At 66.6% G+C, this 55,622-nt stretch carries 57 protein-coding genes, 1 tRNA gene, 1 other RNA gene and 2 pseudogenes; 23 read left to right on the top strand and 38 right to left on the bottom strand.

The features are described from left to right. Together ACFXN1_RS12375 and ACFXN1_RS12380 are read left to right on the top strand one after the other, a co-directional pair. Window positions 1-306: pseudogene (locus ACFXN1_RS12375) on the top strand (hypothetical protein); the annotation flags it as partial. A 36-nt stretch (window positions 307-342) separates the two neighbouring features. Next, window positions 343-894, top strand: coding sequence for a hypothetical protein (locus ACFXN1_RS12380; protein ID WP_379437471.1), 552 nt, complete (start codon window positions 343-345; stop codon window positions 892-894). Here ACFXN1_RS12380 and ACFXN1_RS12385 read toward each other — a convergent pair whose 3' ends face one another. From ACFXN1_RS12385 to ACFXN1_RS12405, 5 genes are all read right to left on the bottom strand, one after another. Then, on the bottom strand, window positions 895-1,440 hold the full coding sequence (locus ACFXN1_RS12385) for a hypothetical protein (RefSeq protein WP_379463568.1): 546 nt from the start codon (window positions 1,438-1,440) through the stop codon (window positions 895-897). After that, a complete protein-coding gene (locus tag ACFXN1_RS12390) occupies window positions 1,427-2,326 on the bottom strand; it encodes a hypothetical protein (protein ID WP_379437474.1) in 900 nt (299 codons plus the stop codon). Before ACFXN1_RS12390 ends, ACFXN1_RS12385 begins: the two co-directional genes overlap by 14 nt. A gap of 194 nt (window positions 2,327-2,520) precedes the next feature. Beyond that, complete coding sequence (locus tag ACFXN1_RS12395) at window positions 2,521-4,743, bottom strand: hypothetical protein (protein WP_379437476.1); 2,223 nt, start codon at window positions 4,741-4,743, stop codon at window positions 2,521-2,523. Continuing rightward, window positions 4,740-5,465: a hypothetical protein gene (locus ACFXN1_RS12400; protein ID WP_379437477.1), complete on the bottom strand. Its 726-nt coding sequence runs from the start codon at window positions 5,463-5,465 to the stop codon at window positions 4,740-4,742. The genes ACFXN1_RS12395 and ACFXN1_RS12400 overlap by 4 nt, the downstream gene beginning before the upstream one ends. 34 nt (window positions 5,466-5,499) lie before the next feature. After that, window positions 5,500-6,144, bottom strand: a complete 645-nt coding sequence (locus ACFXN1_RS12405) for a Crp/Fnr family transcriptional regulator (RefSeq protein WP_379437479.1) — start codon at window positions 6,142-6,144, stop codon at window positions 5,500-5,502. Between the two features lie 583 nt (window positions 6,145-6,727). Between ACFXN1_RS12405 and ACFXN1_RS12410 the strand changes: the two genes are divergently transcribed. Beyond that, complete coding sequence (locus tag ACFXN1_RS12410) at window positions 6,728-8,134, top strand: alpha/beta hydrolase family protein (RefSeq protein WP_379437575.1); 1,407 nt, start codon at window positions 6,728-6,730, stop codon at window positions 8,132-8,134. A gap of 51 nt (window positions 8,135-8,185) precedes the next feature. On the opposite strand, the gene ACFXN1_RS12415 is transcribed toward ACFXN1_RS12410, so the two are convergent. Beyond that, window positions 8,186-8,659 (bottom strand): NUDIX domain-containing protein, encoded by a 474-nt coding sequence (locus tag ACFXN1_RS12415; RefSeq protein ID WP_379437481.1) that lies wholly within the window; start codon window positions 8,657-8,659, stop codon window positions 8,186-8,188. Between the two features lie 135 nt (window positions 8,660-8,794). Here ACFXN1_RS12415 and ACFXN1_RS12420 point away from each other — a divergent pair, with 135 nt between their 5' ends. Beyond that, window positions 8,795-9,007: a DUF5302 domain-containing protein gene (locus ACFXN1_RS12420; protein ID WP_379399791.1), complete on the top strand. Its 213-nt coding sequence runs from the start codon at window positions 8,795-8,797 to the stop codon at window positions 9,005-9,007. Window positions 9,008-9,627: 620 nt separating this feature from the next. Beyond that, window positions 9,628-10,344 carry a DUF4240 domain-containing protein gene (locus tag ACFXN1_RS12425; RefSeq protein WP_379437482.1) on the top strand — a complete coding sequence of 239 codons (717 nt, stop codon included), beginning with the start codon at window positions 9,628-9,630 and terminating at the stop codon, window positions 10,342-10,344. A gap of 84 nt (window positions 10,345-10,428) precedes the next feature. On the opposite strand, the gene ssrA is transcribed toward ACFXN1_RS12425, so the two are convergent. Next, window positions 10,429-10,801: a transfer-messenger RNA gene (gene ssrA, locus ACFXN1_RS12430) on the bottom strand. Between the two features lie 114 nt (window positions 10,802-10,915). Continuing rightward, on the bottom strand, window positions 10,916-11,392 hold the full coding sequence (smpB, locus tag ACFXN1_RS12435; RefSeq protein WP_154787106.1) for an SsrA-binding protein SmpB: 477 nt from the start codon (window positions 11,390-11,392) through the stop codon (window positions 10,916-10,918). Between the two features lie 187 nt (window positions 11,393-11,579). Between smpB and ACFXN1_RS12440 the strand changes: the two genes are divergently transcribed. Further along, entirely contained in the window at window positions 11,580-11,903 is a 324-nt protein-coding gene (locus ACFXN1_RS12440; RefSeq protein ID WP_379437483.1) for a putative quinol monooxygenase, read from the top strand. 66 nt (window positions 11,904-11,969) lie between these two features. Here ACFXN1_RS12440 and ACFXN1_RS12445 read toward each other — a convergent pair whose 3' ends face one another. From ACFXN1_RS12445 to ACFXN1_RS12485, 9 genes are all read right to left on the bottom strand, one after another. Then, window positions 11,970-12,638, bottom strand: coding sequence for a slipin family protein (locus tag ACFXN1_RS12445; protein ID WP_379437485.1), 669 nt, complete (start codon window positions 12,636-12,638; stop codon window positions 11,970-11,972). Between the two features lie 358 nt (window positions 12,639-12,996). Then, window positions 12,997-13,069, bottom strand: a tRNA-Glu gene (locus ACFXN1_RS12450). Between the two features lie 113 nt (window positions 13,070-13,182). Next, complete coding sequence (recQ, locus tag ACFXN1_RS12455; RefSeq protein ID WP_379437486.1) at window positions 13,183-15,324, bottom strand: DNA helicase RecQ; 2,142 nt, start codon at window positions 15,322-15,324, stop codon at window positions 13,183-13,185. Window positions 15,325-15,466: 142 nt separating this feature from the next. Further along, on the bottom strand, window positions 15,467-16,372 hold the full coding sequence (gene ftsX / locus ACFXN1_RS12460; protein WP_379401744.1) for a permease-like cell division protein FtsX: 906 nt from the start codon (window positions 16,370-16,372) through the stop codon (window positions 15,467-15,469). Further along, window positions 16,372-17,061: a cell division ATP-binding protein FtsE gene (ftsE, locus tag ACFXN1_RS12465; RefSeq protein WP_354840562.1), complete on the bottom strand. Its 690-nt coding sequence runs from the start codon at window positions 17,059-17,061 to the stop codon at window positions 16,372-16,374. Before ftsE ends, ftsX begins: the two co-directional genes overlap by 1 nt. 57 nt (window positions 17,062-17,118) lie before the next feature. Further along, window positions 17,119-17,280, bottom strand: coding sequence for a hypothetical protein (locus ACFXN1_RS12470; RefSeq protein WP_379437488.1), 162 nt, complete (start codon window positions 17,278-17,280; stop codon window positions 17,119-17,121). 4 nt (window positions 17,281-17,284) lie between these two features. Then, complete coding sequence (locus ACFXN1_RS12475; RefSeq protein WP_379379265.1) at window positions 17,285-18,145, bottom strand: mechanosensitive ion channel family protein; 861 nt, start codon at window positions 18,143-18,145, stop codon at window positions 17,285-17,287. Window positions 18,146-18,148: 3 nt separating this feature from the next. After that, window positions 18,149-19,270 (bottom strand): peptide chain release factor 2, encoded by a 1,122-nt coding sequence (gene prfB / locus ACFXN1_RS12480; RefSeq protein WP_364608567.1) that lies wholly within the window; start codon window positions 19,268-19,270, stop codon window positions 18,149-18,151. Window positions 19,271-19,452: 182 nt separating this feature from the next. After that, complete coding sequence (locus ACFXN1_RS12485) at window positions 19,453-20,310, bottom strand: helix-turn-helix transcriptional regulator (RefSeq protein ID WP_354840551.1); 858 nt, start codon at window positions 20,308-20,310, stop codon at window positions 19,453-19,455. Between the two features lie 144 nt (window positions 20,311-20,454). Here ACFXN1_RS12485 and ACFXN1_RS12490 point away from each other — a divergent pair, with 144 nt between their 5' ends. Together ACFXN1_RS12490 and hisN are read left to right on the top strand one after the other, a co-directional pair. Beyond that, window positions 20,455-21,051, top strand: coding sequence for an NADPH-dependent FMN reductase (locus tag ACFXN1_RS12490; protein WP_379401746.1), 597 nt, complete (start codon window positions 20,455-20,457; stop codon window positions 21,049-21,051). 118 nt (window positions 21,052-21,169) lie between these two features. After that, on the top strand, window positions 21,170-21,955 hold the full coding sequence (gene hisN, locus ACFXN1_RS12495) for a histidinol-phosphatase (RefSeq protein WP_354840545.1): 786 nt from the start codon (window positions 21,170-21,172) through the stop codon (window positions 21,953-21,955). Between the two features lie 21 nt (window positions 21,956-21,976). Here hisN and ACFXN1_RS12500 read toward each other — a convergent pair whose 3' ends face one another. Further along, window positions 21,977-23,440, bottom strand: a complete 1,464-nt coding sequence (locus tag ACFXN1_RS12500) for an ArnT family glycosyltransferase (protein WP_379437490.1) — start codon at window positions 23,438-23,440, stop codon at window positions 21,977-21,979. Between the two features lie 119 nt (window positions 23,441-23,559). After that, complete coding sequence (locus tag ACFXN1_RS12505) at window positions 23,560-23,820, bottom strand: hypothetical protein (RefSeq protein ID WP_379379274.1); 261 nt, start codon at window positions 23,818-23,820, stop codon at window positions 23,560-23,562. A gap of 234 nt (window positions 23,821-24,054) precedes the next feature. Here ACFXN1_RS12505 and ACFXN1_RS12510 point away from each other — a divergent pair, with 234 nt between their 5' ends. After that, the gene (locus tag ACFXN1_RS12510; RefSeq protein WP_379379276.1) at window positions 24,055-25,443 is read left to right on the top strand and encodes an acyl-CoA dehydrogenase family protein; all 1,389 of its coding nucleotides are present in this window, start codon (window positions 24,055-24,057) and stop codon (window positions 25,441-25,443) included. A gap of 78 nt (window positions 25,444-25,521) precedes the next feature. Next, window positions 25,522-26,772 (top strand): acyl-CoA dehydrogenase family protein, encoded by a 1,251-nt coding sequence (locus ACFXN1_RS12515; protein ID WP_379437491.1) that lies wholly within the window; start codon window positions 25,522-25,524, stop codon window positions 26,770-26,772. Between the two features lie 93 nt (window positions 26,773-26,865). On the opposite strand, the gene ACFXN1_RS12520 is transcribed toward ACFXN1_RS12515, so the two are convergent. The 13 genes from ACFXN1_RS12520 to ACFXN1_RS12580 are packed head-to-tail and all read right to left on the bottom strand — an operon-like array spanning window position 26,866 to window position 34,772. Continuing rightward, complete coding sequence (locus ACFXN1_RS12520; RefSeq protein ID WP_379437493.1) at window positions 26,866-28,119, bottom strand: tyrosine-type recombinase/integrase; 1,254 nt, start codon at window positions 28,117-28,119, stop codon at window positions 26,866-26,868. A gap of 1 nt (window position 28,120) precedes the next feature. Then, on the bottom strand, window positions 28,121-28,309 hold the full coding sequence (locus ACFXN1_RS12525; protein WP_379437494.1) for a helix-turn-helix transcriptional regulator: 189 nt from the start codon (window positions 28,307-28,309) through the stop codon (window positions 28,121-28,123). Between the two features lie 15 nt (window positions 28,310-28,324). Then, entirely contained in the window at window positions 28,325-30,016 is a 1,692-nt protein-coding gene (locus tag ACFXN1_RS12530) for a replication initiator (RefSeq protein ID WP_379437496.1), read from the bottom strand. Next, window positions 30,016-30,678 carry a hypothetical protein gene (locus ACFXN1_RS12535; protein WP_379437497.1) on the bottom strand — a complete coding sequence of 221 codons (663 nt, stop codon included), beginning with the start codon at window positions 30,676-30,678 and terminating at the stop codon, window positions 30,016-30,018. The genes ACFXN1_RS12530 and ACFXN1_RS12535 overlap by 1 nt, the downstream gene beginning before the upstream one ends. Continuing rightward, on the bottom strand, window positions 30,675-30,854 hold the full coding sequence (locus tag ACFXN1_RS12540) for a hypothetical protein (RefSeq protein ID WP_379437499.1): 180 nt from the start codon (window positions 30,852-30,854) through the stop codon (window positions 30,675-30,677). The genes ACFXN1_RS12535 and ACFXN1_RS12540 overlap by 4 nt, the downstream gene beginning before the upstream one ends. After that, window positions 30,851-31,588, bottom strand: coding sequence for a DNA methylase (locus tag ACFXN1_RS12545; RefSeq protein ID WP_379437500.1), 738 nt, complete (start codon window positions 31,586-31,588; stop codon window positions 30,851-30,853). The genes ACFXN1_RS12540 and ACFXN1_RS12545 overlap by 4 nt, the downstream gene beginning before the upstream one ends. Further along, window positions 31,585-31,752: a hypothetical protein gene (locus ACFXN1_RS12550; protein WP_379437502.1), complete on the bottom strand. Its 168-nt coding sequence runs from the start codon at window positions 31,750-31,752 to the stop codon at window positions 31,585-31,587. The genes ACFXN1_RS12545 and ACFXN1_RS12550 overlap by 4 nt, the downstream gene beginning before the upstream one ends. Then, window positions 31,749-31,934: a hypothetical protein gene (locus ACFXN1_RS12555; protein ID WP_379437503.1), complete on the bottom strand. Its 186-nt coding sequence runs from the start codon at window positions 31,932-31,934 to the stop codon at window positions 31,749-31,751. Before ACFXN1_RS12555 ends, ACFXN1_RS12550 begins: the two co-directional genes overlap by 4 nt. After that, window positions 31,931-33,241, bottom strand: a complete 1,311-nt coding sequence (locus tag ACFXN1_RS12560) for an FtsK/SpoIIIE domain-containing protein (protein WP_379437505.1) — start codon at window positions 33,239-33,241, stop codon at window positions 31,931-31,933. The genes ACFXN1_RS12555 and ACFXN1_RS12560 overlap by 4 nt, the downstream gene beginning before the upstream one ends. Next, window positions 33,241-33,864: a DUF2637 domain-containing protein gene (locus ACFXN1_RS12565; protein WP_379437506.1), complete on the bottom strand. Its 624-nt coding sequence runs from the start codon at window positions 33,862-33,864 to the stop codon at window positions 33,241-33,243. Before ACFXN1_RS12565 ends, ACFXN1_RS12560 begins: the two co-directional genes overlap by 1 nt. 46 nt (window positions 33,865-33,910) lie before the next feature. Beyond that, the gene (locus tag ACFXN1_RS12570) at window positions 33,911-34,090 is read right to left on the bottom strand and encodes a hypothetical protein (protein ID WP_379437508.1); all 180 of its coding nucleotides are present in this window, start codon (window positions 34,088-34,090) and stop codon (window positions 33,911-33,913) included. After that, complete coding sequence (locus ACFXN1_RS12575) at window positions 34,090-34,347, bottom strand: hypothetical protein (RefSeq protein ID WP_379437509.1); 258 nt, start codon at window positions 34,345-34,347, stop codon at window positions 34,090-34,092. The genes ACFXN1_RS12570 and ACFXN1_RS12575 overlap by 1 nt, the downstream gene beginning before the upstream one ends. Next, window positions 34,347-34,772, bottom strand: coding sequence for a hypothetical protein (locus ACFXN1_RS12580; protein ID WP_379437511.1), 426 nt, complete (start codon window positions 34,770-34,772; stop codon window positions 34,347-34,349). Before ACFXN1_RS12580 ends, ACFXN1_RS12575 begins: the two co-directional genes overlap by 1 nt. A gap of 258 nt (window positions 34,773-35,030) precedes the next feature. On the opposite strand from ACFXN1_RS12580, the gene ACFXN1_RS12585 reads away from it, so the two are divergent. Continuing rightward, window positions 35,031-35,795, top strand: a complete 765-nt coding sequence (locus tag ACFXN1_RS12585; RefSeq protein ID WP_379437512.1) for a GntR family transcriptional regulator — start codon at window positions 35,031-35,033, stop codon at window positions 35,793-35,795. A gap of 11 nt (window positions 35,796-35,806) precedes the next feature. Beyond that, window positions 35,807-36,475, top strand: coding sequence for a YdcF family protein (locus ACFXN1_RS12590; RefSeq protein WP_379437514.1), 669 nt, complete (start codon window positions 35,807-35,809; stop codon window positions 36,473-36,475). 60 nt (window positions 36,476-36,535) lie between these two features. Here the strand turns inward: ACFXN1_RS12590 and ACFXN1_RS12595 are convergent, their stop codons facing one another. Next, on the bottom strand, window positions 36,536-37,453 hold the full coding sequence (locus ACFXN1_RS12595; RefSeq protein WP_379437515.1) for an HNH endonuclease: 918 nt from the start codon (window positions 37,451-37,453) through the stop codon (window positions 36,536-36,538). A 593-nt stretch (window positions 37,454-38,046) separates the two neighbouring features. Between ACFXN1_RS12595 and ACFXN1_RS12600 the strand changes: the two genes are divergently transcribed. After that, the gene (locus ACFXN1_RS12600; RefSeq protein ID WP_379437517.1) at window positions 38,047-38,292 is read left to right on the top strand and encodes a hypothetical protein; all 246 of its coding nucleotides are present in this window, start codon (window positions 38,047-38,049) and stop codon (window positions 38,290-38,292) included. A gap of 323 nt (window positions 38,293-38,615) precedes the next feature. On the opposite strand, the gene ACFXN1_RS12605 is transcribed toward ACFXN1_RS12600, so the two are convergent. Then, entirely contained in the window at window positions 38,616-39,575 is a 960-nt protein-coding gene (locus ACFXN1_RS12605; protein ID WP_379437518.1) for a DUF6551 family protein, read from the bottom strand. Between the two features lie 197 nt (window positions 39,576-39,772). Here ACFXN1_RS12605 and ACFXN1_RS12610 point away from each other — a divergent pair, with 197 nt between their 5' ends. The 3 genes and pseudogenes from ACFXN1_RS12610 (at window position 39,773) to ACFXN1_RS12620 (ending at window position 41,845) form a co-directional block, all read left to right on the top strand. Then, on the top strand, window positions 39,773-40,351 hold the full coding sequence (locus ACFXN1_RS12610) for a hypothetical protein (RefSeq protein WP_379437520.1): 579 nt from the start codon (window positions 39,773-39,775) through the stop codon (window positions 40,349-40,351). A 135-nt stretch (window positions 40,352-40,486) separates the two neighbouring features. Further along, window positions 40,487-40,582 (top strand): annotated as a pseudogene (locus ACFXN1_RS12615) (hypothetical protein); the annotation flags it as partial. 351 nt (window positions 40,583-40,933) lie between these two features. After that, window positions 40,934-41,845: a serine hydrolase gene (locus ACFXN1_RS12620; RefSeq protein WP_379463569.1), complete on the top strand. Its 912-nt coding sequence runs from the start codon at window positions 40,934-40,936 to the stop codon at window positions 41,843-41,845. A gap of 19 nt (window positions 41,846-41,864) precedes the next feature. Here the strand turns inward: ACFXN1_RS12620 and ACFXN1_RS12625 are convergent, their stop codons facing one another. After that, window positions 41,865-42,671 (bottom strand): SDR family oxidoreductase, encoded by an 807-nt coding sequence (locus ACFXN1_RS12625; protein WP_379437523.1) that lies wholly within the window; start codon window positions 42,669-42,671, stop codon window positions 41,865-41,867. A gap of 165 nt (window positions 42,672-42,836) precedes the next feature. Here ACFXN1_RS12625 and ACFXN1_RS12630 point away from each other — a divergent pair, with 165 nt between their 5' ends. The 6 genes from ACFXN1_RS12630 (at window position 42,837) to ACFXN1_RS12655 (ending at window position 50,804) form a co-directional block, all read left to right on the top strand. After that, the gene (locus ACFXN1_RS12630) at window positions 42,837-43,673 is read left to right on the top strand and encodes an SDR family NAD(P)-dependent oxidoreductase (RefSeq protein ID WP_379401757.1); all 837 of its coding nucleotides are present in this window, start codon (window positions 42,837-42,839) and stop codon (window positions 43,671-43,673) included. Between the two features lie 352 nt (window positions 43,674-44,025). Next, on the top strand, window positions 44,026-45,687 hold the full coding sequence (locus ACFXN1_RS12635) for an acyl-CoA synthetase (protein WP_379437525.1): 1,662 nt from the start codon (window positions 44,026-44,028) through the stop codon (window positions 45,685-45,687). 229 nt (window positions 45,688-45,916) lie between these two features. Next, window positions 45,917-47,578, top strand: a complete 1,662-nt coding sequence (locus ACFXN1_RS12640) for an acyl-CoA synthetase (RefSeq protein ID WP_379437526.1) — start codon at window positions 45,917-45,919, stop codon at window positions 47,576-47,578. Between the two features lie 76 nt (window positions 47,579-47,654). Further along, window positions 47,655-48,230: a hypothetical protein gene (locus ACFXN1_RS12645; RefSeq protein WP_379437528.1), complete on the top strand. Its 576-nt coding sequence runs from the start codon at window positions 47,655-47,657 to the stop codon at window positions 48,228-48,230. Between the two features lie 241 nt (window positions 48,231-48,471). Further along, complete coding sequence (locus ACFXN1_RS12650) at window positions 48,472-49,947, top strand: PepSY-associated TM helix domain-containing protein (RefSeq protein WP_379437529.1); 1,476 nt, start codon at window positions 48,472-48,474, stop codon at window positions 49,945-49,947. 134 nt (window positions 49,948-50,081) lie between these two features. Then, window positions 50,082-50,804, top strand: coding sequence for a hypothetical protein (locus ACFXN1_RS12655; RefSeq protein WP_379437531.1), 723 nt, complete (start codon window positions 50,082-50,084; stop codon window positions 50,802-50,804). A gap of 310 nt (window positions 50,805-51,114) precedes the next feature. Here the strand turns inward: ACFXN1_RS12655 and galK are convergent, their stop codons facing one another. Further along, window positions 51,115-52,227, bottom strand: a complete 1,113-nt coding sequence (gene galK / locus ACFXN1_RS12660; RefSeq protein WP_379437532.1) for a galactokinase — start codon at window positions 52,225-52,227, stop codon at window positions 51,115-51,117. A gap of 272 nt (window positions 52,228-52,499) precedes the next feature. Between galK and ACFXN1_RS12665 the strand changes: the two genes are divergently transcribed. Then, a complete protein-coding gene (locus ACFXN1_RS12665) occupies window positions 52,500-54,020 on the top strand; it encodes a diguanylate cyclase domain-containing protein (RefSeq protein ID WP_379437534.1) in 1,521 nt (506 codons plus the stop codon). A gap of 77 nt (window positions 54,021-54,097) precedes the next feature. Here ACFXN1_RS12665 and ACFXN1_RS12670 read toward each other — a convergent pair whose 3' ends face one another. Both ACFXN1_RS12670 and ACFXN1_RS12675 read right to left on the bottom strand, forming a co-directional pair. Further along, complete coding sequence (locus ACFXN1_RS12670) at window positions 54,098-54,850, bottom strand: DUF6319 family protein (RefSeq protein ID WP_354840504.1); 753 nt, start codon at window positions 54,848-54,850, stop codon at window positions 54,098-54,100. A 240-nt stretch (window positions 54,851-55,090) separates the two neighbouring features. Further along, window positions 55,091-55,501: a hypothetical protein gene (locus tag ACFXN1_RS12675; protein WP_379401766.1), complete on the bottom strand. Its 411-nt coding sequence runs from the start codon at window positions 55,499-55,501 to the stop codon at window positions 55,091-55,093. Window positions 55,502-55,622: the final 121 nt, after the last annotated feature.

The raw sequence follows: 55,622 nt of genomic DNA on the forward strand, positions 1-55,622 counted from the left end.
GCTCTCACCACCCCCATCGACGACACCACCAGCGAACTCCGCATGCTCTACTACATCCGCCACCGTCCCGGATTCCCCTTCGCCGCACCGATTCTCAAACTCGCCCTCCGCCTGCTCGCCTTCGGCGAGGTCCGCGAAGAACTGGCCATCTGGGACCACAAGATCCACCGCCCCCGCCCCGTCCTCCTCCCCCACGAGAAGGGCATCAAGTCCCTCCGCCGCTGGTACGCCCAGTTCTACCCACCTCACTCTCCAGAAGAGGTCTTCGCGACCGACACCGCCCGTCACCTGGAGGCCCTCGGCTAGCGAAGAAGCGGCCGCACCCGATCATCGTGATCACATTTGCCGCTGTATGCGTCTTTGTACCTGGAGGGCGCCTCCTGCCGATGCTCTGCTGATCCCATGCCAAATCGCACGACACGACTCGAACCCGTCAACGACCTGGACGCGGCCCTTCGCACCATCTCCGAGTTCAACCGCATCCTCATAGCCGCGGATACGAAGGTCGGGCTGTTGCTGACCGCGAACGGGTTCGCCTTGATGGGGCTGGTGAGCTCGCATCCGAAGCCGGTGAACCTGGCGATCTACATGATGGCGACCGCACTCGAATTGAGCTTGATCGTATGCATGGGTTATCTCGCTGCCACACTTCGGCCGAATCTTCGTAGCTCCGGGGCCGGGAACTGGTTCGGCTTCCCGACTTTCCCGGCCGAGGCCGGCAAGCGTCCGGCAGCACCGGAGCTTGCCGACTACGCCTGGCGGCAGGCGGCTGCTCTCGCCGAGATCGCCCAGCGCAAGTACCGACGTTTCGGAGTCGCGTTGCGCTGGAGCGTCATCAGCCTGATCATTTTCCTGATCTGGTACACCGTGGTATTGCTCGGCACCGCTGCGTAATTACTTCGCGGATGCCTGGTGGCTCCATTGCCCTGCCGGTGAAACACACGGACGCGAATCGCCCACGCAAGTTCCGCTGTTCCACCACAGGAATCCGAGGATGACGAGTACCGCCGCGATCAGGCGGCGGTGCTTGCCGACTGTGGTCAGCACCCGCAGCACCGCGGTGACGACGACTTCGAGTCCGTCGGCCAGTGCCAACACCCCGTCCCCGTAGCTGTACACGAAGGGCCCCGGCGCGCGACCGGACCTGACCACGAATTTGGTGACCACCCATTCCGGTGCCAGCAGCAGGGCGGGCACCGGCGCGGTCACCAGATCCACCCGGCCCAATAGCTTCTCGCTCAGCCAGGGCACGAGCTTGCCGACCAGAACTTGGAGTACGAAGAACAGCGTGACCACCAGGACGATGAATTCCACGGACTCCGCCCACCACGCCGAGAAGCCGAAGTCGGCGAGGAGTTTGTCCAGCTGCGCGACCAGGTTCCCCGCCACGGGAAAATCGGTCAGCGGACTGTCCGCCAAGGATCGACTAGATATCGTCATCGTCGTCCTCGTCGTAGTCCTCATCGGACTCCACGATCTCGGCGTCCTCGACCGAGAGAGCCGATGACGCACTCAGCTCCGGAGTCTGTCCCGCGAGGACGGACGCGGCCGCCAGCGGTGTCGGACTCCAATGGTCCGCAACAGCTTTGGTCGTGCGCGCCATGATGTCCCGGACATCCCCCCGATTGAGGAGACGCTGCTCCAGCAGCGCGCTCAGCATGGTATGCGCGTTGTCATAGTCCACCTGGCGCTGATGCATCATCAGCTTGATGACATCGTTCACATCGTCACGGTTGGAGGACAGCCTGAGCGCGATCATGCTCTCCGCACCCGATTGCAGCGCGTCCGAGTAGAAGCTCATGCGCTGCCGTTCCATATCGAGTGCGTGCTGCTGCTCGATCCTGGCCTGCTCCTGCTCGAACAGCGCGCTCTGCACGTCCAACTCGTGCTGGATCACATTCTCCCCCTTTTGGAGCTCGGCCTTGTGCCGCTTGGCGCGATGCTCCGCATCGCGTCGTTCCTCTTCCCGGTCGTCATATGTCACCTGCTGCATATGAAGTTTGGTGCTCGACTCCGCAGCGAGCTTCACCAAGCAGCTCAGCATCGTGATGCCGCAACGCAATTCGGACGGCCCACCGGCGAAGTGGCCGTTGATCCGCTGCTCGGCCTCAGCGAAACGTTCGACCTCGAACTCTCGGCTTATCGTACGGAGCTCCTTCGTGAGGAAGGGCCCGTAGATTGCCTCGCCGCCGGTCACCTTCTCCCGCACCGCGCACACCGGATCACCGATCCGCCACGACAGGTCGATCTCGGCAATGAAGTTGAAAACACCTTCAGCAGTGGGCAGTTCGAGATTGATCGTGTCGTGATGCGCCGAGGTGTCCACCCAGTACACCCCGGTGGCAGGGTTGTAGAAGACCTCGGACGCCGAGGGCCGCCGACCCATCAGCGCGAGGCCGCCGGCCCGGTCGACGGCGACCGCTGCGGTATGCCCGCCCGAGGACGGACGGAACTTTCGCCAGGAGGTGCGCGTCATCTCCTCGTAGCGGATCAATGGGTTCGAATCGCCGGAATACATTGTCAATTCGTCCTTCTCGAATGAAGTGCGTCAAGCAAGGCCGCAACGGCGCGAACCGGGCCGTTGCGTTCCTCCGCCCACCTGCGGAGGTGATCGGGCAGGATCTCGGTGTCGCCGATGGCTTCTTCGAGATCGATCAGCAGACTCGCCAGCGGTCCCAGGAACTGCGAATCCTTGTCCGCGATCCGGACCCAGCGCCGAATCTCCTGGTACGCCTCGGGTCCGAAGTACGGCGCTTCCATCAGACGCGCGAAGAGCACGACGATATCGTCGCGGTGTTCGCGCAACTCATCGGCCAGCCACACCATCGCCGGCCACGCCCGTCCTCCGCGGGGAGTGTCGACCTCGAGGTCGAAGCTCAACTCCAGCACGCACTGGAACCCGGCGGCGCGCATACGGATTCGGTCGGAGCCGGTCCAGCTCCGCAGTTCGCCGAGAATACGGCCGGTCAGCTCGGGCACTTTGAAGAGCTGCATCATGCTGTAACACACGGCCTCCTGCACCGGGAGTTCGCCGCTACGGACAGCGCGACGCAGCAACTCGAGCGCGCGATTCGGCATGAGCTGCCCCACCGTACTGCCGAGCGCCGCGGCGGCCGTCACACGCCGCGGCAACGGCTGATCACCCCGCAGCCACGCCGCGAGCATCCGGGTGACCAAGGGTGCGAGTTCCGGTTGCAGACTGGGGAACTGCAACGCGCCGATGGCGGCGAACCGGTCGTGCCCCTGGCCGCTGTCCGCCCACGGTTCGATGATCAGCTGCCTGGCGTGCTCGAACTCGAAGGTGGACAACAACCCCGCCGCGACTCCGACGCGCGTGCACACGCGGAGGTCGGGATCATTGCCGAGTTCCCGCATCCAATCCCGGACCAGCTGATGGGCGGTGTGGTATTCCTGCCACACGTACTCGAGAATGCGACGCGGATAGCGATCGTCGACGAATCGTGCCGCTTCGACGGGGATTCGGCCGAACTCGGTGTCCTCCGATGACAGGAAGAGCTCCGCGCGGGCCTTGTCCAGGATTTCGGCGCTGCGCGCGCCGAACACCGGCTGTGCGGGTGTGGTGTCGTCGGGTGTCTCCACCCGGGCGATGATCTCCGCCAGCATCCTGCCCGCGCTCGATACGATATGCAGCGGCATCTTGTTGAAGATCGCCAGCGCGATCGCGAACGCGCGGACCTCGCCGTCCAATTCATCGAACCACTGCCGGAAATGGCCGTCGACCGTTGCGGAGTGCCGGTCGACGACGTCGGCGATATCGCTCCGCCCGGCGGCCACTTCCGCCAGTTCTGCGGCCAACACGACGAGATCCCTTGCAGGCGGCCGATATTCGGCCACGTAGGCCAGGAGCGAGGTCACCTCGACGCGGTCGAGGATGTCCGAACCGGTGCCTCGAAGCCGCCAGAGCAGATGCTTACGTACCAGTTCCGCTACGTCGGCGGGCTCACCCGCTTCGACCAGATACGGCTCGATGTCAGCGGATAGCTCGGTCTTGTCGCCCACGATGACGACCAGCCGGCAGTCCTGTTCGGACAGCTTCTGGCTCAACTGCTCGAGATGAAAGACATGCAGGGTTCTCGCCTGCTCGATCTCCAGGGACTCGAGCAGGTATCCGGTCTTCGGAGTGAACTCGATGTCCAGCGCCCGCAGCCGGACGTCAGGATTCAGCTTGTGCACACCGGCAGAGCACGATTCGTGGAGCGCACGGAGCGATGTCGCCGTCCGGCCCCAACCCTGTGGCGCACGAAGCAGCAGTAGCGGCTGCGCGCGGAGCCGGTCACGAACCTCCGCGAAACCCGGCGGCGGAACAAAGGTGTTCTCCAGGTCCATCAGTACTGTGGCCGACACCTTTCCGCTGGGCACGAGACCCGATCCGGAGGGACCGGTATGACTGTCGCGCCCTATCAGAGTGCCGATTCGCGCCCCTCCGAAGATCACGGTGTGAGCGTTGACCGACGCTCCCCGTAGCGCGTCGACGGCGTCGGACAGGGCGTCGACGGCATTCTTCGCCTCGCGGCGTCTGGTCGGATCCCCGGCCCGCTTCCGAACCTTGTCATCCTCGAACTCGCGACGCCGGGGGCCCGAGTCCGCCGCGGATTTGCCACCCTCCGGCTCCTCACCGTTGGCAACCGCGTCGCCGGAAGAGTCGGACTGCTCCGGGCGCACCGGAACATCCTGGTGCTCGGCCTCTTCGGCCTTGGTTTCTCCCGAGCCAGGCCCGCTCATACCGACCCGCCGTAGTAGTCCCGGCCGACGAATGTGTCGGACTGCAGGTCGCCCATGACCACCGTGTTGGCGGTGACAGCATCGAGTCCGTCGACGCGGGCCGCGGCCTTCTTGCCCGGAGCACCCGCCCCCTCCGACGAACTGTCGGGAAACGGCGGCTGCGAGTAACCCGGTGCGCGAACCCAGATCCGGACGTCACCGTCCTTCGTGCCGATCATGGTGCTGCGATATTCGGTGGAAGTCACTGTGGGGCGGTAGTTATGGCGTACCACCCCCTGGTACACGACATCGGAGACGACGATCACGCCGGTGGCGCGAGCGGCCAGTTCCAGGGTCTTCTTGACCATCGGCGAGTCGTTCAGCCCGAAGGTCGCGTTCAGCGCGTCGCTCGACCAGCCGTGCTCGTCCTGGTTCACATAACCCTCGTGGACCGCGATGCGTACCCGCAACCAGTCGGGCGGATCGACCGCGAAATTGTGCTGACGCACGCCGGCCAGGAATCCTCCGGCGAAGTGATCGAGCACGTCCAGCACGGGAAGATCGAGGATGACCAGAAAGCCGTCTCCTCGATCCTCCTTCGCCACAACAGCTTCCGGATACGAGATGGTCTCGTCCACTATGCGGTAGAGCGCAGCGCGCATCGCCTCGAGTTCGCGGTTGTGCCGTCCCCGCGAATTCTCGACGTCGACCACCACGAATGATCGGTGCTTCGGTTCGGTCATGCTTCCTCCCTGGAGGTTTCGAGTCGCGTCATGTCTAACGGGGATGACGGGGCACGTCTGCGTCCGAATACACACTCGGAAGATCCCTGGCAATTTCGCCGAGTAGTTCGGGCCGGAGTAGTTCCACACGACGCCGTGCGGTCCGCACCGCACCTTGGTCACGAAGTCGCTTCAACGCCTTGACCACAGCTTCGCGCGATGCGCCCGCCGCGTGCGCCAGTTCCGCCTGCGACAGCGGCAACGCGATGAGCACCCGATCGCCATCGGTGCGCCCGTACAGTTCGGAGTAGTCGAGCAACAGGCGCGCGATGCGCTCGTCGACGGTGTACGCGCCGTACTCCAGACGCCTCTTGTCTGCTTCTCGTACACGGTTAACCACTATTCGCAGTACACCGACAGCGGCCTTGCCATCCTTGATCAGGATGGCGCGAAACTCACTGCCCTGGATGACGACCGCGCTCACCAGTGAGAGTGCGGTGACCGTCGCGGACCGCTCGCTGCCGTCGATTGCCGCGAACTCTCCGACCAGATCGTCCGGTCCGCGGATGGCCAACAGGACCTGTTTCCCGCTCGTCGCCGACGAGGTCACCTTCACCCGGCCGGTTTCGATCACCAGGACATGGTCGGACGAGTCACCCTCGCGTAAAAGTGCTGCCCCTGCGGGCCACCGACGCCGCACACCCGCATTGATCAGGACATCTCGGGTATGCCGCGCAATTTCGTCGAACTCCAGCGCCCACTCCCCCTAGCAACAATGGTCGTATCCGGTTACCGCTATGCCGATCTCATAATGAAATGGCCACGGAATCTGCTCACGTAGGGTAGTGACGGGTTCACGAACTTGGATCCCTATTTTCCCGACACAGGAAAACTTCCGGCCCCAAAATCCGCCCAACCGGTCGCTACGACACAGCGCATTCTCCGATAAATCCCTGCACCTCTGCGTGTTTCGGCCACAGCGCCCTGATAATGCGTCGGCGCAGGAACACCTTTGAGCCAGAACAAAATGCAGAACAACCAAAGTGGCACGACAGTAGGAATTGATCACGCGAATTCAACTTGCCTGAACACGATTTGAATGACTGGGTACACGACGATGTTCGGGTATGAAACAAAAGATGCTACCCCGACCCGGCGGCACCATGACCACCTCCTTCGTGAGCAATTACTGGGTCCGGCCAGTACTGGCGGGTGAGAGGCACCGGTACCGCGGTGCGATGCCCGGAAGTGGTTGACGTCCCTATGTTTCCGGTGTGCGAGTGATGATGGTCGCGATGCTGGTCCTGCTGTGCTTCGGAATCGGTGGAGGCAAGGCAGAAGCGCAACCCGGACAAGCGGATCCCCAGCAGGAGCAGGTGGCCTTCGACAGCGACGGGGTGACGCTCCACGGTGCGGTCTACCGGCCCACGGGGGCCGGGCCGCATCCGGGGATCGTGCTCATCGGCGGATCGGGGCCGGGGCCTCGGGCCGAATACCACCCCGAGGCAGCAGCTTTCGCTCGCGCGGGTATCACCACACTGGTTGTGGACAAGCGCACTGTCGGATACTCGACCGGCCACCGAGACTTCTCTGTACTGGCCGACGATGCGCTCGCCGGGGTGCGACTGCTGCGGGATCGGCCCGATGTGGATGCCGCTCACGTCGGCCTGTGGGGGTTCAGCGAGGGCGGCTGGGTGGCGACACTCGCGGCGTCCCGCTCGTCGACGGTCGGTTTCGTGGCCACCATCGGCGGGTCCGGACTGACACCCTTACGCACCCAAACCTGGTATCTCTCGAATCTCCTTCGGCACAACGGCGTTTCCGGCCACCTGCCGGATGCAGTGAGCGGTCCCGGCGCTGCTGTGGTCGACGGACTCGGCGCGTTCCCGGAAGCGGACTACGACCCGGAGCCCGCTCTGCGGCAAGTTCGAGTGCCCGTGCTGGCGCTGTGGGGTGACCACGATGTGAAGGTGCCGAGCGACGAGAGCGCGGCAATCTTCCAACGCGAACTGGCAGCCGCCGGAAATCATTCGGTGACAACACGTTTCGTACCAAATGCCGGCCACAACGGCCATCGCACCACCGACGGCTTCGACAGCGTCGGCGGCGAGCTCTTCGAGGGCAAGCCGCTCGGCGAACTCGACCCCGGCTACACCGACGTCATGACCGACTGGATCCACGCGGTAGCGGCCGATCAAGCACCACCCACCAGCGCCGCCACCCCGCCCCAGCAGCAAGCCGGCCGCGCGCCAGGCGCCCACCCCGGCCTCGAGTACGCAGCACTGGCTGCCCTATTGCTCGGCTTCGCCACCTACCCACTCTCTGCCCTCGGCCGGATGATACTGCGACGCAGTCCATCCGAAGCGGGCCGCGGACCACGCCGGGCAGCTCGAGCAGTATCCGCCATCGGACTGCTGGCCATCCTGGGCACCGTGACCTACGTCGTAGGAATCCTGGCCATAGGTGGCAAGCTACCGCCAAAGGCCTTCACTCTCGGCCAGCCACTGCCCTGGCTCCTGCTCCATGGACTGGCATTGGCAGTCCCGGTGACCGCAGCCGTCCTGGCCCTGTCGACCTGGCGCGCACGAGCCCAAATGCACGTACCGCTACGTCGGCAAACTCTCGTACTGCTGGCAACTGCAGTGGCATTCGTGCCCTGGGCCCTGCACTGGCAATTGTTCAGCCGATGAGCCGGCTCACCACCAAAATCGGACGATCCGTCTCGCAGCGAACATCCCTGATCAACCAGACAACAGCGCAAGTTGCGTCATCTTCCGTGCCACCGCCCCAACTTCGGCTGCGGACAACGGGAGCGAAACATATTGGCAGGCAGCAACATCAGTGCCATTGCCGTGAGGACGCACGGTTCCCACTACACCGCCGACGTAGTAGCACCGCGTCGACTCCCAACCTCTTCGGGACTGAAGGTCATAGAAGTATTCGACGAACTCACAGAGATAAGCGGGCTCACCTGCCAGCCGAAGTCCCGTCTCCTCCAGCAGCTCCCGATCGAGAGCATCCAGACGCCCCTCTCCAGGCTCGAGACCCCCACCGGGCAAATCCCATCTCCCCTTCTGTCCGGTGCCATCTCGAACCAGCAGCACCGCATTGCGGCAGAGCGCCACGAGGTACGCGGACGTCCGTAGAAGCAGTTCAGCTTCGGGCACCAGGTGAGCATCGCCGTTGATGTCACAACACAGATACATCCTGCTCATATGGCCTCCGGGTCGGGCCGAACCTCCCACGGACACAAGTAACTCTGCGCCCGGCCTCGCTGAGCGCCATGGTGAGCATGATCCGCTCAGGCCTGGTGACACGCCAGACGCGAAACGCAACGATAGGCTAGGTACATGGCCGACGAACAAGAAGTCCCAGCCGAGCTACTCGCGGGTGATGCTATCGAGTCGCCTGAGGAGACGACCAAACGCAAGTTCCGGGAAGCACTCGACCGAAAGAATGGCCACGCCTCCGCAGGCGGTTCCGCCCAACACTCCGCCAAGGTGCGCGGCACGCACGCTCAAGCAGGCGGCAAACGCACCTTCCGCCGCCGAGCAGGCGGCTAGACGCGGAAGCGTTGCGGTAACTCCGGCTGCCACGTCAACAGCAGAATGACGAAGGCCCGGTCCATGCGGACCGGGCCTTCGCAGTGGACATACCGAGTTCGCCAGGGTCGGCTCATGGCGCACGCGCGGCCGCCATCGCGGCGATCGCGGATGATGCGCTGCTGGGCTATACACCGGCCTCGACCGGACAGGACGCGCGCTTCCTGGACTGCTCGGCCGACAGTTGGATAGTGCTGCCCGGCTCGACCTTTGCGGTCGAAGCAGTCGTGGCCCCGCGCAGACTGGAGTCGAGTGGACCGCGGTGCGGCGGCGCATGGCCGGCGCACGGAAGTCCCGCCGATCGAGGGTCGGGATCGAATCGGTTTCGGCCAATAGTCCCCAGTCAGGCGTCAACCCTGGGTTCCGAGGGCACTCAGGATCGCCAGTGCGTCCTCCCGCGCGGATGAGTACACATCCGAGGCGAGTTCGCGAAGCTGTGCCACGAGTCGACTCCGGTCCGCCGCATTGCCCCACCGAGGATCGCTCGTGATCGCATCCCGAATGTCCTCGGCAGTCAGCAGATCCGCCGAGCACTCGACCAATGCCGCTAGGACCAGGCATAGTTCGTACGGCGCGTCATAATGCTGGTCCAAGAAGCCTTCAGCCGTGGCATGTATGGCCGCGAGGTCCTGCCCGTCATCCTGCAACCGACGCAGCAGACCCGATACCCCGCGGATGCTCGCATTCATAGTGGCCACTCTGACACAGTGTCATTCGTGAATAGCGATTCGTTCTGGCGCATCATCGACGCCGCCGGCACAGACCGTGCACCGTTCGCCGAAGCGTTGGTCGATCACCTGGCGGACCTCGCGCCGGAAGAAATCCTCGAATACCAGGACCACTTCCTCAATATCCATGACGCCCTTTACCGCTGGGACGTATGGGCAGCCGCATACCTGATCGGCGACGGTTGCTCGGACGATGGGTTCGAAGACTTCCGCGCCGGCGTCATCGCGCTCGGCAAAGACTGGACCGACAAGGTATCCGCCAACCCCGACAACCTGGCCGACCATCCGGTCGTGATCGCCGCAGCCGCAGAATACGACCAAGACGCGATAGCCGACGAAACCGTCCTCTACGCAGCCATGACCGCGTACGAACGAGGTACGGGCGAGGACACCTTCACCGAAGCATGGCAACAGTTCCAGGCCACCGCCCCAGACAGCGAGCCGATGACGGCAACCGATGAGGACCTCGACTTCCCCGACATGGGCGAGCCGTTCGATTTCTCCGACCACGAGCAGATGCTGCAGCGACTCCCCCGGCTCGCCGCCCTCTACCTCCACCGGGATTCGTAGACGGCGAACGGCGACCACGCGTGGCACCGTCACAGGCACGCGGAACGAAAAAGGCGAGTGCTCGCCATGAGCACTCGCCTCCGTCAGTGGAGCTGCCGGGAATCGAACCCGGGTCCTCCGCCGCATCTTCAGGGCTTCTCCGTGTGCAGTTCGCTATGCCTCTGCTCGGATCTCTCGGTCACGCGAACAAGCCGAGATGACGATCCCAGTCGCTGTTAGGTGTCCCGTCCGGCGCCGCGACCGCGTCGGACGGTAGAGCCCTCTAGCTGATGCCAGGGACCGGGTCGAGGGCGAACCCGGGCTGACAGACACGCTTCGTTGCTTAGGCAGCGAGAGCGTAGTCGCGCTGATGAGAATCGGCGCTTATAGGGTTACAGCGACGCTTATACGGTGGTCTCCTGCCTGCACCGACACGCTTCCCCTGAATCAACGTACGCAGTCGAAACCGTTCAGCCCCGTCTGTGTTCACCGATTCAGATGAACCACCCGGCTCTCACCGGGCTACCTATCCTAACACCGAACAAACCTTGGTTCATTCCATTAACGCGCCGTCAGCCGGGGGTTCCCGGGATCAGCCGCGCATGCCCTTGATGCGGCGGCCGAGTTCGCGGGTGACCTCGCGTTCGGCGTCGCGTCGGGCCAGGTCCTGGCGCTTGTCGTAGTCCTGCTTGCCCTTGGCCAGGGCCAGTTCGACCTTGACCTTGCCGTCGGAGAAGTACATCGACAGCGGGACCAGGGTCAGGCTCGACTCCTTGGTCTTGCCGAGCAGCTTGTCGATCTCACGGCGGTGCAGCAGCAACTTTCGGGTGCGGCGCGGCGCGTGGTTGGTCCAGGTGCCGTGCCCGTACTCGGGTACGTGCAGGCCGCGCAGCCACACCTCGCCGTCGTCGATGGAGGCGTAGGCGTCGACCAGCGAGGCCTTGCCCTCGCGCAGGCTCTTCACCTCGGTACCGACCAGCGCGACCCCGGCCTCGTAGGTCTCGAGGATCGCGTAGTTGTGCCGCGCCTTCTTGTTGCTGGCGATGACCTTGCGCCCCTTTTCCTTCATTTCTCCTCTATCGTCCCGTCGCTGCCCGGAGTGCCCAACCAGCTTACGGATGCTCCGGCCCGAACCCGCACGGTGACGGAATCGGGCCTCGTTGTTCAACCACGCCGGCCGGCGTCTTGTTCCGGTGGCCGGGACGCGCCCAGCCCGTCCCGGCGGGCCCGGTGTTAGTCATGAGAACAGTGCTGGCGTGAGCCAGTTCACAGCGACTCTCCTCGAAAGGACTTCCGTGCATACGGCTTTCATCCGCATCAAGGTCGATCCCGTGGCAGCCGACCGGGTCGCGCAGGCGATGCTGACGCTGACCGCGCCCACCCTCGCCGAACCGGGCTGCCACACCTACGAGTTCTACCGCGACCAGGACGACCCGTCACTGTTCCTGTGCTTCGAGCACTGGGATTCACGCCAGGCGCTGGACGCTCACGGCTCGACTCCGCACGTACAGGCCTTCCTCAGCGAGTTCGGGCCGCACATCCAGGTGTGGGAGCAGAACCACACGACCGCGCTGGCCTGAACCGGTCCCGGCCGGAGCGGGACGTTCCGGCCGGGGCGGTGCCGTGCCCTTCGCTGCTCGTACTGCTCAGACATTCTCCCGCGAGTCGAGGACGACCTTGGTGCCCGGAGCGGCCGCGACCTGCAGGGTCCGCAGGCGCAGCAGGACCGGGTTGTCCGCCAGGAGCTTCGCGGTATTGGCCAGCGAGCGCAGGGCGGCAGCCTCGGCGCGGGCGCGCTCGAGTTCGGCGCGGCCGCGTTCGCGCGCCAGCACCGTTTCGAGGGCGGCCTTACGGAGCTCGCCCGGGAGCATGAGGTCCTTGGCGCGGAGGCTCTCGACGCGAAGGCCGAGGCGTTCCACGGCGGCCGCCACGCGCTCGGTGCCCGCGCCGAGCCGGGTGCGGTCGGCGACCAGCTCGTCGAGGGTGTGCGCGGCCACGAGATCGCGAGCGACCTCCTGGACCGTCGTGTAGAGCACCGTCTCCGCGGACTGGGCGCCGGTGATGAAGGTCACCGGATCGGTGACCACCCAGTCGCCGACGAAGCTGACGCGCAGCGACAGACCGTCGCGGGTCAGCAGCTCCTGGCCGCCGACCTGCAGCAGACGCGGGCGCATATCGACCGTGACCAGGGTGCAGCGTTCCTTGTTGTAGCGGTGCCGGCCGGGGCCGAGAACCTCCCGCAGGGTGCCGTCCTCGAATCGCAGCGTGCGCTGGTATTCCATGACCGTCTTGTATTCCATGACCGTCGTGAACATGTGTATCTCCTTCCCCCACAGTGGTTTCGGCATGACCGGTACGCCTCGCCCGGTCACGGGACCGCGGCGGGGGCGTCCCCGACCGAAGTCGGGGAGCCCGCAGGGCCACGGCACCGCACCCGACCGGGCGAGGCGTACCGGTGAAGGGAATCGAACCCCGGCAGATTTGTTCTGCGCCAACCTGAATGACGTGGCCGCTCTCGAACGGGGAATACGATCCGGAGATTCCGGGGCACCCCTCGAACGACCGGGACCCACGGTAGCCACGGTATCGCGGTGCACGCCAATGATTTTCGGGCACGGATGAGACGTGAAATACGGAAAGGCCCTTCAGCATTCACTGAAGGGCCTTTCTCAGTAGTCCCGACGGGATTTGAACCCGCGCTACCGCCTTGAGAGGGCGGCGTCCTAGGCCGCTAGACGACGGGACCAGGTCGCTCGCTGCGATCCGTGGACCGCGGCAGCTCCGAAAGCTTATCGTGCCGCCGCCCAGCAACCAAATCGCCTGCTAATGGACGTGCGCGAGGTCATTTCCGGACACCGATCACTGGTAGTCGGGCGGGAGCTCGTCGAAGTCCGGTGGCGCTTCGTCGGGCCAGGGGATCTCGTCGGCGGGGGTGAAGGCGGCCGGGCTCGGTTTCGGCGCAGCGGCCGGCGCGGCGCCGAACCGCGAGGAGCGCCGCTCAGGGACCGCGGATTGCGGGCTCGCACTCGAGGCCGCGGACCGAGATCCCTGGGACGAGGCCGCCGACCGGCCGGTCGGCGTGGCGACCGCGGAGCCGGAAGCCGGTGCGGAGCTTGATGTTTCGGCGCTCGAACCGCCGGCGGCGATCACTTCCAGCACGCCCTCACCGTATTTGGCGCGCTTGTTCTCCCCGATGCCGGAGATGCCCGCGAGGTCGGACAGGGTGGCGGGTTTGCGGGTGGCGATCTCGCGGAGGGTGGCGTCGTGGAAGACCACGTAGGCGGGGACGCCCTGCTCCTTGGCGGTGGCCGCGCGCCAGGCGCGGAGGTTTTCGAACAGGTCGGTGTCGGACTGGCTCAGGTCGCCGGCGGCCAGTCGGGATGCCTTGGCGGGCTTGGCGGTTCGAGCGGCCTTGGCGCGTTCGGGCTCACGCCGGAACATGACCTGACGCTTCTCGAACAGCACCTGGTTGCTGGCGTCGGTGAGGGTGAGCACACCGTAGTCGCCGTGCACGGCGAGCAGACCCTGGGCCAGCAGCTGGCGGACGACGCCGCGCCACTCGATGTCGCGCAGCTCGGTGCCGATGCCGAACACCTTCAGCTCGTGGTGGGCGTGCTGCTCCACCTTGGGATTGCGCTTGCCGATCAGGATGTCCACGATGTGGCCAGCGCCGAAGCTCTGACCGCGTTCGCGTTTGAGCCGCAGCACGGTGGAGAGCACTTTCTGGGCGGGCACGGTGCCGTCCCATGCCTCGGGTGCGTTGAGGCAGGTGTCGCAGTTGCCGCAGCGCTCACCCTGCTGACCGAAGTAGGCCAGTAGCTGGACGCGGCGGCACTGCACTGTTTCGCAGAGCGCGAGCATGGCGTCCAGGTGCAGTTGCAGCTGGCGGCGGTGCATGGCGTCGCCGTCGGAGGAGTCGATCATCTTCCGTTGCTGCACAACGTCACTGAGGCCGTACACCATCCAGGCGGTGGACGGCTGCCCGTCGCGCCCGGCACGGCCGGTCTCCTGGTAGTAGCCCTCGACCGACTTGGGCAGATCCAGGTGTGCGACGAAGCGCACGTCCGGCTTGTCGATGCCCATGCCGAACGCGATGGTGGCGACCACCACGAGCCCGTCCTCGCGCAGGAACCGCGCCTGGTTGGCCGCGCGGGTGCGATTGTCCAGCCCCGCGTGGTACGGCACGGCTTCCACGCCATTGGCGGTCAGGAAGGCCGCGGTCTTCTCGACCGAATTGCGCGAGAGGCAGTAGACGATGCCCGCATCGCCGGCGTGTTCGGTCTGGATGAACGAGAGCAGCTGGTGTTCGGGCCGATTCTTGGCCTCGATCCGGTACTGGATATTGGGCCGGTCGAAACTGGCCACGAAGTGCTTGGCGCGGGTGAGGTCGAGCCGCTCGGCGATCTCCTTGCGGGTGGCCTCGGTCGCGGTGGCGGTGAGCGCGATGCGCGGCACGTCCGGCCAGCGCTCGTGCACCATCGACAGGCCCAGATAGTCGGGCCGGAAGTCGTGGCCCCACTGCGAGACACAGTGCGCCTCGTCGATGGCGAAGACCGAGATCTTGCCCCGATCCAGCAACTGCGCGGTGGACTCCAGCCGCAGCCGCTCCGGTGCGAGGTAGAGCACATCCAGCTCACCCGCCACGAATTGCGCCTCGACCGTGCGCCGTTCGTCGGGGAACTGGGTGGAGTTCAGGAATCCGGCGCGCACGCCGACGGCATTGAGCGCGTCCACCTGGTCCTGCATGAGCGCGATGAGCGGTGAGATCACCACGCCCACGCCCAGCCGCACCAGCGCCGGAATCTGATAGCACAGCGATTTGCCGCCGCCGGTGGGCATGAGCACCAGGGCGTCGCCACCCGCGATCACCTGGTCGACGATGTCCCGCTGCGGCCCGCGAAAACTGTCGTACCCGAACGTCTTTCGCAGCACCTGGTGCGCCGGATCGCTTCCGGCGTCATCCAGGTTTCCGACTACGGTCTCGACCTCCGGCGCACTCACGCCCGCAATCCTACGGACACCGCCCGACACCGGAATGCCGTTGGGGCCAATGGCCCGAACTTCGCACCCTGTGCGAGTGGAGAAGTCTTTGGGGGTGCCTGCATGAATGCAGGCACCCCCAAAAAAAGGAAGAGCGTGGCATTCACTCCCGGACGTAGTACCGAAGCGCGGCATATGCCGTGAGAGCGGCGAATCCGACACCGATCGGTGTGACGATCATCGCGACGGACGCGATGTCGTCGCCCGTGATCCGTGGCAGCACCTGGTCGTTGAACAGCGACCCCAGCGCCCGGTTGATCACCAGCGGTTGCGCGACGAACAGTCCGCCCACCGCCAGCACCGATCCCACCAGCGCGGCCAGCACCGCCTCCAGCAGGAACGGCAGCTGCGTGTACCACCGCGTGGCGCCGACCAGCCGCATGATGCCGACCTCGGTCTTGCGGGCCAGCGCCGCCACCTGAACCATATTCGCGATCAGCAGCAGCGCGGCCAGCGCCTGCAGCGCCGCCAAACCGAACGCCGCATTGCGCAATCCGACGAAGAAGCTGACCAGCCGGTCCACGATGTCCATGTCATTGAGCACTGTCATGACGCCAGGCCGCTTGGAGAAATCGTCATAGATGGACCGGTATTTGGTCACATCGTCGAGCTTCACCCGGAACGAAGAGGGCAGCCCGTCCTTGCTCACCTCGTCGGCGAGCCCGGGCTGATCCTTGAAGGTGGTCTCCCTGACCTCCTTCACCGCGTCCTGGCTGTTGACGAACTGCACGTTCGCCACATAGTCGTGCTTCTTCAGATCCGCCATGAGCGAGGCGCACGGCTGCCCGGTGCAGTCCGGATCGGTCTTGGAGACCTGATCGTCGAGATACAACCGGATCTCGACGCGCTGGACGTAGTAGTCCTGGATCTTGTCCGCCATGCGGACCGCCAGCAGACCGCCGCCCAGCATGGTCAGCGACACCGCGGTGGTGAGGATCATGGCGATGGTCATGGTGACATTGCGGCGCAGGCCGGTGAAGACCTCGCTGAACAGGAATCCCGCGCGCATTACCGGCCCACCCCGTACACGCCCATCTCGTCGTCGCGCACGATGCGTCCGCGGTCGAGTTCGACCACGCGCCGGCGCATGGCGTCGACGATGGTGTTGTCGTGGGTGGCCATGACCACCGTGGTTCCGGTCCGGTTGATGCGTTCGAGCAGCGTCATGATGTCCTGGCTGGTCTCCGGGTCGAGGTTGCCGGTCGGTTCGTCGGCCAGCAGTACCAGTGGCCGGTTCACGAAGGCGCGCGCGAGCGCCACCCGTTGCTGTTCACCGCCGGAGAGCTCACCCGGCAGCCGGTCGGCCTTGCCGGCGAGGCCGACCATGTCGAGCGCCTCGGGCACCGAGCGATTGATGAATGCTCGTGATTTGCCAATCACTTCCAGCGCGAAGGCCACGTTCTGTTCCACGGTCTTCTGCTGCAGCAGCCGGAAATCCTGGAAGACGCAGCCGATGCGCTGGCGCAGTTTGGGAACCTTGCGCCCGGGCAGCCTGTCGACCCGGAAGTCGGCGACCCACACCTCACCGGTGGTCGGCTTCTCGTCCTTGAGCAGCAGCCGCATGAACGTGGACTTTCCGGAGCCCGAGGGCCCGATAACGAAGACGAACTCGCCTTTTTCGATATCGACGGAGATGTTGTCCAGCGCCGGCCGCGTCGAGGTCTGATACGACTTGGTGACGTTGCGCAGGGTTATCACGGGGAGCCAGTGTAGCCAGCACCCCGCCACGGCCGACCACACCGCGCGGACTCGGGCTCAGCGGCCCGCGTGCTCGGAAGGGTTTGGCAGATAGTTGCTGAGCATGGTGTTCACGATCGGCGGGGTGCTGTTGGTCTCGTGTTGGGTGGGCTTGACGAAGACATACAGAACGAATGTTGCTACCCACACGGCCATCAGGATCGCCGTGGACTTACGCATTCTCTTAATCAGCACCGACACTGAGACCCTCCCGGCGCAACGCGGCGGCGACCCGCACCCGCAGCTCGCGCCCGACTTCGAACTGTTTGCCCGGCAGCGTCCGGGCCACCATCTTGATGTTCATCTGGTTGACGGTGAGATCTTCGACACCCATGACGGTCGGCTCGTCCAGCAGCAGTGCTTTGAGCTTGCGATCGGCGAAGGCCTTGGCCCCCACCTCGCGCAGGATCTCGTTGACCTTGTTGATGTCGGCGGTGGCGGGAACGGGCACGTCGATGGCGGCACGCGCCCAATCCTTCGACAGGTTGGTCACTTTCACGATCTGACCGTTCGGGACGGTTATCACTTCGCCGTCGGCGCTACGCAGCGTCGTGATGCGCAGCGTGACGTCCTCGACCGTACCCTCGGCCTCGGTCGAATTGCCAGTGACCGCGATGCGCACGACATCGCCGAAGCCGTACTGCCTTTCGGTGATCAGGAAGAATCCGGCGAGCAGGTCCTGCACGATCCGCTGCGCCCCGAAACCCAGGGCGGCGCCGAGCACCGCGGCCGGGGCGACCAGTCCGCCGAGCTCGAAACCCAAGCGCCGCAAGACTTCCAGCGACACCAGGAAGTAGACGATGGACAGCACCACCCAGGTGATGACCTGCGCCAGCGCATGCCGGTGCTTGGCCGCCTCGGACCGCACCAGCGAATCGCTGCTGCGGAAGCCGGCGTCGATCTTGCGAGTGATGCGGTCGCGCACGAAGGTCGCGGCGCGACTGAACAACATGGCGCCGACGACCAGCAGCACGATCTCGAGACCGCTGGACCGCAGCCAGTTCCCGAAATCGGCTCCGGTGCCCGCGGCGAGAATCGAACTCATGCCCTACCCCTGGGTCGCCTGCTCCCGCATGCGCCATCGGATGCCGGATTCGATGAAAGCATCGATGTCGCCGTCGAGCACGGCGGAGGGGTTGTTGACCTCGTAACCGGTGCGGAGATCCTTGACCATCTGGTACGGGTGCAGCACGTAGGAGCGCATCTGGTTACCCCAGGACGCGCCCTCGTTGGTCTTGAGCGCGTCCATCTGGGCGCGTTCTTCCTGGCGCTTGCGTTCGAGCAGCTTGGCCTGCAGCACCCGCATGGCCGAAATCTTGTTCTGCAGCTGCGATTTCTCGTTCTGACAGGTGACGACGATGCCGGTCGGGATGTGGGTGAGGCGAACCGCCGAGTCGGTGGTGTTGACCGACTGGCCGCCGGGGCCGGACGAACGGTAGACGTCGACCCGGACCTCGTTCTCGGGAATCTCGATGTGGTCGGTGGTCTCGACCACCGGCAGCACCTCGACCTCGGCGAAGGAGGTCTGGCGGCGGCCCTGGTTGTCGAACGGGCTGATGCGGACCAGGCGGTGCGTGCCCATTTCCACCGACAGCGTGCCGTAGGCGTAGGGCGTCTTGACCGCGAAGGTCGCCGACTTGATGCCCGCCTCCTCCGCATACGAGGTGTCGTAGATCTCGACCGCGTACTTGTGGCCCTCGGCCCAGCGCACGTACATGCGCATGAGCATCTGCGCCCAGTCCGCGGCGTCCACGCCGCCCGCGCCGGAGCGAATGTTGACCAGCGCCTCACGCTTGTCGTACTCGCCCGAGAGCAGGGTCCGGACCTCCATGGCCTCGACATCGGCGTGCAGGCTGGCCCGCTCCGAATCGGCGTCGGCGAGCGCGGCCGTGCGATCTGCACCCTCTTCCGCCTCGGCGAGCTCGTAGAGCACGGGCAGATCCTCGAGCCGCTGGCGGAGGTCGCGCACCCGGCGCATTTCACTCTGTGCGTGGGAGAGCTGACTGGTCACGCTCTGCGCGTGTTCCTGGTTGTTCCACAGCTCCGGGTCGGCCGCCTGCTGCTCCAGCTCGTCGATGCGGCGAGCCAGCTCGTCGATGTCGAGCACCGACTCGATGGTCTTCAGAGTCGTGTCGAGTTCGGCCAGATCAGCGGAGACGTCAGGATGCACGATGTTCAAGGCTACCCCGCCTCCCCGAGCCTTCAGCGGACGGCCAAGTGCCGTAGTCACTTAGGCACCCGTGCCGGCGGTTGGGAGCCAACCCGATTTTGGACGTACCCCCGACCGTTGCGAAATCAGTGGTCACCTCTCGAACGGGACAAGAACCCGCCACCAGGCACTATTCCGACAAATCACCCGGCGACGGCGCGCAGTCCGCCTGGGCGGCGGCCGACGAGGCGGTCCAGGGCCGTGGCGGTGGCGTCGTCGGCCGGGAGATAGACCATGAGGAATTGGTCGTCGTCGGCGGAGAGGTTCAGGGTTTCGTAGGCCAGGCGCAGGGGACCCGCCTCGGGGTGGGTGAGGCGGCCGACGCCATTGGTGTCGGGAAGGCCGGGGAGGGTGTCGAGGCGGCGGGTGAATTCGGGGCCGACGGTGGCGGCCAGTTCGTCCATGAGGGCATCGACGTGGGGATCGGCGCGGCCGGGGCCCTGTTTGAGGGTGGCGACCACCTTGTCGGCCTTGTGTTCCCAGTCCGGGTAGGCGTCGCGGGCGCGCGGGTCGGACAGGACGTAGCGGGCGTAGCTGCCGGGCAGACCGCCGTCGAGCAGGCCGATCGGGCCGAACAGCGCTCGGTAGCCGTCGGTCACCGCGAGGATCTCGCTGAGCCGGTTCATGATGGCCGCGGGCGCGGGTTCGAGTTGATCCAGCATGGCCTGCACGGCCGGGCGGATGCGGCGGTTGGGCCCGGAACCGCCGCGGCAGTTGAAGTTCGGATCCCCGGCCTTGGCGAAATTGAGCAGGTGCACCCGTTGCGCCGGGGTCAATCGCAGCGCGTCCGCCAACGCGATCAGCACGGGCGCGGACGGGTGCCGGTCGCGGCCCTGCTCCAGCCGGGTCAGGTACTCGACGGAAACTCCTGCGAGTGTGGCCAATTCGGCGCGGCGCAGACCGGGCGTGCGGCGGCGCGGCCCCGTCGGCAGGCCCACTTCGGCGGGCGTGACCGCCTCCCGGCGTAGCCGCAGGAACAGGCCCAGCTCGTTCTCACTCACGTATTCGACGCTAGCAACGGGCGCGATTCTTATCGTGTCCCTGCCACTACCACCCTCAGCGTGGTCTCCCTAGCGCTCGGCCGGGCTCGCAGAGTTGATCCCGAGCGGCCGACCGGCCGCGGCGAATCTCGAAGGAGACCCACAATGACCAGCACTCCCCTGCGCCTCGCGGTGATCATCGGCAGCGTCCGCGAGGGCCGCTTCGGACCGGTGGTGGCGAACTGGTTCGCCGAGCGAGCCCGCGCCCACGGCGAGTTCGAGGTGGATGTCATCGACCTGGCCGACTACCCGCTGCCGCACGCCCTGCCCGCCGTCTCGCCGCTCATGGACCCGAACCCGGTGCGCCCCGGCAATACCGCCGAGCTGGCCGAGCGACTGGCCGGCGCCGACGCCTTCGTAGTCGTCACGCCCGATATCAACCGCAGCTTCCCGGCCTCGCTGAAGACCGCGATCGATTGGCACTTCACGCAGTGGGATCGCAAAACGGTCGGATTCGTCGGCTACGGCGGCAGCACCGGCGGCCTGCTCGCCATCGAGTCCCTGCGCACGGTCTTCAACGAACTCAACGCCCACACCGTCCGCTCCACCGTCACCTTCCCCCGCTACTTCCTGCACTTCGCCCCCGACGGCACCCTCCCCGACCCCACCGAATTCGACGACTCCGCCACCCACCTCCTCGAGCAACTCCACTGGTGGGCAACCGCCCTCACCGCGGCCCGTACCGCCGCCGTCCCCGCGTGATCGGCGGGTGGCACACCGGCGAGCACGAAAACGGGCAATTCACCTCACCGGTGTGCCACTCGGGTGTTCGGGACGTGGGCCACCACTTGTTAACGGGGGAGGACTAACGTGCTGGGTCGTGACCGGATACTCCGCTGACCTGGAACTCGCGCTGAAGCTGGCCGACGCGGCCGATGGGATCACCCGTGAGCGGTTCGGGGCGCTCGATTTGAAGATCGATTCCAAGCCGGATCTGACGCCGGTGTCGGATGCGGATCTGGCGGTCGAGCGGACGCTGCGGGAGATCCTCGCCGTCGAGCGGCCGGGGGACCTGGTGCTCGGTGAGGAGTTCGGCGGGGACGTCGAATTCAGCGGCCGGCAGTGGGTCATCGACCCGATCGACGGGACCAAGAACTTCGTGCGCGGGGTGCCGGTGTGGGCATCGCTCATCTCGCTGCTCGAGGACGGCGTGCCGGTGGTGGGCGTGGTCAGCGCGCCGGCGCTGGCGCGACGCTGGTGGGCGGCAACCGGTCACGGCGCGTGGAGCAGCTTCGAGCAGGGTGAGCCTCGGGCCATCTCGGTGTCGGCGATCGCCGAACTGGGTGCGGCCAGCCTCGCGATCTCCAGCCTGTCGGGCTGGCGGGCAATCGGGCGGCGGGCCAAGCTCATCGCGCTCACCGACGAGGTGTGGCGGGTGCGCGGGTACGGCGACTTCTTCGGGTACACGCTGCTGGCCGAGGGCGCGGTCGACATCGTCACCGAACCCGAACTGTCGCTGTGGGATATGGCGGCGCTGGACATTCTCATTCGCGAGGCGGGCGGCACCTTCACGGCGCTGGACGGCAAGCCGGGGCCGCACGGCGGGAGCGCGGTGGCGACCAATTCGCATCTGCAGGACCAGGTGCTGGCGGCCCTGCAGGCCTGATCCGGGCCGGAGGTCCGAGCCTCAGCCGAGTTGCCGCATGGCGGGCCACATCTCGGACCAGGGGCGGCGGGGCGTGCGGCACAGGATGATCGCGCGCCCCTGCTCGAGATTGCGGATGTTCAGGCCATTGTCCAAGTGCCCCAATGGTTCCGGGTCCACACAGAAGCGGCTCACCCGGTCGGCGGGCATGCCGAGGACGAGCACCTCGTGCGCGCCCGGCGGCGGGCCCCACCACCAGTACGCGTTGTGCACGCTGTGCGGGGTCGGCAGGTTGTAGCGTCCGCCGAAGTGTTCGAGGGCGGCGGCCTCACCGTAGTTGGCGGTGAGCAGGTCGGCGCCGGGCGCGGAATGCGCTCGGACATCGGCGATCTGCGCGGTGAACTGCGGCCAGCCGACGGTCTCCCCCGCCTCCTTGTTGATCGCGAGCAGAGCCGACGGCTCCCGGAGGGCGGACATCGGGAGCACGGGCAGGAAGACCGCCGCCGAGAACACCGCATTCAGCGCGATGACGAAAGTCAGTGCGGCGAGCCGTATCCGATGCCCGCTCAGCCGCGGCTCCAGTCCGACGGCGCCCGCGGCCACCAGCAGCGGATACATCCCGCCGAGGTAGTACGCCTTGCCGACCATGACCAGGTAGCCGGCGAACAACATCGCGTAGGCGACGGCGAAGGCCCGGTAGCGCCGCCACAGCCACCACAGGCCGAATGTCCACAGCGGCACCAGCAGCACGCCGATCAGCCCGAATTGCAGGAGCACGAACCCGATTCGCGAATTCGAGCTGCCCGAGGAGCCGCCCGCGATGGCCCGGCTCAGCGCCCACTGCGGCCAGCCGTTGCGTGCCTGCCACACCGCATAGGGCGCGCTGATCACCGCCGCGATCCCGACGGCGAGCGCGAAATACCTGGTGGCGAACACTTCTCGCGGTCCGACCAGGAGCAGTGAGAAGGCCAGCGCGGCAAGGGGAACCACGATCAGGGCCTTGTTCTGCACCCCGATTCCGGCCAGCGCGCCGATCACGAGCCACCATCGCGGGTCGGCGTCGGGCCGCAGCAGATGCAGGACCAGCAGTATCAATACCGACCACACCGCGAGATCGATGTCCGCCGTACCGAGGGTGTGCCCGGCGCCGGCCACCACGGCCGCCGACGCCATGGTCCCGGCCGCGACCGCCTGCGCCACCCGGCCGCCGCCGAGTTCGCGGGCGGCGAGTCCGGCGCAGATCACCACGGTGGTGGCCGCGAGCGTCGCCGGAAGACGCAGCAGCAGTACGGAATTCGGATCGATGGCCGACATCGCGCGGGCCAGCAGCGGCACCAGCGGCGGCTGATCGGGATAGCCCCAGTCCAATCGCCGTCCCGCGGCCAGAAAGTAGAGCTCATCGCGGTGGTACCCGTACCGTCCGGAGAGCACGGTGAGCAGCACCGCGAAAGTTCCGGCTATCCAGTACGTTTCGCCACCCGAGGCGTTGACCGGCCGTTCGCGCATCCCCCGTATCGTCGCATCTCCGGGCCACCGGTGCTGGGGGGTACCCGGCGCGGGCTGCGGTCCCGCCACCGGGCGCGTTGCTACGCTCTAACTATTCAGCGTCGCTACGCCGTTGTCTCTCAGCCGAGCGGGACGCAGACCGAGCCGAAGTCGAGGAACGGGCCGCCGGGGGCAGCGGAGCCCACACCGACCGAACCGAGTCCGAGCTCGGTGCCGACGCCGCTGATGCAGCCACCCGTGCCGGATCCGGTGCCCAGGCCGACACCGGAGCCGGTGATGCCCACATCGACCGGCTGCAGCTGCACGTCGGCGCTGGCATTGGGGGCGGCGAGAAAGAGACCGGCGGCAATGATGCCCGCCGTTCCGAGCGCAATCTTCATATGTACGAACCTCCATCAGGAGCGGGTTATGCGCCGACACCCTAGCCCACCTCGGGCGCGTCTGAAGCGTATTTGTTTCACTAGATCCGAGTGATACCGGTCGGTAAGTTCGAACGACCGCCCTGACCTGCCGATTCGACAATCCTCGACGCCAGTTCTTACTCTGAAGTAAGATAGTCTTACTCAGGAGTAAGATTGCTGGGCAGGATCACCCACCTCCTCGATAGAAAACTGGTGATTATGAGCACTCGAGACACCGCAACGAAGCGGGATACCTCCGCCGTTGGCCTCAACCCGGTCAAACGCGACTGGATGGGCGCGGCGATGCGGGTCATGACGACCATCACGGGATCGGAGCTGGCGGAGAAGTACAAGCTGCGCAAGCCGATCGAACGAATCACCTACGAGGGCACCAAGACCGGGTTCCGCACCCTCGGCGCGGCGACCCGGGTGTTCGAGAAGGTCGCCGGCGGTGGCGCTCCGAAGCGGCTGCCCGCCAACGAGTCTCGCAAGAAGGACTACTTCGACCTCACCCCGACCGACGAGCAGCAGATGATCGTCGAGACGGTGCGCGACTTCGCCGGCGAGATCCTGCGACCGGCCGCGTACGAGGCCGACAATTCCGCCAAGGCCCCGCGCGACCTGCTCGAGCGCGCCGCCGAGCTGGGCATCACCCTGATCAACGTGCCCGAGGAGCTCGAGGGCGCGGCGTCCGAGCGGGGTGCGGTCACCAATTCGCTGGTGGCCGAGGCGCTTTCGTACGGCGACATGGGCCTGGCGCTGCCGATCCTGGCGCCGAGCGGTGTCGCGATCGCGCTGTCGCAGTGGGGTACCGACGCGCAGCAGCAGACCTACCTGGGCGCCTTCACGGGTGAGAACGTGCCGCAGGCCTCGGTCGTCGTCGCCGAGCCGCAGGCCCTGTTCGATCCGTTCGCGCTGCGGACCAAGGCCACCCGCTCCCCCAGCGGTTTCCGCCTCAACGGCGTGAAGACCCTGGTCCCGGCCGCGGGTGACGCCGAGCTGTTCATCGTCGCCGCCGAGCTGGACGGCCGCCCCACCTTCTTCATCGTCGAGTCCGACACCGACGGTGTGGTGATCGAGGCGGACCCGAGCATGGGTATGCGCGCCGCGGGCCTGGGCCGGCTGGTGCTGAACAATGTGGCCGTGCCCGCCACCGCCCTGCTGGGCGACTCGGAGGGCGCACAGCGCGCCGAGGAGTACGCCGACGCCGTGCGGCTGGCCCGGCTGGGCTGGGCCTCGCTGGCCATCGGCACCGGTCAGGCCGTGCTGGATTACGTGATTCCGTACGTGAAGGAGCGTGAGGCGTTCGGTGAGCCGATCGCGCACCGCCAGGCGGTCGCGTTCATGGTCGCCAATATGGCGATCGAGCTGGACGGTCTTCGGCTCGTGACGCTGCGGGGTGCGTCGCGCGCGGAGCAGGGGCTGTCCTTCGCCCGCGAGGCCGCGCTGGCCAAGAAGCTGGCCACCGACAAGGGCATGCAGATCGGGCTCGACGGCGTGCAGCTGCTCGGCGGCCACGGTTTCACCAAGGAGCACCCGGTCGAGCGCTGGTACCGCGATCTGCGCGGCGTCGGCGTGGCCGAAGGCATCGTCCTCATCTGAGCCCGCCTCGTCCCCGCCGCCACCCTCAATCGAGACGCTGCGCGTCGCGGGGCTGAACCTCAACGGAGAGACCACCTCATGATCAATCTCGAACTCCCCAAGAAGCTGCGGGCCAGCGCCAACCAGGCCCACCAGGTCGCGCAGGAGATCTTCCGTCCCGCGTCGCGCAAGTACGACCTGGCCGAGCACGAATACCCGGTCGAGCTGGACACCATGGCCGCCATGGTCGAGGGCCTGTCCGACTCCGGCTCGGCCGACGTCTCCGGCGCCACCGGTGGCCGCAAGGCCGGCGACAAGACCGAGGGCGCCGGGTCCACCAAGGACGCGCACGCCACCGAGCTGCTCGGAAACACCAACGGCGGCAATATGTCCGCGCTGATGAACGCGCTGGAGACCTCGTGGGGCGATGTCGGCCTCATGCTGTCGATCCCCTACCAGGGTCTCGGCAACGCCGCCATCGCGGCGGTCGCCACCGATGAGCAGCTGTCGCGTTTCGGCAAGGTGTGGGCCGCCATGGCCATCACCGAGCCGTCCTTCGGCTCCGACTCCGCGGCCGTGTCCACCACCGCGGTGCTCGACGGCGACGAGTGGGTGCTCAACGGCACCAAGATCTTCGTGACCGCCGGTTCGCGCGCCACCCACATCGTGGTGTGGGCGACCGTCGACAAGTCGCTGGGCCGCGCGGCCATCAAGTCGTTCGTGGTGCCGCGGGATGCCAAGGGCCTCACCGTGTCCCGCCTCGAGCACAAGCTGGGCATCAAGGCCTCCGACACCGCCGAGCTCCGCCTCGAGGACTGCCGCATCCCCAAGGACAACATCCTGGGCTCGCCGGAAGTCAATGTGGAGAAGGGTTTCGCGGGCGTCATGCAGACGTTCGACAACACCCGCCCGCTGGTCGCCGGCATGGCAGTCGGCGTGGGCCGCGCCGCCCTCGAGGAGCTCCGCACCGTCCTCACCGACGCGGGCATCGAGATCTCCTACGACAAGCCGGCCAACAACCAGCACGCCGCCGCCGCGGAGTTCCTCCGCCTGGAGGCCGACTGGGAAGCCGCCTACCTGCTGTCGCTGCGCGCCGCGTGGATGGCCGACAACAAGAAGCCCAACTCCCTCGAGGCTTCCATGTCCAAGGCCAAGGCCGGCCGCATGGGCACCGACGTCACCCTCAAGGCCGTCGAACTCGCCGGCACCACGGGTTACTCCCAGCGCACCCTCCTGGAGAAGTGGGCCCGCGACTCGAAGATCCTCGACATCTTCGAAGGCACCCAGCAGATCCAGCAGCTGATCGTGGCTCGCCGCGTCCTCGGACTGGGCAGCGACAAGCTGAAGTAAGTTCTGGCACAACGGAAAACCGGTGCTGACAGACTTCCTGTCTCGCACCGGTTTTCTCGTCTCCGGGTAATCCACCTCGATCGTTTCCGTCTCTCAGGCCGCCGTCAGGCCGTCGTCGAGCAGTTCCCACGCAGAGGCCGCCGTGTCCACGGCGAGGCGTGCCCGTTCGTGGCTGTCGTCGAGCAGATGGACGTAGGTGCGGAGCGTGAACCCCGGGTCTGCATGTCCGAGGTACTCCGCGAGCTCCTTGATCGATACCCCGCGCGCCAGCAAAGTCGAGGCATACAGATGCCGGAGCGCGTGCATGCCGTCGATTCGCTTGCGGTACTCCAGCCCCGCCCTGCCGAACGCCGGGAACCATGCGACCTTGCTGAATAGGTCTCCGCTGAAGGGTTCGCCGGCCGGGTTGGTGATGAGGATTCGAACCGTCACCTGTTCGCCGTCCGCGCTCCCCCACGGCAGGGTGACCCGCAACGACGGGAATTCCTCGACGTAGCTGTCGATGTCGGTCAGGGTTGCCCGCGAGAGCGGCACAAATCGCGTCTTTCCGCCCTTGGGCAGGGCGAACATCAGTACGCCGTCGACCAGCTTCACCTGGCGCTGAACATGCACCACCATGCCGTCTCGGTCGATATCCTGCTCGGGCGAGAACGCCAAGATCTCACTCTGTCGACAGCCCAGGCCGGCTCCCATCGGTGCGGCGATCCGGTACCGCCTGTGCAATCCCCCTCGGATCTGCCGCACCCGTTCGTCCTGCCAGATCACGACCTTCGGACTCTTCTTCACCGGTCGTCGGACCGACTTGGCCTTGCACGGGTTCTCGCGGATCAGCTTGTCGTCCACTGCCGAGTCGAAAATGCCCGACACGATGTCGAACAGCACGGCCTTGTAGTTCTCGGAGTACTTCCGCACGTCTAGCCCGTCGACCCAGTCCCGAATCTTCGCCGGACCGATCCACCCCATCGACAGGTCGCCGAAGGTGGGATAGATCCTCGATTCCAGCCGTCTCCGTAGCGCCAGCCTGGTTGCCGGGTCCGGCGATTGAGCCTTGACCCAGCTCTCGCCCTGCTGCCGGAAGGTCTTCCGCGCGGCACGAGGGTCGATGTACTTGCCCTCGCGCTTGTCCGACTCGACTTCGATCAGGAAGTCATCGGCGCGCTTCTTCTGCTTGTCGGGGAACGACTTCGACCGCTCGTCGCCCTCGGGGTTGATGTAGCGCACCCGGTACCGGAGTCCCTTGCCGTACAGCTCTGTTGGCTCCATGACCGGCTTACCGCGGCCGTTGAGAATGACCTTGTCGTCGCCATCCCGCTTTGGCCGGTACCAGCGATCTTCCACGTGACCCATGTCAGGCTGCCTCGAAATCCAGTGCAGCGAAGGCTTTCACCCTGGTCGGGTGGTAGCGCAGCCGTCGACCGATCACCGTCACGGGCGGCCCTTGGCCGAGCCATTTCCACTGGTAGAGCGTCTTGACCGAAACCCCCAGGTAGTAGGCCGTCTCGTCCACCGTCCACAGGCGGTTGTCCGGCAGCTCCATGGATCTCACCTCCCGTCACGCTGCTTGCTCCGTTGCCGAACTGTCCGAGGGGTCCGGCGGTTCGGCTGCCAGTTGGGCTTTGAGGTATTCCGCGCGCCAGGCCGTACGCTTGGCGATCACGGCGAGGATCAGGTGTTCGCGGAGCGGGCGTTCCCAGTCACCCGGTTGCACGGGCCGCATCTGCAAGCGGCTGGTGTCGGGCTTGAGAATTCCGACTCTGGCGAGCAGTTGCCGAACGAATTCCGCGCGGTCGGCTCGGTGGTCCGGGAGGGTCTTGCCGGTCCAGCGGCGCGAGACCAGCACTCGTCGGCCGGGCAGTCCGAGGGTTTCGCGGCGGTGGGCCTTGCCCTTGCAGTGGCCGGGCACGGTCTTGTCCGAGACGCTGCGGGGGACGATGCCGTAGCGCAGCCACACCGGGCACTTGGGCGAGCACGGAGTGAGCGTCAGTTCATGGTGGAGCCGGTCGTAGTGGGCGCGGACGCGGGCCGAGTCCGAGTCCAGCACCTCGCCAATGGATTTGGTCAGGTACTTGGTGACGTAGCGGATCGTCCTGTTGGCCTCGGTGCCGGCAACGACGCCCTGAATGTGGCGGGGATCGACCTGGGCGCCGAAGCGGATGGTGTGGGCCGGCTCGAACTCGTCCACCTCGCCGATCACGTCCAACGCGTCGTCGATCGACGGCAGGACGCGGCCGGTCCGCGGATCGGTGAAGGTGACCCCGTTCCAGACCGGCATCCGGTCGTCGTCGTACTCGGGCCGGTCAAAGTGCGGCCACCACACCTGGTGATAGGTGGCCTCGGTCACCAGCCGGATCAGCTTGCGCGACACCGGGGTCCGCAGCAGCACGTGCAGGTGCGGGGCACCGCGCTTCTGCGGTTCCACGACCGCGAAGTACTGGATGTCGTAGCCGACCACGCGGCGCAGGTTCTGAATCCAGCGATCGAACAGCGCTGAGAAGTGGACGATGTCGCGCGCCGCACGGGTGTAGTCGTAGGTCCGCGGGTCCCGCGGCGAACCGTCCGAGCAGACCTTGCCGTTGGCGTCGCGGGCACCGATACGGTTGATCAGGCCGTAGGAGGGCAGGGTCAAGGTGATGAACATGCCGGGCAGGTACTTGCCGCCGAGCACCTCGCCGATGGTGCGTTTGGTGACCTTGCGACGCGGCAGGTTCGGGGCATCCTGGCGGCGACGAGTCGAACGCTGCCGGCGAGGGTTGGCCACCGCGTCCGGATCGGGCAGGCGACCGCGGAGCCCGAGTTCGCGCAGTTCCTGGTCCAGGTCGGCGATCACGGCCCGGAATTCGCCGGCGGACTCGTCGTCCCCGTTGTCCTTGGCGGTGTGGTACTCGGTGAGCATGTCCGCGCGGGCGGTGAGGATCTGAAGTTGCCAGTCGGACGGGTCGGTGTTCGGGTCGACGGGTTCGTGGTCGAGGTGCCAGCCTTCGGTGCACTGCTGGATGCGCAGGGCGCGAGCGTTTTTCGCGCAGGCCGGGCACGCCGATTCCATGGTGGACTTGCAGGGCGCGCCCTCGTAGGTGGTCTTCCCGGTGTCCGGGTCGAACACGCGCATGGCGATCGGGCGTTTGCACACCTCGTATTTCTCGGCGGCGGCCTGGGCGATGTCGTGCAGATCCGGCAGCGCGCGGCGGGCAGCCGCGGTATCGGCATTTGGTGCCGGCGAGTCCGGGGTGTGGTCGTCGGTGCTCATCAGGCGGCGTCCTTCCGGGTCTTGCGGTGGTGGGGCAGGGTGCGCCAGGTGTCGGCGGGCAGGGCGATCGGTTCGGCGAGGGAATCGCCGTGGCGGAACACCAGTTCCACGAGGGCGGGGCCGGCGTCGATGGCGCGGCATTCGGTGGCGCCGAAGGCGTGGGCCAGGCGCACGACGCGGGTGTGGTAGTCCTCGGGTGACTGGCCGGGCAGCATCCGCACCCGTGCCCGGTCGATGTGGTCGCCGATGGTGACCGTGCGCAGCCGCGGGACGTAGAGGGCGTGGGCGTCGCCCTCGGTGAGCCCGCAGGCGGTGAGCATGCGTGCCCAGCGGCGGCGGTAGCGGAACCAGCGCAGGAACCGCACCCGCGACCGATCGATCACCCAGCGGCGGAACGACTTCGGCGACGTCGCCAGCCACAGGCCCAGACCGGCGAGCCCGACCACGGCCACCACGACGCCGGCGGGCCACCCGAGCAGGAACCCGGCTGCGAGGGCCGAACCGATCGGGATCGAGATCATGGGAAACAGCAGTGCCCACCAGAGCGTGACGAACACGGCCGTGAGCAGACCGACGATGAGATGCCCGAGCGCGGTGAGGACCAGGTCCATGGGATCGAATTCGCCGGAGGGGCGGGCATGACGGGTAGGCGTGCTGGTCATGGCTGGGTTCCTTCGGTGGGATCGAACAGCGACAGTTGGTCCTCGCAGGTCCAGGTGCGAGGAATGTCGCGGCCCGCGGCTTTGCGGCGACGCTTGGACTTGGCCACCTGATCGGCGGCGGCCTGGACGATCGGATTCACTTGCGGTGCAGAAGCTTTGCGGTCGGATGTGGTCATGCCGTCATCACCGCTTCCGGCGCGCCGAGGCGTGCGAGCAGGTGTGCGCCGAGCCAGGCGGTGTAGGCGGGTGGTATCGCTTCGGCCAGACTGCGGCGGTCGGCGGTCCAGTCGATGCCCATGGCGTTCTGCCAGTCCGATACCGAGCCTTTGCCGCCGCCGTTGCCGTAGACCGCGACGTACGGGCCGTCGAAGCGTTCACCGTGCCGGTAGCCAGCGACCCGGCCACGGTGGCGAGGATGGATCGGGCGAGGTGCCTTCCAGCCGCCCAGTTCGAACACCCGGTGGCGAATCACCCCGAGCCCGAACATTTCCCCGCAGAGCACGACATCGCGGCGCAGCTTCGCGCCCTGCACGTTCTCCATCACCCACGGCCGCCCGGACGCGATCAACGCGGCGCGCATGGCGGGGATGAGTTGCGGATACCGTTGCGCAAGTGCCTGATTCGTACCAGCGGTCAGGGTGCAGGAGCGTTGGCAGGGAGGAGAGGCGTGCACGGCATCGAAGTCGTGGGCGTGGGCGCTCAGGAACTCGATCGCGTCGGCACGGTGGAACTCGTACGGGTAGTCGGGCTGGTCGACGATGTCCACGCCCACGACTTCGAAGCCGGCACGGTCGTAGCCGACAGCAGCCCCGCCGGCGCAGCAGCACAGATCCAGCAGCCGCGGCCGGGACGAACCACGAGCAGGAATCGGGAACAGGTCCAAGGCTTCCTGGATACCGAGGCCGGTCATGCCGCCCACCGCCCGCCGTCGTAATCTACGGCCAGGCCGAGGGTGTCGTCGTCCTCGAAGGGGTCGGCGGCGGTGTGCAGCGGGTCGAAGCCCTGGCGTTCGAGCCAGAACCGCAGCGAGATCTGCGCGTCGAGGCCGCGTTCGTAGCGGTGGCGGGTGCTCATGATCGGGTCTCCTGTCCGACCGGGAGGGACAGTTCGGCGTAGACACGGACGCCGCCGTCCCGATTGCGGTAGGTGTGGTCGTCGACCGTGACGCGGAAGGCGTGCGAGCCGATCAGGTCCGCGAGAACCGCGGTGATATCACCCAGATCACCTGAAAGGCGCAGGCGCACAATGCTGTTCATGCCGCGGCTCCTGTCTCGTCGAAGCCGTCTTCGTCGCCGAGGTCGTCGGGGTCGAAGTCGCTGTAGTCCTCGGTGGGACCGGTGATTTCCGGTGCCGGCGAGTAGGCGTCCACGATCCGGTCGGCGGTGTAGTCGCTGATGTAGAAGGCGCGGACCCGCACGAACTCCGCGGTGCCGTCCTCGCCCACGTAGCCGACGCCGGGCGTCAATTCCGAGATCTCGTCGCAGCGGGCACCGCGGTCCTTCGCGCCCTGGCCGTGGACCATGGCGTTCTGGGTCGGCTCGTCCAGCCGCAGCCCGATCCGCACCGGGAACAACTGCCGGTTGGGCATCGTCTCCTTGGACGGGTCCTGCAAGGCGGCGATGACCGTGACTGCGGCGGCGCGGCCCTTGGACAGCAGGAGCCCGGTCAGGCGGCGGAATTCCTGTTGCTGGTCGCGGTCGGCATAGGACGAGAGCGAGGCGGCCTCGTCGATGATGATCAGGATCAGGGGTTCGTCCACGCTCGGGACGAGCTTGCGGATTCCTTCGGCGCGCATGCGGGCCAGACGTTCGTCCATCACCCCGACCGCCTCTTTGAGCATCGCGAGGATGGTGTCCGCGTCGGTGGTGAACCGCACGAACAGCCGGCCCTCACCGCGCCCGAACTCCGCACCGCCCTTCGGATCGGCCATCCACACATCCACCAAGCCGGCTTTGATGGCCCGGCCAAGGGCATTGAGAATCGACCACAGCACCGAGCCTTTCCCGGAGCCGGTCGCGCCGGCGAGCAGGATGTGGGCGTAGAGGATGCGCAGCAGCCACGGCAACCCGTCCTCCCGCACACCCACGTGGGCCGCTTCCAGGTCCACACCGTTGTGGACGACCGCCGGCGTCATTACCGGGGCGGCGAGGGTGTCGAACGCCCTCACCTGCAAGCGAATCCGAGCCGGCTCCGGCGAGGTCGCCAGCACCTGCGGAACCATGAGGTAGTGGGCCAGAGCATCGAGCATCTCCGGGTCGGTCCACGTCTTGGTGGACTGCCCGCACAGCAGCGTCCATTCCACCTCGATGCCGGTCTCGGTGTAGTCCCACCACTCCAGCCGCGGGAACCCGCGTTCCATCGCGCCGAGACCCAGCGTGACCAGCATGGACATGCGCCGAGCATTGTCGGCGAGAACCTCCACCGCCCTGGACAACTCGGCCGGCGCCGCAGCAATCAGCTGTTCGACGTCCGAAGGCTTACGGCCGCGGAGAATCCAGCCCGTGAACCCGAGCGCGGCCAGCGCAGGTACGGCGATCGAGACGATTGACGTGAGCGAGGACATCACGCACCCCCAACAGGTACTGAGATCGGAAGCATGGTTTGCAGTGGGAGCGCGGGCCGCAGCGGCTTTGCCACGGCCGGCGCAAGAACGGGTTTGGGTTGGGGAGTCGGAGCAGGAACCGGCGACGCTGCCGGTTCGACCGTGTCCACGCTGACCGGGTCCGACTCGATGGGTGCTTCTACGACCGCCTCAGCAACCGCTGCCGAAACACGGTGTGCTGCACGGAACAACAGCGCGAGCCCGTGGGTATCGGCGAGCAAACTTAGCGGCGCGATAGCGGCCACCAAGGCGCAAGCCCACGGGGGAAGCGACTTACCGGCGGCGACCGCGTGCAGGCTGTTGCCGGCGATCGAGACGATGGCACCGATGACCAGCACCCGCCGGAACCATTGCCGTTCCGTGGAATTCGCCAGCACCAGTGCGCCCACGGTGGCCTCGATGATGGTGCCGTCCACGATCATCGGGAACAGCCACGCATCCGAGGCCGGAATGTGGGCCAGTGTCGCCAGATCCCGCAGGGTGGCGAACGAGAGCCAGAAGGCGGCCATGCCCACGGCCACCGTGGTGGTGACCGCGAACAGGCGGGCCGCGACCATGGCACGGGACTTCTCGAAGGTGTCCATCACGCAACCCCCGCCATCCCGTCATTGCCGAGCCGAAACGGCGCGCTCATCGCGGGTCACCCACCACCGTCGAAGCGGCGCAGAACGGTGCACACGCACCCGGAACCGGACCCGGGACCGGCGGGCTGGATTCCCGCGGACCGAACGCCAGCAGCAGCGACACCGGCAGGAAGCAGATCGCGGCCAGCATCAACATGGCCTGCCACATCACCCGCATGATGCCCATCACGCCACCAACTTCGGGTCGCTGGGCGAATCCTTCAGCGCCACAGCGTGTTCCACCATCGCGACACCCAGCGCGTACAGCAGCGCTTCGGCATCCTCGATACGGAGAGCCATCCGGATGTCACCACCGTTGAACTGCACGGACACCAACGCCGGAACCGGGTACGGGTCTCCGTTGGAGCAGGTGTAGGTGTAGCTGGGGCGGTACTCGACCTTGCGCAGGCCGGTCGTAGCGCTTGTCACCGTGATGTGCGACATCACGCCACAGCCTCGGACTCGTTGGCGGAACGGCCGTTACGGGCCGGACGCGACGCCGGAACGTCCGCTGGCGGCTGGTTCGAGCCGGAGGTGTCGCCGACAATGCCGGTCGCACGCAGGGACCAGCCGATCGACTTGTACTGGCCGTCGCCGACAACGCGGGGCTTGACCTGCAAACCGGCCAACACGACCGGGGTGTAACCGGGAATGACCGGCGTCGCCGAGGGAACCGGCTGCACGTCCGAGACGAACACGACGTCCAGGGTCTTACCCTTCGCGCCGACACCGGTCGAGTCGGCCACCGTGCCCTTCCACAGCCGCTTGCCCGTGCCGTTGCCGAAATCGTCGAGATCGACCTTCTGCTTCTTGGGCTTGTTGCGGTCCGTACCGAACTCGGTGATCGGCTCGATGGTGCCGATCAGCATCGTTCCCTCCGGGAACACGTCCTCGTACTTCGGCTTGAACCACGCATCCTTGAGAGCCATCGCTCCAACTCCTTGCCTTGACTGAGCTGCCGAACCCCTGAGCTGAGTTCCTTAATAGGGGTAGCTCTATTGGAGCAGTGGCAGATCCTTGCGGCAATAGAGCTGGTTCTAAGTGGCCGAAGTCCTCAATTGCCGAAATATGGCTACTCTTAATGCGGACCACACCGCAGACCGGCGACGAGAGAGCACCCGAGCGACATGAGCGGATACCGAGAAGTGGCGGCCAACCTGCGCGAAGCCATCAACCGGGGCGAATACCTTCCCGGCGCAACGCTTCCCAAGCAGGAGGAGTTAGCCAGCCGTTATGGCGTGAACATCAAGACCGTTCGCCAGGCGGTGAACCTGCTCGAAGCAGAGGGGCTGGTAACCCCCATCCGCCGGCGCGGAACTGTCGTACGCGAACGACCACCGATGCGCCGGATGGGCACCGAACGGTATTCGAAGAAGAAGTGGAAGTACGGCGACACGGTCGCCTTCATCGCCGACCGCGAAGCATCCGGCCGACCGTGGCAACGAACTGACCAAACGCAGACCGTCGCGCTGGTCGAGGCCGACCCGGAGGTGGCGGAAGCCTATGGGTTAGAGGCGGATTCGCTGGTCTATGAGCGAGCCCGCACAGTGCGGGACGCCGGTCGGCCCACGCACACGCTCACCAGCTACTACATACCAAAGATCGTCGAGGGCACACCGCTGGTGGACCCGACGCCGGGCCCCGCCGGCCGCGGTGGTGGCTTCGAGGTACTTACGTTGCAGGGCTACGAACCCGACCACATGTCCGAAACGATCTTCGCGCGGATGCCCACGCCGGAGGAGATGGAGAGCCTGGAACTTCCCGCCGGCGAGCCGGTAATGATCCTCACGCGTCGTACCTACACCTCAAATGACGTATTGATCGAGTTTGCACGTGGGGTGCATGCGGCATCCCGCTTCTCGTGGACATACGACTTCAAACTGCCCGAGTAGAGGAGCATCCGATGCCAACGACAGCCTTGCCCGCGGAGTACCGCTCGGATGTCGAAATCCTCTGGGATTACAACCAGATGCAGCACGAGCCGCGGCCGGTCGATGTCGGCATCGGCCTCGGCGGCCACGACATCGGAGTCGCCACCTACACGGCCGATCTCTACCGCGCGGGCACCTTCCCATTGATCGTGTTCACGGGCGCGAACGCGCCAACAACCGTGGACCGCTTCCCACGTGGCGAGGCAGTCCACTTCCGTGAGCGCGCCATCGAACTCGGAGTGCCTGCCGATGCGATCATGATCGAGCCGAAGGCGACCAACACCGGCGACAACATCGACTTCACTCGTGCTCTGCTTGGCGAGCGCGGCTACTTGGACTCGATCAAGTCGGTGATGCTGATCTCCCGGCCCTACCAACAGCGCCGCAGCTATGCCATCTGCCGGAAGCGCTGGCCCGAGGTGGATGTGGTCTGTGGATCACTCCCGCTCGCACTGGATGACTATGTCACGAGCATCGGCGACGTCGATCGCGTCATCAACATGCTTGTCGGTGACACCCAGCGAATCTGGGTCTACGCCCAAAAGGGGTGGGCCATTGAGCAGGATGTGCCCCCTAGTGTCCGAGCGGCATACGCGCGTCTTGTCGCGGCAGGATTCAGCCGCCGCCTCCTCGACGAGTGACCAGCCTCAGCAATTTCTGTGAACGTGTCGATCAAGTCGGTGATGCTAATCTCCCGCGGCTCACCAGGACGCGGTTGCCCCTCGGTGATGATCAGCCAGAGCGGCCAGGTATGGCCCTGACTTGATCGGCTTCCCCACCAGCGCACGATAGTCCGGGAATGGCTCCAGCGATGGTGCGATGACGACCGTCAGGGTTGCGGGGTCGACGGCGATCAGACCGCGGTCGAACAGGCGGTGAATGTCGCTCCGCAGCAGAATGCCCTCGTCCGGATCATGCGTGCCATGTTTGGCGAACGCTCGCAGATGCGCAGCCTCCAACGCACCCAGCGGGCATGGTCCGGTCACGGCACACACCAGCCCATCTCGACGCATCAGACCCTGACGAAAACTGTCCTGTCCGTTACGGACTCGCACCAGGGCCTCGCGATGCCCGCCTTTCGGAGGCGTTGACCGCGGCGCCGGCTCAGCAGGCATCGGCACCTGGAGCCGATCCAGCAGCTTTACAAGTCCGTCGGAGTCACAAGCGCGAATCGCGTTCTGCTGCGCACGATCCAGAAGCGGTTCCAGGTCGGCATCCGTCAGGGCGCCGTCGATCTCCTGCCACTGAGCACCGTAACTGGCAGTGAAAAGCGTGACCGGCACGTCCTTCTGCAAGGGGGTCTCGAAGGTGTGGCGGCAGTTCTTGTGCCGGCACAGGAAGGTTGGTGTCGTTTTTGTGCGCTTGACATACCCTGTCCGCTCACACCGCGGGCATACCCACCGGACCTTGATCCCGTCTGCTTTGTCGATCTGGTCGATACGTGAAACACCCTCCACCAGAGCCGAATCCCATAGCACGACCATATCGCCAACGGCGACCTGTAGATGCCTGGCCACCCCGCTGTCGTAGATGTAGCAGGAGCCCAACACATCCGGATAGCCCTCGTTGCTCTCCCAGACGCGCTCGTGCCCCTTCGACAGCAGCGCCCACGCCTTCATCCCGGCCCCTTCGTCATTGATCCGGACCGCTGGACGGGCCCGCGATCATGACAGGCTACGGCCTCGGTCCGACAAGATCGGCCGTCATCGCAGCAGTCATCGCATCCATTGCCGAATTCCGCCATACAGGATCAAGAGCGGCGCGCTACGCGCGCCGCCCCGCGCTACGCCGCACCGCCGCTCACTCCGCAGGCTGCGTTCGCGGGTGCGTCGGCGCGTTGCGGCCCACGTTGCCCGCCGCATGTGTCCGGTCGGCACACCAGCTGCAATCGTCGAGCAGGTACAGACCCTCGCAACCGGTTCGGCCAGGCTGTCTTCCGTCCGGACCAGCATCGGCCGACCACGCCGGCTCAATCGGCACCGCCAGCCGGAGACCAATTCCCAGCGGACATCACGTCCGATGTCGGGGAGCTCATCGAGATCCAGCAACCGCCGAAGTCCTTCCCTGCGGCGAGGAATCAGCCGGAGGCATATCAGGACCTTCCTCCACGGTCCAGGCCAAGCCCTTCGGATCACTTCGTGAGCCCGGACCGCGGAGGAAGGTCCGGATCTGGGCAAGCCCAGATTCCCCACCACAGGAAAGGACTCCGCCCATGGTCACCATCACTCTCGATGAGCTCCCCGACATCTCCCACCGCAACGCCCACTGGGAACTGGTCTCCGACTCCACCTTCGGCGGTACCTGGGCACGCGCCATCGTCCCGGGACGCCCGTGGCCCTGGACTCCCGAGGACTGCCCGTCCTGCAACGGCCCCGGTTGCGAGGGTCTGTACCTGCTCGACGATTGCAGCTGGTGCGCCGACCACATCTGCCACGGCTGCGGCTGGTACGTCCTCTGAGCGCGGGCGGGGGCTTCGGCCCCCGCTTCCATCACTGAATTGCTGTGAACAACTGCCGAATTCGCCCTATAAATTATTTAAGGCCGGTAGAGATTGAACGAGGCATCTTGTCACCTTGGGTGCTCCCCGCTTCCTCAGCGGCCTGATTGTCTCGCTCCAGGAGGACGCGTCAAGGACCACCTGCGGTGTCCGCTGCGCGGTGCCTGCGGCATCCTTGACACGCCCTCCTTCCACTGAGGGCGGCCTGTATGAGGAAGCAGAGGAAAGAGCAGTCAGGGCATTCGTTGTCACAACTTGCTCGAACGAAACCCCCAGGGCTTCGCCTACGACGCGGTCTTAGCGCTGGACGATGCCTTCGTGGGCCGGCCGGTCATCAGCGTCTTGTCGCGATCCAGGCCCAAGTTGTAATCCTGCACGATAACCAGCGCCATCGGCGTCGACCGAGACGCCGAGCCGCCACCGCTTTTCCTCGTGCGCACCGCGTTTTGCTTCCAGATCGTCGGAGAGCCTCCGTTTTTCAAGACCTTGATGAGCCGTGCGTCGTCTGCAAGTTCCCAGTTCCCGGGCCATGCGAGCACCATGGCCACCGCCCGCAGGACAATGTTGTCCCAGGTGCTGGCATCACGACCCCAGGCTGTACTGACCACCCTCAACACGCGGCTGACCATTCCCGGCGTCTTGCCCATCGCCAGCAGGGCCTGAACAGCGCCGACACGGTTTGCGCTCGGCGAGGCAGACACCTGAAGGTCGTCGCCGAGGGCCTGCACTTCCTCGTTGACGCGAATCGCGATGGGGTCGCCCGCCGTAAGGGAGACCCGGAAGTTGTCGAATGGCTTGACCGGCTTGCGGTGCTTGTTGGCGGCGAGGAAGAGCTTCGCCTCCTGCTGGATGGTCAGCCCTTTGTAAACCATCGCGTCACGGAGGAAGTCCTCGCCCTGTTTGAGGATGCAGGCCTGGTTGCTGTGCTGACCATCGATGATCACAAACTTGCCATCGGCCCGCTGCGAAACCAGAGCCGGGAGAAGCATCTCCACGTCCCAGCCCTCAGCGATCTTCGCAGTCCAGGCCGCGATCTCATCGCGCTGCATGTAGAGACGCCCGGTATCCATCGACGGATCGACAGTGAGGTCACCCACCCTGATCCGATCAAAGTGCTTGTCCACGTAGTAGCTCCAACTGCTCAATAGCGACCCTCCCCGGGCCGACCCCTCGTAGGGTACGCCAAAAACAAGACCTATGCGAAATCTTATGGCCTGAAAAATCTTTGAGGTCTGCTTGTCCACTTAGGTCTCATCGTCACGATTGCTGGCGGTGGGGCCGAGGCCGGCCTACACTCCGCGCCGTTGGACGACGGGCACGCGGGATACCAATGCGGACATAGGAAGTCGACTTGCCATCTGCTGGTCAGGGCAGATTTCGGACAAACCGCCAACACGTGTCTCATGAGCGTTTGCTTCGTACACGGCTCTACCATTTCCATGTGACCACGCCATCGCTGCCGTCGAGCCCGTCGGCGGAGAACCCTCACTCGACTCTGATCAGCGAAGGCCCCCGGCCGGCGCGAGAAGTCTTCGGAGCTGTAGCAAAACGCTTCGCCCAAGCCGCAAAGACCGTCAATAAGGCCGCCACCAGCGTATTCCTGCTCGGCGCCCTCGTTTCGGGATGGCTCGGACGGCACAGCGGCGCAGCAATCGTGGCCGTAGTCGGAGTGATCCTTGTCGCCGCGGTCTTCGTAGCCCTGTACAAAGCCGAGTCCAGTTTCCTGGTCGAACGGCACGACTTCACCGCATTCCGCAACCGTGCGGCGGAGCGGTTCGGCTATAACGACCACGGCCCCAATGGTTTTGGTATCGCACCAGGTTACGGAAGCCCGCTCCACGGCGGACAGGGAGGAGCCGGAGGACATGCTTGGGGTAGCGCCAACGCAACCGGCGGACGTGGCGGCCATGGCGGATTCCCAGGGGGCGGCGGCGGACCCGGAGGAAGCGCAATCGCGATGGGCGGCGACGCCGCGGGTGGAGACGGCGGCCATGGCGGTGGCGGCCTGTCCCCTCACTGAACCCACTGAGCTTCCCAGGCCGTCCCCAGGCCGTCGAATGCCGAGGAAAACCAGAAAGCACCGAGAACTCGCGAGAACGAATTCCCAGTTCAGGCAATGATTCCGTCGCATCACCCCAGAACACCGAATCCCATGAGCAAGATCCTCGACATCTTCGAAGGCACCCAGCAGATCCAGCAGCTCATCGTGGCTCGCCGCGTCCTCGGGCTGTCGAGCGACAAGCTGAAGTAGCAAGTCCCCGAGAAGAACCGGTGCGGGCCACATTCGTGGCTCGCACCGGTTTTCTCGTTCCGGACGCCGTGATCCGCGTCAGATTCCGAGCGCCTTCAGCAGGCTGCCGATAACTGGGATGGAGTCGGCGCTGCCCGTGCGGGTTTGCGCGGCCGTCACGTGCACGGCCAACGTCGCGGTCGGCGGGCGGACACCAGCGGGCCGGCCGGGGCCATCGCAGCCATACTCTGATTCGAGCTGGGTGTATCGGCGTTGCAGTTGCTGAAATGTGATTTACGCGGATAGGTTTCGCCGGTGCGTGGATTCAGTAGGCGGATGCTATTGGGGGCCGGCGCTATTGTCGCTGGGGGGATGATGCGGGCGGGGACGGCGCGGGCGGGGGTGCCGGTGGTGGGGCCGGCATTCGATGCGCAGTATCGGGCGATCACGAAGGTGGCCGGGGGGCGGTGGCATTGCCTGGTCAGTGATTTGGGGTCGGGGAAGCCGGTTCCGGTGGTGGAGGAGGACGCGGACTTCGTCATCGAGGGGGCCAGCGTGCAGAAGCTGGCGGTGATGACGGCGCTGATGAGTGAGGTGGATGCGGGGCGGATCAAGCTGTCCGACACCACGACTCTCGATGCCGACATGGTGGCCGAGGGCAGCGGGCTGTATTTGAATCAGGCGGCGTTCGGGGATCAGCTCACGGTGGCGAATCTGCTGACCACGATGTTGCAGGTTTCGGATAACACCGCGGTGCGGTTGCTGTCGCGGTTCGTGTCGGGGGAACAGGTCAACGCGACGTTGGATCGGCTGGGTTTCAAGGAGACCCGGGTGGTGCCGTTGCCCGGGGAGAGCCGGTTCTATCTGGGGAATACGACGGCCCGGGAGAACAACGATCTGCTGTTCCGGCTGGCGTCGGGGACGTTGTTGTCGAAGGAGTCGACGCAGGCGGTGCTGCGGATCATGACGTGGACGGCGGTGGGGTACACCGACGGGATCCGGCGCAACATGTCCTCGGATGAGCGGGCCCGCTTCGCCACCAAACACGGTGCGTCCGATGACAAGCGGCACGATACCGGGATCATGTTCGATGCGGCGGGGGCGCCGCTGATGGTGTTCTCGTTCTTCGCCGATCAGGCGCCGGACGCGGACAACTACGGGGCTACGAATCCGGTGGTGGAGGCGCATGCCACGCTGGGGCGGGCATTGCTCGACACCTATACGCATCTGTCGCCGCTGCAGTCGTTCATCGATCCGAAGAAGATCGCCTCGGGCGGGCACTGAACGCCGGACAGCGGAAGCGTCAGCCCGCCAGCAGGTTTCGCATGGCGGTGAAGACCTCCGAGGCACCGCCCAGGGACCAGCCACCGTCGACGGGAATGACCGCGCCGTTGACGTAGGACGCCAGCGGAGACGCGATCCAGAGGCAGCAGTCGGCGATCTCCTGGGCGGTGCCGTAGCGGCCCATGGGAACGGATTTGGCCACCAGGTCGGACAGTTCGGGGGTGGGGGCCAGTCGCGACATGCCCTCGGTGTCCTCGATCGGGCCGGGGACCACGGCATTGACGCGAATGCCCGCCGCCGCCCATTCCAGCGCCGCGACCTTGGTGAGCATGTCCACGCCGGCCTTGGCGGCGCAGGCATGGGCCTGCAGGGCCATCGGAACGGTCGATTGCGGCGCGGAGATGGTGATGACCGAGGCCCCGGGCGTGCGCAGGTGTTCGCGGGCGGCGCGCAGGACATTGAAGGTGCCCTTGAGATCGATGTCCACGACCGCGCCGAAGGCCCGGGCCGACATGGATTCCGTTGCGGCGGGGAAGTTCCCGGCCGCACCGGATACCAGCGCGTCCAGCTCCCCGAGCTCGGTGCAGGTCGCGGCGAAGCCCTCGGCGACCGCCTCGTAGTCGCGCACGTCCGCGGCGAAGCCCAGGGCGGTGACCCCGCACTCGCCGAGCGAGTCGACCGCCGCCCGCACCTTGTCCGGCGTGCGCGAGAGCACCGCCACCGAGGCCCCGGCCCGTGCGAAGGCGTGAGCCACAACGAGATTGATGCCGCTGGTACCGCCCGCCACGAAGACCGTCCGGCCGGAGAAATCGAAGAGGTCGCTCATCTTCTGATTCTGCGGCGATCAGCACGAGAATTAGTTCGGATCGGCCCAAACCCTCAGTCGTGGAACCGTATTCCGGCCCGGCGCATGACATCCCGGCCAACGACGGGCAAGCTTGTCATCGACCCCGACCCGGGGCATAGCCGGATCTCGCAGCAAAGGATCGACATGAGTACAGAAGACCCGCGCCGCTGGCTGATCACCGGAGCGAACAGCGGTTTCGGCGCGGCCTTCACCCTGGCCGTGCTGGCCGCCGGGGACGAGGTGGTGGCCGCGGTGCGTCGCCCCGAGACCATGGCGGACGTGGTTGCCGCGCACCCGGACCGGGTGCAGGTGGTGACCCTGGACGTGCGCGACCCGGCCGCCGCCGAGCGGGCGGTGAAGGAGGCCGGGCGAATCGACGTCCTGGTCAACAATGCGGGCTACGGCATCGTCGGCGCGATCGAGGAGACCACCGAGGCCGATCTGCGGGACGCCATGGAGGTCATGTTCTTCGGCCCGCTGCGACTGACCCAGCTGGTCCTCCCCCAGATGCGCGAGCGCCACGCGGGCGCGATCGTCCAGCTGACCAGCATGGGCGGGTTCCTGTCCTTCGCTGGCGTGGGCGCCTACAGCGCCGCCAAGGGCGCGCTGGAGCTGGCCAGTGAAGCCCTTGCCGCCGAGGTGAATCCGCTCGGCATCCAGGTGCTGATCGTCGAACCCGGGGAATTCCGAACCGGTTTCGCCAAGCCCGCCGCCCTCACCATCGGTTCCGCCATCCCGGACTACGCCGGCACCGTGGGCGCCATCCGCGACGGCCTGCCCGCCTCCGACCAGCAGCAGCAGGGCGATCCCGGCAAGGCCGCGGCCGCCGTCCTCGCGGTGGTCGGCCAGGCGGACGCCCCGCTGCGCCTGGCCCTGGGCCCGGACGCGGTCGGCGCCATCCGCGGCAAGCTGGCCACCGTCGCCGCCGAGCTGGACGCCACTGCCCACCTGGGCCTGACCACCGGCTTCGACGAGGCCTGAGCCCGGATATGCGAACAGCCCGCCGATCGGTCGGCGGGCTGTTCACGTGAGTGCCGTATTACAGCGCGGCCAGCGATGCGCTTCCGGTGCTCATGGCGGCGACGATGTTGGCGAGTGCGGCGAGAATTTCCATGGGGTACCTCATCGGTTCGGGGAAGGGGGAACCCGCAGCCTGGGCGACCCAGATTACGAGCGAGCTATCAACAGGTGAACACAGTAGGGCCATTCGCTCAGAGTTGCTGTGTGTCTGTTGTGACCGAATTTGTGTAACGGCCGTCACAGGCCGCTGTTACGGTGACGCTACCGCCGTCGGGTCCGGGCGGTGGACGGCTCGTCAACGGAGGTGGTCCGCATGGCCTCGGTTCTGCATTCGGCTCGGCAGCGCATGGCGCACACCGGTGAGGCGCTCAAGGGCCTGAGGCGTTTGCGGGAGCTGGGGTTGAGCGATCCCACCGATCCGGTGGGGACGGTCCGATTGCTCAGGGACGCCAGGGTTTTCGGGCCGCCGGCGACCGCGGTACGGCGCGCGGCGCGCCTGTTCGGGGACCGGCCGGCCCTCGCGGACGAGCGGGGTGAGCTCACCTACCGGGAGCTGGACGAGCAGTCGAACGCGCTGGCGCGCGGATTGCAGCGCAACGGGGTCAAACCCGGAACCGTGGTGGGCGTGCTGGCCCGCGATCACCGAGGCCTGGTGCTGACCATGGCGGCGCTGGGCAAACTCGGCGCGCGGCTGGCGCTGATGAACACCGGATTCGCCAAACCGCAGTTCGCCCAGGTCTGCGAGCGCGAGAACGTGCGAGTCGTGTTGCACGACAGCGAATTCCTCGGTCTGCTCGACGCCCTGCCCGAGGACCTTCCGCGCGTACTGACCTGGGTCGACGAGGGCACCGAGATACCGTCCGGCACAAAAACTCTGGACGAGCTCATCGCGGCCAACGCACCGACGCCGCTGCCCGCGCCGAAGCAGCCGGGCGGCTTCATCATCCTCACCTCGGGCACCACCGGCCTGCCCAAGGGCGCCCCGCGCGAACGCACCGGACCGCTGTCGACGGTGCAGATTGTGGACCGCATCGACTTTCCGCAGCAGGGCACGATGGTCATCGTCTCCCCCATCTTCCACTCCACCGGGTTCGCGACCTGGCTGACCGCGTGCGCCTTCGGCAACAAGGTGGTGATGGCGCGCCGCTTCGACGCCGAGCGGACGTTGCGCCTGATCGCCGAGCACCGCGCCGACATGCTGGTGGCGGTGCCGACCATGCTGCATCGAATGGTGGAGCTGGACAAGGAGATTCGCCAGCAGTACGACACCTCCTCGCTGACCGGGATCGTGCTGGCCGGTTCGGCGCTGTCGCCGGAGCTGTCGGTGCGCACGGCCGAGGTGTTCGGGCCGGTGCTCTACAACCTCTACGGCTCCACCGAATGCGCGATCGCCTCGGTCGCCCGGCCCGAGGATCTGGCTCTCGCGCCGGGGACGGCGGGACGAGCGCCGCTCACCTGCGAGGTGGCGCTCTTCGACGACGACGGGCGGCGCGTCCTCGCCAAGAACGTGACGGGCCGAGTCTTCATCCGCTCGGGCTCGCCGTTCAAGGGCTACACCGACGGGCGGATGAAGGAGGTCATCGACGGGTACATGTCCAGCGGCGACGTCGGGCACTTCGACGATCGCGGACTGCTGTTCATCGACGGCCGCGACGACGACATGATCGTCTCCGGCGGCGAGAACGTCTTCCCGCAGGAGGTCGAGAACCTGCTGCTGGAGCGCCCCGACGTGTTCGATGCGGCCGTGGTCGGCGTGGACGATGTCGAATTCGGTAAGCGCCTGCGCGCGTTCATCGTTCCCGAGCCCGGCGTGAAGCTCGCGCCCGAGGAGATCAAGACCTATGTGAAGGCCAATCTGGCCCGCTACAAAGTGCCGCGGGACGTCTTCTTCCTCGACGATCTGCCGCGCAATGCCACCGGCAAACTGCTGCGCCGGGTCCTCGTGGAGTACGAGCCACCCGTCGCGAGTCAGTAGGCGGCACAGCGCCGAGTCAGCAGGCGGCACAGCGCCGATGACGTCCGCGACACGGCGGCAATCCTGGGATCCCCACCACGAGCTGCGCGGTTTATTCGTAACCGCGAGTAACGGAGACCTCGGCCACACCCCGGCTGCCTGCGCTTGCTAGGGTTAGCACCGCACTGGATCTCGATGTTGCGGTCCGTCGGCCGACTCGTCCGGCGGGGGATCGCGGAAGGTTGTACCCATGTCACTTGCCCTTCCATCGGCTGGCACGGTTCTACGCAAGGCCGGCGATACGGCGCTCAGCGTCAATGCCATGGTCCGAGGGGGACTCTTCAATCCGCTGCGCCCCGATCACGCGGTGCGCTCGGCGCTCAATGTGCTGAAGTTCGGTCCGTTCGCGGGCGCGGTCGTGCACGCGGCCAACACCAATCCCAAGTCCGCGGCCATTGTCGACGAGCGCGGTGAGCTGACCTTCGAGCAGCTCGACCAGCAGTCCAATGCCTTCGCGCGCGGCCTCGCCGCCCAGGGCCTGGGCCCCGGCGATGTGATCGGGGTACTGGCCCGCGACCACCGCGGCATGGTGCTGAGCCTGGTCGCCGCCGGCAAGCTGGGCGTGCGCGCGGTGCTGATGAACACCGGCTTCGCCAAGCCGCAGTTCACCGATGTGGCCGCCCGCGAGAACGTCAAGGCGGTGCTGCACGACAGCGAGTTCTTCGATCTGATGTCGGCCATTCCGGCCGAGATTCCGCGCATCCTGACCTGGGTCGACGAGCAGGACAATGCCGACCCGTCGATTCCGACCATCGAGTCGGTGGCGGCCGGGCAGTCCACCGCGCCGCTGGCCCCGCCGGAGAAGCCGGGCGGCATGGTCATCCTGACCTCGGGCACCACCGGCACCCCCAAGGGCGCACCGCGCGACAAGGTCAGCCCGTTCATCACGGCCCAGTTCCTGGATCGAATCCCGTTGCCGCGCAACAGCACCGTGGTGATGGCCGCCCCGATCTTCCACGCCACCGGCCTGTCGCAGTTCACGCTGTCGATCGCGCTGGGCAACCGGGTGGTGTTCCAGCAGCGCCGCTTCGATCCCGAGGGCACGCTGGCCAATATCAAGAAGTTCCGCGCGCAGGGTCTGACCGTGGTCCCGACCATGCTGCAGCGCATCCTGGACCTGCCGGAAGAGACGCTGGCGAAGTACAACCCGGCGGAGACCCTGAAGGTCGTCTTCGCCGCCGGCTCGGCCATCCCGCCGGACGTCGTCACCCGCACCCTCGACTACTTCGGCGAGACCCTCTACAACGTGTACGGCTCCACCGAGTGCGCGGTCATGACCGTGGCCACCCCGTCGGAACTGCGCAAGGCCCCGACCACCGCGGGCAAGGCGCCCGTCGGCATTCGCGTCGCGCTCTACGACGAGAACCGCAAGCGCATCTCCGCGCCCAACGTGACCGGCACGATCTTCATCGAGAACGGGCACTCCTTCAAGGAGTACACCGACGGCCGCACCAAGGAGTACGTGGACGGCCTCATGTCCTCCGGCGACGTCGGCCACTTCGACACCGACGGGCTGCTGTTCATCGACGGCCGTGACGACGACATGATCGTCTCCGGCGGCGAGAACGTCTTCCCGCAGGAGGTCGAGAACCTGCTGTCCAACCGCCACGACATCCTGGAGGCGGCGGTGGTCGGCGTCGACGACCGCGACTTCGGAAAGCGCCTGCGCGCCATCGTGGTTCCGGGGCCCGAGTCCAAGCGGGACGTCCAGGAGATCAAGGACTACGTGAAGGAGAACCTGGCGCGCTACAAGGTGCCGCGCGAGGTGATCTTCCTCGACGAGCTGCCGCGGAATGCCACCGGGAAGCTGCTGCGCAAGCCGCTGATCGAGATGGAAGTCACGGAGAATTAGCCAAAACCGTTCGCACCCCGCCGGTTAACGGCAGGGTACGGGCAGGGGCGAGATCAGGCCTGGCTATTATCAGCGCGTGAACATCGGATCCGGCCGCTCTACAGCGCAATACCGCAGCGATGCTGCGGTATTGCGCGGTGGGGCGGCCGGTTCGGTATCCGGGGCGCTCGCAGTGGCCGCGCATGGCTGGATCTCGGGGGCCGCACCCCTGGAGTCCGGTCCGCTGACGCTGCTGGTCGCCGCCTCGGCCGCGGTCGGCGCGGTGGTGGCGAGCGTGCACACGCTGCGCACCACGGCGCTCGGACTGGTGGTCGCGCTGATCGGCGGGCAATTCCTGGGTCACTTCAGCATGATGTGGGGCTCGCCGGGCAGCATGCACCATCACCACCACAATGCCTCGATGTGGAGTCCGGCCATGCTGGCCGCGCACATCGTGGCAGCGTGCGCGGCGGCCGTCGTAATTCTCGGCGCGGAGGCGGCCTATCGGATCGGCACCACGGTGCTGTCCTGGGCGCTGCCGCTACCTATTTCACTACCGGTGCTCACCGGGCCGCCGCTGCTGCCCATCGCGCACCGGGATCTCGTCGTGCTGCGTATCTTCGCGGCCGACGTCTTCCGCACTCGCGGACCACCCGCGCTCGTTCGAGGCTGATTCCCTTCTTTTCACACCCGGGCACACGGACTTTCGCGTCCGTGTGACTTCGCTGTACGCCCGCGTCCGTCGCGGTGGCGTCGTGCGCGTCCGGGCATCCCCATGACCGCTGTGCGCACGCGGTGGCAGTCGCGTGCGCACCATGAGGGGGTCATGGTGCGCCCTGACATGCGTCGCCTCGACGTGTTCGCCCCCCGTACCGCGTGTCCCCGGGTGTTCCCTCGAACCCGAAAGATCGCTGGTGACAATCACTGACAGCGGTGTCGATACGACACCGCCGCCCTCCCCTACCCGGACGACGGAGCCGCCGCCGTCCGGCCGGCCCCCGAAACGTGGTGCGGGCAATGCCTTTCAGGCGCTCATGCTGCGACTGCACTTCTACGCCGGCGTCTTCGTGGCGCCGTTCATCCTGATCGCGGCCGTGACCGGTGCGCTGTACGCGATCTCGCCGACGCTGGAGAATGTCACCTCCAGCGGCCTGCTGCACACCGATTCGACCGGCCCGGCCAAGCCGTTGCGGGAGCAGGTCGCCGCCGGGCAGGCGGCCGAGCCGAACCTGGCACTGGTGGCGGTGGCCCCGGGACAGCACGCCGGGGAGACCACGCGGGTGCTCTTCAGCGATCCGTCGCTGGGCGAATCCGAGCGCCGCGCGGTGTTCGTCGACCCGGTGACCGCCCAGCCGGTGGGCGACAGCGTCGTCTACGGCAGCTCGGGCGCGCTGCCCATGCGCACCTGGATCGACCAGCTGCACAAGGATCTGCACCTGGGCGCGTTCGGCCGCTACTACAGCGAGATCGCGGCCTCTTGGCTGTGGCTGGTGGCGCTGGCCGGGCTGGTGCTCTGGTACCGGCGGGTGCGGGCGCGGCGCGAGAAGCGGTCGCCCGGTTGGCTACTGCGGCCGGACCGGTCGCGGCCGCGGGCCCGGACACTGAATTGGCATGCGGTGGTGGGCGTCTGGATCCTGCCGGTGCTCCTGCTGCTGTCGGTCACCGGTATGACCTGGTCGAAGTACGCGGGTGAGAACGTGACCCAGCTGCGGCAGGCGATGAGCTGGGCCACGCCCGCGGTGAGCGCCAAGCTGCCCGGGTCGACCGGTCCGGCCATGTCCGCGGGCGGCGAACACGATCACCACGGTGGCGGTGCGGCCGCGGCCATGCCTCCCGCCGACAAGGCGGCACTGGTCGACACCGTGTACGGCGTCGCCCGGGCCAATGGCCTGACCGGGCCCTTGGAGATCAGCATTCCGGCCAAGGACGGCATGGCCTTCGTGGCGCAGGAGCTGCGCCGGCCCGGCCAGTACACCCGCGATGCCATCGCGGTGGACGGCGCGACCGGCAATGTCACCGACAAGCTGCCGTACTCCGACTGGCCGCTCATGGCCAAGCTCACCAACTGGGGCATCCAGTTCCACATGGGCCTGATGTTCGGCCTGGCCAATCAGCTGTTGCTGCTGGTCATCATGGCCGGGCTGGTCACCGTGATCGTGCGCGGCTACCTGATGTGGTGGCGGCGCCGCCCGACCAAGGAGCCGAGGCTCGCCGCGGGCAAGGCCCCGCGCCGGGCACTGGCGCAGACCCCGCTGATCCTCCTGGCGCCGTTGGCAGCGGCCGCCGCGGTGGTCGGCTGGTTCGCGCCCATGATCGGCATTCCGCTGCTGGGCTTCCTGGTGATCGACGTGCTGGTGGGTGTGGGAGCCCGCCTGCGCGCCACCGCCTAGTCCACGAAAACCGCTGAGCGACGCGGCCTCCAGGCCGTGCCGCCGGCCGGTCACATCCTTTCGCGGCTCACGCACATAGAAGAGCCGCGCCATCCGTGCGGACCCTGACCCGCACTGACGAAAGACGAAACCTGATGAAGCTCAACAAGTTCGCCGTGTCCGCCGCGCTCGTGACGACCGCACTCGGGGTCACCGCCGGAACCGTGAACGCCGCACCCGCCCAGTCCGACGCGGGTGTCGTCAACTACAGCGCCACCACCGGCGAGAGGGACCTGACCATCCGCACGGATGCCGGGTCGCTGGTGGTGGACGACGGCGTACTGAAGATCAGGGCCGCCGACGGAACCACGGTCGCGGGCACCGAATTGTCGTTCCGGGTGGACGATTTCGTCTTCCCGATCGCCGCCGACATCCGCGACCGCGCCGCCACGCTCACCCCGCAGTTCGACGCCGCCCACGCGGTCTACCAGCCGGTCGCCCTCCCCTTCGAGAACAGCGCCCCCTGGAAGTCGGACTACGAGCGTGAACAGGCCGCCTGGAACCGTATGAGCAGCACCCTCTCCATGGGCGCCACCGTCGGCACCCTGGCCGGCGGCCTCGGCGGCGCGGCTCTCGGCTGCCTGCTCGGCGCCGTCGGAGCCGCCGGCCTGGTCACCCTCGGCTCCGCAGGCGTCCTCGCCGCCATGTTCGTCCCGCTCCTCGGCGCAGCCGGCACCGGCTGCCTCATCGGCGCAGGCGCCGTCGGCTTCGTCGGCACCATCGCCGGCCAGCTCTTCGTAACCGCCCCGGTAGCCATCGCCGCCGCAGTCCAGTACTTCACAACCATCACCCAGCCCTCGATCACACCCGCTAAGTAACCCGAAACCGTTGCCGCCGACCGATCCACCGACTCCACGATCGGCCGGCGGCACCGTGGTTACGACCGAAAACGGGTGTCCCGCCACCATTTACACCGACCCGGACGGCAGCAGCACACCGACGGTCTCTGTTCACTGCTGCCATACCGGCGAACTGACCGAGGCCGGGCGAATAACCCACACGCACTGCAGTTTCGCGGCCACGGCGAACAGCGCATTGCTCGGCGGAGGGTTACCGCTCGAGTCCGGCCGCACGTGGATCCAGTTACGGCGGACAGTCTCTGACGACGAGTTGGAGGTACAGCGCGGGTCAGGGAAGGCGGTGGGCGCCGGCGGAGGGGATCACCGTGTAGTCGTGGGGTGGGGGGAATCCCTTGGTGGCGAGGGATTCTCGGATGACGGTGACGATGTTCGGGGTGTCGTCGCGGTCGGCGAGGGCGAGGATGCTGCCGCCGAAGCCGGCGCCGGTCATGCGGGCGCCGTGGGCGCCGGCGGCGAGAGCCGCGTCGACGGCGGTGTTCAAGGGTGGGGCGGAGACTTCGAAGTCGTCGCGGAGGGATTGGTGGGCGGCGGTGAGGAGGGGGGCTATGGCGCGGGGGTCGGCGCCGGTGCGCAATTGTTCGGCTATTTGCAGGACACGGGCATTTTCGGTGATCACGTGGCGGGCGCGGCGGCGGAGGAGGGGGTCGGTGAGGCGGTCGGCTTCGGCGGCGAAGGGGATGTCGCGGAGGGCGGGGGCGTCCAGTTGGGCTGCGGCGGCGGCACATTCGGCGCGGCGGGCGGCGTAGTCGCTGTCCACCAGGCGGTGGGGGGTGCCGGTGTCGATGATGAGCAGCGTCAGGCCGAAGGCGGCCAGGTCGAACGGGATCTGCTCGGTGGCTCCGGTGCGGGTGTCGAGGAAGAGCAGGTGGCCCGTGGTGCAGAGGAGAGAAGCGGACTGGTCGAGGGTGCCGGTGGGGACGCCGGCGTAGACGTTCTCGGCGGTGCGGGCGATGTCGATGAGCTCGGTGTCGGTGATGGCGGGGGCGAAGAGGTCCCGCAGGGCGATGGCGACCGAGCAGGACAGGGCGGCGGAAGAAGACAGGCCCGCGCCGATGGGGACCGTGCCGTCGAGGTCGAGGTGGACGCCGCGCACCTCATAGCCGCGGCGCTCGAATTCGCGGATGACGCCGAGGGGGTAGCGCGACCAGGCGGGGAATTCGGACCAGCCGCCGGTGGCGAGGGCGGCCGTGGTGGTGTCGACGGGGTCACCGGGCGCCTGCCGGGATCTCAGCCGCACCACACCCCCCGGTCCGGCCGCCGCGGTGCAGGTCACACCCAGTGGCAGGGCCATCGGCAGCACGTAGCCGTCGTTGTAATCGGTGTGCTCGCCGATGAGATTCACCCGGCCCGGGGCCCACCAGCGTCCCGCCGTCGTTTCCACTTCCGGCTCCTGTTCACAGGTTCGCGCAGGCCGTACGGTTCGATTCGCTGGGCAGCATAACGAGTCTCGCGGAAAGTGATCCTGCGGGTTCGCCGAACTCCGCTCCGGAGCGGCCGTTTTCATGTCATGATCGGTTCGGTTGCCCAGATAGTGGCAGCGCCTTTTCTCTACCGGGCACTCTGTCACTGCTGCGCGGGACCTATGCTCGTACCGCAACACTCGGTTGATGATCGGCGGTGTCTTTTCGAGTACTGCTCGGACAAGGGGGGCTGGTGGGAACGGACGCACAACCGGCCGAACGGTCTGGTCCGCGCTTCAAAATCTGCTGGCGCACCGTGCTGTTCATCGGTGGCGTGCTCATTCTCGGCCTGCCCATGGTGGTCAATACCCGCGCGGTGACCCTGGGCACCCTGTTCGTGTCGGTGGCCATCAGCCTCACCATGATCGGGCTCGGTGTCCGCAGGTACCACCCCCGCCACCCCCTGCCCTGGTATCTACTCTCGGCGTCCGCCGTGCAATTCGCCATCGGCACCGGGCTGCGCCACATCTCCGAATCGCAGCGCCACCCCTTCGACGATCTCTTCACCCTCAGCGGATACTGCTGCGTCGGCGTGGCCGCGGTGCTGTGGCTGCGCCCGCGGCAGAACAGCACCGATCACGATCTGCTGCTGGACTCCGGGCTGATCGGCCTGGGCGCGCTGCTGCTGTCGTGGACATTCCTCATCTCACCGGTGCTGCATATGACGCACCACACCTACTTCACCACCATCACCTCGGTCGCGGATCCGATCGTGGACGCCCTGCTGCTCACCGTGATCGTGCACTCGGTGATCACCTCCGCGCGCTCGGAAACCTCGCTGCGGCTGGTGCACCTCGCCATGCTGGTGATCCTGGCCGGTGACCTGGCCTACAACCTGGAGACCGCGGGCTCGGCGGTCTTCGGCCGCCAGATCCAGCTGCTGCCACTGCAACTGGGCTTCACGCTGATCGGCGCGGCCGCCCTGCACCCGAGCATGGTGGTCCTCGGCGAGCCACGCGACATCCATCCGCACCGGTCCCGGCAGCGAGCCAGCATCATCGCCATCGTCATGATCGTGGCCTCGCTGGTGCCGGTGGTGGGCTCCAGCCTCGACACACTCGACCGCGTGGTGGTGTCCTCGCTCTTCGCCCTACTACTAGCGGGCGTACTACTACGCAGCGAACGCGCCATCGAACGCAGCGCCCGCAGCGAACGGCGCGCGCAGTATCAGGCAGACCACGACATGCTCACCGGACTCCTGAACCGCGCCGCCCTGCTGCGGGCGCTGCATCGTAATCGGGAGCGTTGGGCCGGACAGCCTTTGGCCCTGCTGTTCATCGACCTGGACGGCTTCAAGCGGGTCAACGACAACTACGGCCATGCGGTGGGCGACGAGCTCATCGCCAATGCCGCCGCCCGCATCCGCCGTGTGATCCGCCGCGATGACGCGGCCGCCCGCTACGGCGGTGATGAATTCGTGGTGCTCGCCCCGCTCGCGCAGCAGCAGGCCCGCCAGCTGGCGGAGCGGCTACTCGCCACCCTGGGAGAACCGTTCGAGCTGAGCGCGGCCGAGGTGCGAATAGCGGCCAGTATCGGAATCGCCTGCACCAAGCCACGAGAGACCGAGACCACCGTCTACGAGCTACTGCGCGAGGCGGATTCGGCCATGTACCACGCCAAGGAATACTCCCTCGGCTACATCTTCCACGACGACCTGCGCCGCAGCCGTCCCGAATCCGGTCCTCGCACCTGGCAGCGCGAATCCGCGGTATGACCCGGAAGCGGCCCAGCCCCACACGAAAAGGGTTGGGCCACCGGTCCTCGCGCCGGGGTTACCCGCGTGGAATCTCGTCAGGCCAGGTCTTCGAGTAGCCGACGGGCCGATTCGAGTTCGGCCTGCAGCTGCGCGACCTTGGCCTGCTGGGCGGCGCGGACCGACTCGTGGATGGAGTCGACGACCTCGGCGAATTCGGGGTGGAGAATCTTGGCTGCCTGGGCCACAGCGGAACTCGTGACCGGCAGGCCCTTGATGGTGCGCTTCTTGCCGTTCACGACATCCAGGGTCCACTCCCCCTCGGCGGTGCCGCTGAGGGTGACCGTCACCTCGGGAGCCTTCGGCTTCTTCGCGGCGGCGCTGTTGGCGGCATTGCGGGCCGGACGCGACGCGGCGGGCTTGGCCTTGGCCTCGGGCGCGGATTCCGCAGCCGGCTGCGGGGTCTCGACCTTGGCTTCCGGAGCGGGCGAAGCGCTCGGCGCGCTGGCCGGCATCGTCACGGGAGACGACATCGTCACGGTGGGTTCCTTCCTGGTTGCCGTTTTCGGTTGAGCTCCGGCCGGTTTGGCCGGGTTCTGCCGGGCCGGTTTGGTCAGGGTCACCTCGGTGGGACCGAAGGACAGCACATCCTTCGAGCCCGTCGGCTTCACCTGCAGGAAATCCCCCTCGGACGGATCCCCGAGGGACATCACCTTTCCGGAACGGCCTTCCGGGACGCCGACCGCCACCGCGGTGAACCACACCATCGGTGGCCGGCCCGCGTCGATTTCCGCGGCGATCTGCCGAATTTCGGTATCCGACAAGGGCTGTGGCTTGGTACGGGTCGACATGGGGCACTCCGGGCGGACGGGGCGGACATCTGCGTGCCAAGAGCATGCACCATGGCACCGACAAATCCACATCCGGAGAACGCACATGGTCACCGCCCGAGAGCCAGTGAACCATCAGCTATTCCTACTGGTGCGGCCCACAGAGCATGGCCGGCGCTGGTGATCCTAAGCGTCCGCCCCTGTCCCCGCGCAACTTTCGAGGCAGCGCGACCGCCCGGCCGCCCGATTCGCGAGCATCGGTCAGAGTTGCTCGACCCCGCGCAGCACACACCGGACGGTCTGTGGCCGCGACACCGGATTCAGCCGCGTCTCGGTCGTGAAGTCCTGCGTCGAGCCCGGCGCCACCAGCACCTCGGTGCGTGTCCGTTCCAGATCGGTGGATTCCGGCGACATGAAACTGATCACCACCAGATACCGGTGCTCCACCACATCCCGATTGCTGACCACCGCCGTCGCCTGCCAACCCGCCGAGGTCCCCGCGCAGGCGGTGACGAAGGCGCTGCGCTGCATCTCGCCCGAGTCGCTGGCGGCCATCTCGCTGTTCGCCTGGTGTGCGTGCGCGGCATCGGTGTGGCCGGCGTGGGCGCATCCGGTCAGCAGCGCCGCACATCCCGAGACGACACCGACGAGACCTCGGCCGGGGGTGATCATGAATCTCCCATTCCACCGCGCACTTCCGCCCCCGCACTCCTGTTGCGGCTGATTAGCCGCGCGCCGAGAGTACCCCAGCTCGACCGCGTGTCGTCACATGACGGCATAGGCGTGTCGCGCC

It is taken from the genome of Nocardia sp. NPDC059154, assembly GCF_042755705.1.
Taxonomy (GTDB): domain Bacteria; phylum Actinomycetota; class Actinomycetes; order Mycobacteriales; family Mycobacteriaceae; genus Nocardia.

Excerpts from the sequence above, each read along its gene's own strand:
- ACFXN1_RS12385 (WP_379463568.1), bottom strand. The coding sequence starts at position 1,440 with ATGACGATATCTAGTCGATCCTTGGCGGACAGTCCGCTGACCGATTTT.
- ACFXN1_RS12400 (WP_379437477.1), bottom strand. The coding sequence starts at position 5,465 with ATGACCGAACCGAAGCACCGATCATTCGTGGTGGTCGACGTCGAGAAT.
- ACFXN1_RS12395 (WP_379437476.1), bottom strand. The coding sequence starts at position 4,743 with ATGAGCGGGCCTGGCTCGGGAGAAACCAAGGCCGAAGAGGCCGAGCAC.
- ACFXN1_RS12675 (WP_379401766.1), bottom strand. The coding sequence starts at position 55,501 with ATGATCACCCCCGGCCGAGGTCTCGTCGGTGTCGTCTCGGGATGTGCG.
- ACFXN1_RS12580 (WP_379437511.1), bottom strand. The coding sequence starts at position 34,772 with ATGCTGATCGGCACCATCGAGCCGATCACCGAGTTCGGTACGGACCGC.
- ftsX (WP_379401744.1), bottom strand. The coding sequence starts at position 16,372 with ATGCGCGCGGGATTCCTGTTCAGCGAGGTCTTCACCGGCCTGCGCCGC.
- ACFXN1_RS12590 (WP_379437514.1), top strand. The coding sequence starts at position 35,807 with ATGCCAACGACAGCCTTGCCCGCGGAGTACCGCTCGGATGTCGAAATC.
- ACFXN1_RS12445 (WP_379437485.1), bottom strand. The coding sequence starts at position 12,638 with ATGTTCACGACGGTCATGGAATACAAGACGGTCATGGAATACCAGCGC.
- ACFXN1_RS12570 (WP_379437508.1), bottom strand. The coding sequence starts at position 34,090 with ATGGGCATCATGCGGGTGATGTGGCAGGCCATGTTGATGCTGGCCGCG.
- ACFXN1_RS12535 (WP_379437497.1), bottom strand. The coding sequence starts at position 30,678 with ATGACCAGCACGCCTACCCGTCATGCCCGCCCCTCCGGCGAATTCGAT.
- ACFXN1_RS12555 (WP_379437503.1), bottom strand. The coding sequence starts at position 31,934 with ATGAACAGCATTGTGCGCCTGCGCCTTTCAGGTGATCTGGGTGATATC.
- ACFXN1_RS12565 (WP_379437506.1), bottom strand. The coding sequence starts at position 33,864 with ATGGACACCTTCGAGAAGTCCCGTGCCATGGTCGCGGCCCGCCTGTTC.
- ACFXN1_RS12560 (WP_379437505.1), bottom strand. The coding sequence starts at position 33,241 with ATGTCCTCGCTCACGTCAATCGTCTCGATCGCCGTACCTGCGCTGGCC.
- ACFXN1_RS12575 (WP_379437509.1), bottom strand. The coding sequence starts at position 34,347 with ATGTCGCACATCACGGTGACAAGCGCTACGACCGGCCTGCGCAAGGTC.
- ACFXN1_RS12530 (WP_379437496.1), bottom strand. The coding sequence starts at position 30,016 with ATGAGCACCGACGACCACACCCCGGACTCGCCGGCACCAAATGCCGAT.
- ACFXN1_RS12475 (WP_379379265.1), bottom strand. The coding sequence starts at position 18,145 with ATGAGTTCGATTCTCGCCGCGGGCACCGGAGCCGATTTCGGGAACTGG.
- ACFXN1_RS12600 (WP_379437517.1), top strand. The coding sequence starts at position 38,047 with ATGGTCACCATCACTCTCGATGAGCTCCCCGACATCTCCCACCGCAAC.
- ACFXN1_RS12470 (WP_379437488.1), bottom strand. The coding sequence starts at position 17,280 with ATGCGTAAGTCCACGGCGATCCTGATGGCCGTGTGGGTAGCAACATTC.
- ACFXN1_RS12515 (WP_379437491.1), top strand. The coding sequence starts at position 25,522 with ATGATCAATCTCGAACTCCCCAAGAAGCTGCGGGCCAGCGCCAACCAG.
- ACFXN1_RS12625 (WP_379437523.1), bottom strand. The coding sequence starts at position 42,671 with ATGAGCGACCTCTTCGATTTCTCCGGCCGGACGGTCTTCGTGGCGGGC.
- ACFXN1_RS12420 (WP_379399791.1), top strand. The coding sequence starts at position 8,795 with ATGGCCGACGAACAAGAAGTCCCAGCCGAGCTACTCGCGGGTGATGCT.
- ACFXN1_RS12635 (WP_379437525.1), top strand. The coding sequence starts at position 44,026 with ATGGCCTCGGTTCTGCATTCGGCTCGGCAGCGCATGGCGCACACCGGT.
- ACFXN1_RS12630 (WP_379401757.1), top strand. The coding sequence starts at position 42,837 with ATGAGTACAGAAGACCCGCGCCGCTGGCTGATCACCGGAGCGAACAGC.
- ACFXN1_RS12585 (WP_379437512.1), top strand. The coding sequence starts at position 35,031 with ATGAGCGGATACCGAGAAGTGGCGGCCAACCTGCGCGAAGCCATCAAC.
- ACFXN1_RS12620 (WP_379463569.1), top strand. The coding sequence starts at position 40,934 with ATGATGCGGGCGGGGACGGCGCGGGCGGGGGTGCCGGTGGTGGGGCCG.
- ACFXN1_RS12425 (WP_379437482.1), top strand. The coding sequence starts at position 9,628 with ATGCTGGTCCAAGAAGCCTTCAGCCGTGGCATGTATGGCCGCGAGGTC.
- ACFXN1_RS12545 (WP_379437500.1), bottom strand. The coding sequence starts at position 31,588 with ATGACCGGCCTCGGTATCCAGGAAGCCTTGGACCTGTTCCCGATTCCT.
- ACFXN1_RS12500 (WP_379437490.1), bottom strand. The coding sequence starts at position 23,440 with ATGCGCGAACGGCCGGTCAACGCCTCGGGTGGCGAAACGTACTGGATA.
- ACFXN1_RS12670 (WP_354840504.1), bottom strand. The coding sequence starts at position 54,850 with ATGTCGACCCGTACCAAGCCACAGCCCTTGTCGGATACCGAAATTCGG.
- ACFXN1_RS12410 (WP_379437575.1), top strand. The coding sequence starts at position 6,728 with ATGATGGTCGCGATGCTGGTCCTGCTGTGCTTCGGAATCGGTGGAGGC.
- ACFXN1_RS12505 (WP_379379274.1), bottom strand. The coding sequence starts at position 23,820 with ATGAAGATTGCGCTCGGAACGGCGGGCATCATTGCCGCCGGTCTCTTT.
- ACFXN1_RS12655 (WP_379437531.1), top strand. The coding sequence starts at position 50,082 with ATGAAGCTCAACAAGTTCGCCGTGTCCGCCGCGCTCGTGACGACCGCA.
- ACFXN1_RS12490 (WP_379401746.1), top strand. The coding sequence starts at position 20,455 with ATGACCAGCACTCCCCTGCGCCTCGCGGTGATCATCGGCAGCGTCCGC.
- ACFXN1_RS12550 (WP_379437502.1), bottom strand. The coding sequence starts at position 31,752 with ATGAGCACCCGCCACCGCTACGAACGCGGCCTCGACGCGCAGATCTCG.
- ACFXN1_RS12540 (WP_379437499.1), bottom strand. The coding sequence starts at position 30,854 with ATGACCACATCCGACCGCAAAGCTTCTGCACCGCAAGTGAATCCGATC.
- ACFXN1_RS12415 (WP_379437481.1), bottom strand. The coding sequence starts at position 8,659 with ATGAGCAGGATGTATCTGTGTTGTGACATCAACGGCGATGCTCACCTG.
- ACFXN1_RS12595 (WP_379437515.1), bottom strand. The coding sequence starts at position 37,453 with ATGAAGGCGTGGGCGCTGCTGTCGAAGGGGCACGAGCGCGTCTGGGAG.
- ACFXN1_RS12520 (WP_379437493.1), bottom strand. The coding sequence starts at position 28,119 with ATGGGTCACGTGGAAGATCGCTGGTACCGGCCAAAGCGGGATGGCGAC.
- smpB (WP_154787106.1), bottom strand. The coding sequence starts at position 11,392 with ATGAAGGAAAAGGGGCGCAAGGTCATCGCCAGCAACAAGAAGGCGCGG.
- ACFXN1_RS12640 (WP_379437526.1), top strand. The coding sequence starts at position 45,917 with ATGTCACTTGCCCTTCCATCGGCTGGCACGGTTCTACGCAAGGCCGGC.
- ACFXN1_RS12525 (WP_379437494.1), bottom strand. The coding sequence starts at position 28,309 with ATGGAGCTGCCGGACAACCGCCTGTGGACGGTGGACGAGACGGCCTAC.